This window comes from Kitasatospora phosalacinea, from assembly GCF_000717185.1.
In the GTDB taxonomy this organism is placed as follows: domain Bacteria; phylum Actinomycetota; class Actinomycetes; order Streptomycetales; family Streptomycetaceae; genus Kitasatospora; species Kitasatospora phosalacinea_A.
On sequence record NZ_JNYE01000056.1, the window covers coordinates 1 to 48,924 of the forward strand.

Sequence of the window (48,924 nt, forward strand, 5' to 3'; positions counted from 1 at the left end):
CGCCGCCCCCGCCGTCCTGCCCCCCGAGCTCGACGGCGTCGCCGCCGAGGTCCGCCGGATCCGGGCCCTGTCGGCGGGCTGAGCACGCGCCGCCCGGCAGGCCCCGCTCAGAGCGCCTCCCAGGGGACGTGCGACCAGGCGGCGGTGAGGAGCGCGGCCAGTTCGGCACCCTCCTCCGCAGCGGCCGGCGGACGGACGGAGCACGGCACGCCGACGGCGGGCAGCGCGGCCCGCCGCAGCTGCACGGTGACGCCGGGCAGGACGGGCGCGTCGGGCCAGCAGACCCGCTCCCCGTTCCGGAACGCCGCGTTCCGGACCGAGCCCTCGCGGACCGGCCCGTCCCGGCCGGGGCCCGGGCCCGTCGCCGCTCCGGCCCGGGCGGGAGCCGCGGAGCCGGGCAATGCCCGGCCCGGTGACGGCGCGGGGCGGTAACCTGCGGGTTCGGGCGCGCCGCCGGGCTCCGCGGGACGGACGGCGGCGGCGCGGCAGGGGACTTCGTACGGAGGGGCGGGAACATGGAGGGCGGACGGTCGAGCGCGGAGAGCAGACGGTCGACGGGAGAGAGCAGGGGAGGGGAGAGCAGGGCAGGGGAGAGCAGGCCGGGGGAGGGAAGACGGCCGACGTTGGAGGCCGTCGCCGCGCACGCGGGCGTCGGGCGCGGCACCGCCTCCCGGGTGGTCAACGGCGCGGACAACGTCAGCAGCAAGGCGCGGGAGGCGGTGCTCCGGGCGATCGGCGAGCTCGGCTACGTGCCCAACAACCTGGCCCGGGGGCTGGTGCGGCGCCGCACCGACACCGTCGCGCTGGTGATGGGCGTCTCCGAGGACACGGTCTGGGACGAGCCCTACTTCTCCGTCCTGGTCCGCGGCATCAAGCGCGGGCTCGCCGGGACGGGGCTCCAACTGCTGCTCGCCATCGCCCAGTCGGGGCCCGAGGAGGAGCAGCTGATGCACTACCTGACGGCCCAGCACGTCGACGGCGTCCTGCTGACCTCGCTGCACGGCAACGACCCGATGCCCCGCCACCTCGAGGAGAGCGGCATCCCCACCGTGGTCATCGGCGCGCCCCTCGGCTTCGACCCGGCCTACTGCGTGGACGTGGACAACCGCGACGGCGCCCGCCGCGCCGTCCGCCACCTCGTCCAGCAGGGACGCCGCCGGATCGCCACCGTCACCGGCCCGCAGGACACCCGGGCCGGTCTGCAGCGCCTCCAGGGCTTCCACGACGCGCTCGCCGACGCAGGCCTGCCCGCGGGCCCGGTCGCCCACGGCGACTTCTCCGCCGACTCCGGGGTGCACGCGATGCAGGAACTGCTCGGGCGCGACCCGGAACTCGACGCCGTCTTCGCGGCCTCGGACAGCATGGCGATCGGCGCGATGCGGGTCCTGAAGGAGCAGGGGCGCCGCGTCCCCGAGGACGTGGCCGTGGTCGGCTTCGACGACTCGCCCATCGCCACGCACACCGACCCGCCGCTGACCTCCGTCCACCAGCCGCTGGAGAAGATGGGCCGGGAGATGACGCGGATGCTGATCGCCCGGATCAACGGCGAGACGGTGGCGCGCCCGACGGTGGTCTTCGAACCGCAGCTGGTGGTGCGGGACTCCACCTGAGCCCGCCGGCCCGGGCACCCCCGAACCAGCGGAACCAGCGGAACCAGCGAACGGCAGGTGCAGTGCGATGTACGCGACACGACCGGCGGAGGCCCGCCTCGACGACACCGGCCACGTCCTGGTCGCGCCCCCGCGGGCGCGGGAGGAGGACGCGGCGGTCGGCGACTTCTTCGGCACCGTGGTCACGCCGGAGGAACTGGCCGCCGGCGCGGTCGACCTCACCGGACGGACCGTCCACCTGCACGCCGACGCGGCCGCCACCGACCCGGCCCTGCTGCGCGCCGCCGCCCGGGTGCTCGCCGACCCGGGCCGGGCACCGCGGCGCGTCGGCGGCCCGGACGGTCCGGAGGGCCCCGATGGCCCGAACGGTCCCGGCGGCGCCCTCGGCGTGTACTACCGCCGGTTCTTCGACCCCGGCGAGGGCCACTTCGGGCGGATCAGCGGCGAGCACGCGTTCCAGTCCCTGACCGAGTCCACCAAGCCCGGGACGGCCCACCGCAGCGGCATCTACCTGACGCCCGTCACCGCGGACGGCGCCGAACTGCACTTCCGCCTGCTGCGCTGCTCCACCAACCTCTCCGGCCCCACCGAGGGCTTCCGGGCCACCGACACCCGCATCGTCGACGCCCTGAACCGGGAGGCCGCGACCGTCCTGCGGGGCCACGCGCCGCTGAACCACGTCCTCGCGCAGATCTACCACAACACCCCCGCCACCGCCGGGCGCAAGCAGTCCAAGGCCAGGATCTCGGCGCACGCCGACAAGACCAAGGACATGCCCGCCAACGGCCTGATGGCCTTCTGCACCTTCTACGACCACCGCCTCGACGCCCTGCCGCCGCTGCCCGCGGACCCCGACGACCGCGGCCCGAACGGCGTCAGCGCCCTGACCGGGCTGCACTTCCGCCGCAAGGAGCAGCCGGTGGAGCCGGGCGCGACCGCACTGCCCGCCCGGTTCACGGTGACCCTGCACCCCGGCTCCGTGCTGTTCCTGCCGCTCTCCACCAACCGCCTGTACACCCACGAGATCCGGCCCCCCGCGCTGGACGCCGCCCTGCTCCCGACCCGCCTCGGGTACGTGGTGCGCTGCTCGGACGCCGAAGCCGTCCACCGGGACGGCCGGACCTACCTCAAGACCGCCGACGGGCCGGTCGAGCTCGGGCCGCCCACCGAGGCCGGGACGGAGGAGCTGCGCCGCCGGTACGCCGAGGAGAACCGGAGCACCTCCTTCGTCGACTACGGCGCGGAGTTCCCGTTCAGCCTGAACGAGGGGGACTACCTTGCCCCGCGCCCCTGAGCCCCCCGCGGAGGTCCGCTCCCTCCGGCTGCCGACCGGGCGCGACCTGTTCGCCGAGCTGTCCGCGGCCACCCGCTGGGAGGAGGCCGGCCGGGGCCGCCGCAGCGCCGTGCTGGTCCGGCCGGACGCGGCGGGCCGCGTGCCGCTGGTGCGCACCACCGCCCGGTACGCGCACCCGGCGCAGCGCTTCCGGCCGGTGCACGCGTGGCTGGCGGAGCGGATCCGCGAACGGGCCGCGCTGCCGGACCCGTTCGACAACGCCCTCGCCGAGGTCTACACCAACGCCTACACCCGGATGGGCGCCCACTCCGACCTCGCCCTCGACCTGGCCGAGGGCTCGTCGATCGCCGTCTTCTCCTGCTACCGGGACTCCGCGGCGGTGCTGCCGCGCACCCTGCGCGTCCGGGCGAAGGAGGACGACGGGGGCGAGGAGTCGGTGGTGCCGCTGCCGCACCACGGCGTCGTGGTGTTCTCCGTCGCGGCCAACCGGCGGCTGCGGCACCGGATCGTGCTGGACCCGCCCGCCCGGGCGGTGGACAACGAGTGGCTGGGGATGACCTTCCGGACCTCGCGGACCCGGCTCGAATTCCGCGACGGGCGTCCCCACCTCCCGGACGGACAGGGGGAGTTGACGCTCGCCACCGAGGAGCAGCGGAGCGAGTTCCACCGGCTGCGGCGCCGCGAGAACGCGGAGAGCGACTTCGGCTACCCGCCGCTGGCGTACACCGTCAGCGAGAGCGACCTGCTGCCGCCGCACTGACCACCAGGTGGGCGCGCCGCGGAGGAACGGCGCGGGGTCGGTAGACTCGGCGGGCACTGACAACGTTGACATCACGGGTCGGTGCACCGCCGGACCCGCCCCCGGACCGTCGCACCCGCCCCCCGGACCGCTGAACCCGCCCCGCCTGGAGTACCCGCATGCCACTGGCGCTCGTCGCCCTCGCCGTCACCGCGTTCGCGATCGGCACCACCGAGTTCTCCGCGATGGGGCTGCTCCCGCAGATCGCCCACGGCCTGGACCGGACGATCCCGCAGACCGGCTGGCTGATCTCGCTGTACGCGCTGGGCGTGGTGATCGGGGCGCCGCTGCTGACCGCGGTGGCCGCGAAGCTGCCGCGCAAGACGGTGCTGATCGGGCTCGCCGGGCTGTTCACCCTCGGGAACCTGCTGTGCGCCGTCGCACCGAACTTCGCCTTCCTCGCGGTGGCCCGGCTGATCACCGGCCTGCCGCACGGCGCGTTCTTCGGCGCCGGGGCGGTCGCCGCCGCCGAACTGGTCGCCCCGCACCTGCGGGCCCGCGCCGTGTCGGTGATGTTCTCCGGGCTGACGGTCTCGAACATCCTCGGCGTGCCCGCCGCCACCCTGCTCGGCCAGCACCTGGGCTGGCGGGCCGCGATGCTCGTCGTGGTGGCGATCGGCCTGCTCGGCGCCGCCGCCATCGCCCGCTTCGTCCCGCACCTGCCCAGCCACCCCGGCGCGGGCCTGCGCAGCGAACTCGCCACCTTCCGCAGCGGGCAGCTCTGGCTGGCCCTGGCCACCGTGGTCTTCGGCTGCGCCGGACTGTTCGCCTGCTACACCTACATCACCCCCACCCTCACCGACGTCGCCGGGTTCGCCGAGGGCTCGGTCACCCTGGTCCTCGCCCTGTTCGGCGTCGGCATGACCATCGGCAACGTGATCGGCGGCTACGCGGCCGACCGGGCGCTGCGCCCGTCGATCTGCGCGGCGTTCCTGGCGATGGCCGGAGCGCTCGGACTGTTCGCGCTCACCGCGCACAACCGCTGGTCGGCCGCCGCGACGGTGGTGCTGATCGGCCTGGCGGGCTTCGCCACCGTCCCGACCGTGCAGACCCTGGTGATCCAGAAGGCGCGCACCGCCCCCACGCTGGCCTCCGCGACCGTGCAGGGCGCCTTCAACCTGGCCAACGCGACGGGCGCCTGGCTCGGCGGCCTGGCGATCGACGCCGGGTTCGGCCTGACCTCGCCCTCGCTGGTCGGCGCGGGCCTGTCGCTGCTCGGCTTCGCGATCGCCGCCGTCTCCTGGTCGGTCGACCGGCGCACCCCGGCCGCGGCCGCCGTCGCCGTCGCCGACCAGCCGGTGGGGGCCGGGCCCGCGGGGTCCGAGCCCGCGGGGACGGCGGCCGCGACGGGCTGACGCGGCGGGCTGACGGGGCGGGCTGACGGGGCGTCGACGCGGCAGGCCCTCGACGGGACCGGACGGTCGATGATCTTATGAGCGTCCGGGCCCTCGTGCGGGAGGCCCGTGCGACCCCGAAGGAGCGACCCCGTGACCGAGACCACCGAACTGCCCGGCCGGGTCGGCGTGATGCTGCCCCGCGACCTGCCAGTGCACCAGGTCCTCCCGTACGCGCGCCGCGCCGAGGAGCTCGGCTTCGACGAGCTGTGGGTGGTCGAGGACCTCGGCTGGCGCGGCGGCATCGCCCAGGCCGCCAGCGTGCTCGCCGCCACCGGGCGGATCACCGTCGGCCTCGGCATCCTCCCCGCCGGGGCCCGCAACGCCTGCTTCGCCGCGATGGAACTCGCCACCCTCGCCCAGCTCCACCCCGGCCGCCTCACCGCGGGCGTCGGCCACGGCATGCGCGAGTGGATGGAGCAGGCGGGCGGCGCCTGGCCCGCCAGCCCGCTCACCCTGCTGCGCGAGTACGCCAGCGCGCTGCGCGCCCTGCTGCGCGGCCAGGACGGCCCCGCCGACGGACGCTACGTGCGCTGCCACGGCGTACGGCTGACCGAGACCCCCGAGGTGGTGCCGCCCGTGCTGCTGGGCGTGCGCGGCCCCAGGTCGCAGGCCCTGGCCGGGCAGGTCGCCGACGGCCTGCTGCTCGCCGAACCCGCCGCCCCCGCCTACGTCGCCGCCTCGCTGCGCCACCTCGGCCGCACCGGCGCCGAGGTGGTCACGTACGACGTCGCCGCCGTGGACGAGGACGGCGAGGCCGCCGTCGCACGCGTCCGGGCCGGGCTGGCCGCGATCGGCGAACCCGACTGGGCGCCGCACATCGACCCGCTCCCGTTCGCCGCCGAGTTCCGCGCCCACCGGGCCGCCTGCGCCGACGGCGCGCAGTTCGCCCGCAGCATGCCCGCCGAGTGGGTCCGCGCCCTCGCCGTCACCGGCACGCCCGACCAGGCCCGCGCCGCGATCGCCGCCCGCCACGCGGCCGGGGCCACCTGCGTCGTCCTCGCCCCCGCCGGGCCCGACCCGCTGGGCGCCCTCAAGTCGCTGGCCCTCGCCCTGCCCGGCCGGGCCTGACCGCGGTCCGGAGGAGCGCGGCGGTCCGGCGGGTCAGGCCGGAGCGGTGCACCGGTCGGCCCAGGAGAGGGCCGGTTCGAGCGGCTCGTACCACGAGCTGAGGCCGAGCAGCCTGCTGCCGAGCTCGGTGAGCCGCGCGGTCGGGTAGCGCTTGGACTCGTCCAGCACCGGCTCGCCGACCGGGGCCCGGTTCCGGCGCGGGGTGCGCAGGTGGCGCCAGGAGTCGACGCGGGACTCGCGCAGCCGCTCGTGCTCCTCCAGGGCGGGCGCCATCGACAGGTACTGCACGGCGCGCACGCCCCGCTCGGAGAGGTTGCGGGCGACGCCGTGCGCCAGCAGCCCGTTCCAGATCAGCAGGTCGCCGGGGTGCAGCTCGGGGCGGACCACCGGGAACTCGGCCCCGTCGACGGCGGGACGCAGCGGGTCGCGGTCGGCGGGCTGGGCGAGCCGCCACGGCTCGAACCGGCGGAACAGCTCCGGGCTGCAGTGGAAGCCGCCGGTGTCGGGCGCGGTCTCGTTGAGCGCGATGAGGCCCTGCACCCGCTGCGGCGGCACGCCCAGCGAGGTGTCGACGTCCCAGTGCAGCTCGACCCCGGCGGCGCGGTCGGCCCGGCCGGGGCCCGCGGGCCCGCGGTCGACGGATCCGCGGTCGACGGATCCGCGGTCGGCGGGGCCGAGCAGGGCCCGGTCCCGGCTGCCGCGGTTGGGCGGGTTGAGGTTGAGCCGGTCCAGGGTGACCCACAGCTCCTCGCAGTCCCAGACGTCCACGAAGGCGTCGTAGACCCGCTGGTTCTGCCGGCTGTCCCACTGCAACTGGTGGTGGTACGCCTCGACGAAGCCGTGGACGTGCAGTTCCCGGTCCAGGTCGGAGCGGAACGGCCGGTCGGTGAACCAGCCCGCCGGGTCGTTCGGGTCCAGGCCCTGGAACTCCCAGGCGAAGTCGAGCATCCGGCGGGCGTGCTCGGCGGGCACCGCCTCGCGGACGACCACGTAGCCGTGGGTCTGCCAGTGCGCGAAGTCCTGCGCGGAGAGCACCCGCAGCGGGCGGGACTTGGCGAGCTCGCGCAGGGTGTGCTGGGCGAGGTAGGACTCGCCGTCGGTGCTGAAGTACGGGCGGTCGCTCGCGGCCCGGTACAGGCGGGCGGGGCGGGACGGTGCGAACAGCATGGGGAAATCCCCTCCGGGGAGCGTGCGGGAGGTGGGCGGGGTGCCGGGCGCCCCGGCGGCGGCCCGCGAACACGGCAGCGGGCCCGGCAGGGCAGGGACGCGGGCGACGGGGAAGGGCGGCGTGGGGAGTGCGCCGCGGTCGCTCCGATCGCCAGATTGGTTCAGACCAAAGGTGTTGTCAAGTTCCTGACCGGTAACCAGGGAGGCCGCGCGTCAAGCTCGTTGGGGTCACGACTCGGCGGACGGTCGGAGACGGAACCGGGGACGACGGGAGACCTCCGACCCCGGCAGCTCCAGCAGACCGGGCGCCGCCGGCACGGCTGGCGCGGTTGGCACGGCTGGCGCGGCGGTTCCCGCGGGTGCCGCGGGCGCCACCTCGTCCGCCAGCAGGGCCAGCGCCTCGTGCCACAGCGGGACGGCCTCCTCCGGCCGCCCCAGCGCGACCAGCGCGTGCCCGAGCTGCTCCAGGGCCCGCCCCCGGGCCCACCGGTCACCGGAGGCGCGGTGCAGCTCCAGGGCCCGGCGCAGGCAGCCGACCGCCTGCGGCAGCCGCCCGAACGCCCGGTGCACGGCGCCCAGGTGCAGCAGGGCCAAGCCCTCGGTGCGCGGGTCCGGCCCGGTCGAGCGCAGCGACAGCCCCTCCAGCAGGAAGCGCTCCGCGTCGGCCAGCCGTCCCAGCCGCAGCGAGGCGTCCCCCAGGTTGGTCAGGGTCACCCGCTCCGCCCGGCGCTGCCCCGTCGCCCGGGCCAGCGGCAGGGCGGGCCCCAGCAGCTCCAGGGCCTCCGCGGCCCGCCCCTGACGCAGGATCAGCTCGGCCAGGTGGTTGCGCGCCGCGCACTCGCTCTCCGGCTCCGCCCCGCCGTCCGCGCAGCGCTCCAGCGCCCGCCGCAGGTGGATCTCCGCCTCCACCGGCCGCCCCGCGTGCAACTGGGCCGTGCCCAGCAGGGCCAGCGACACCGTCAGGGCCCGCGGATCGGTGCTGTCGGTCGCCGCCGCGACGGCTATCCGGGCCGCGTTCAACCACTCCGCCCGGTGCTGCTGCCGGTGGAAGAACGACCACAGCGCGAACGGCAGCTGCCAGGCCGCGGGCGGCCGCCCCGCCAGCGCCGCGTGCCGGATCAGCGACAGCAGGTCCGCCAGGTGCGCCTCGCACCAGGCCACCGCGTCCCCGGCCGCCCCGAACACCGGCGGCCGCACCCCCGGCAGCGGCGCCGCCCCCGCCGGACGGCCCCCCGGCTCCAGCAGCCGACCGGCCGCGTCCGCGCCCTGCCGGTACCAGTCGTACAGCCGGTCCAGCGCCGCCGCCCGGTCCCGCGGGGAGTCCTGGCTCTCCGCCAGCTCCCGCCCGTACACCTGCAGCAGCGAGTGGAAGCGGAACCGCTCCGGCGCCTCCAGCTCCAGCAGGTGGACGTCCGCCAGCACGTCCAGCAGCTCGTGCGCGTTGCCCGCCGTGGTGCCCAGCAGCGCCGCCGCGGTCTCCGCGGTCAGCGCCGCGCCCGGGTGCAGCGCCAGCAGCCGGAAGGCGCGGGCCGGCTCCGGGGCCAGCGCCCGGTACGACCAGGAGAACACCGTCCGCAGCGCCGAGTCGCCGTCGTCCGCCGCGGCCAGCACGTGCAGCCGGGTGCGGTCCGAACGCAGCTCCTCGTTGACCCGGGTCAGCGTCAGGCCCGGCCGCGACAGCGCCCGTTCGGCCGCCACCAGCAGCGCCAGCGGCAGGCGCCCGCAGCGGCGCACCAGCTCACCCGCCGCCGCCGGGTCCGCGTCCACCCGCTCCGGTCCCAGGGTGCGGCGCAGCAGCTCCACCGCCCGCTCCTCCGGCAGCGGGGCCAGCGTCACCCGCCGCGCCCCCTCCCGCACCACCAGCCCGGCCATCCTGGTCCGGCTGGTCACCAGCACCACGCACCCCGGCGCGCCCGGCAGCAGCGGACGCACCTGGGCGGGCGCCGCCGCGTTGTCCAGCACCAGCAGCACCCGCCGCTCGGCCAGCAGCGTGCGCAGCAGCGCGCTGCGCTCCGGCACCCGCGGCGGGATCGTCCCCGCGTCCGCGCCCAGCGCCCGCAGGAAGCCGTCCAGCACCTCGCCCGGCTCCCGCGGGGCCCCCGAACTGCCGTGCCCCGCCAGGTCGCTGAACAGCACCCCGTCCGGGAACCGGTCGCGGACCCGGTGCGCCCACTGCACCGCCAGCGCGGTCTTGCCGACCCCGCCCATCCCGTCCAGCACCCACACCCGCGGCCCGACCTCGCCCCAGCGCGGCCGGGCCGGGGACAGCGCCCCGTCCAGCTCGGCGAGCGCCGCCTCGCGGCCCGCGAACACGCCCGGCGCGGGCGGCAGCTGCACGGGCACGGCGAGCGGCGCGGCGGGCGGCACGGCGGTCGGCGGCGGGGGAGCGGCCTCGGGGGAGCCGGGGTTGCCGGGGTTGCCGGGGGTGCCGGGGTTGCCGGGGGTGCCGGGGGTGCCGGGGGTGCCGGGGCTGCCGACGCTGTCGACGGCGGCCGGGGCCTTCGGCGGGTCCGGCGGGCCCAGCCGTTCGGGGGCGACGCCCAGCGCCCGGGCGCAGGCCGCGGCCAGCAGCTCGTTGCCGGGCCGCCGCCCGGTCTCCACCCGGCTCAGGTAGCTCTTGCTGTAACTGGTCGCCCGGGCCAGCTCCGCGAGGGACACCCCGCGCTCCTCCCGCAACGCCCGCAGCCGCTCGCCGAACCTCACCGGCCCCGGCCCCCACTTCCTGACGCACTGTCACTGCCCGGCGGCGCGCGGTGCCCGAGGTGTTGCCAGCCGCCCCTGTCAACGGGCAACACCTTGCCGCCTCCCCGTGCGAACCCGAAGGATGGGGGCGGTGCCCGGCTCCGCAGCACGCCGTCGCGCCAGCCTATCCGCCGTCAGGGAAGCGGCGGACCGGCCGTCCACCGGAACCGACCAGGCCAGCGGAGCGTGATGCCCCGGGAGAACCGCCCCACCCCGCGCCCCGCCGCGGGCACCATCCCGCGCCCCGCCGCGCGCCCCGCCGCGGGCACCACCGCGGGCACCCGTCCGTTGGACCGGTGCCGGGCGGAGGACCGGGCGGAGGACGGAGCGCAGCGGTGGTGCCCTACCTGATCGTGCTGGGCGTGCTGGGCACGGTGCTGACCGCGCTCGGGTACGCCGGGCGGGCGCTGCGCCGACGCGGCGGTACCGGCGCGTCCGCACTGCGCGGCGCCCTGGCCGGGTACGAGGAGGCGATGCGCGCCACCTCGTACCAGGCGCACGTGGAACTGCGGGCGCAGGCCGACCGGACCGTCCCGGTCGACGCGCCCGACGGCTTCCGGCCCGTCCTCAGCCCGCACGCCCGCGGCCGCGGCAGCCTCCCCGGCCCGCTCAGGCGCGGGCGTCGGCGCCGTCGGCGGTGGTGGCGGCGGCCGTGACCGTCACCTTGAGGTGCTTCATGATCGGCTGGTCGCTCTGCGCGCTGTGGTCGTCGATCGCGCACAGCACGTTCATCTCCGGCATGTAGCCCGCCGCGCAGCCCCGGGGCAGGTCGTACGGGACGGCGAGGTAGCCGTGCAGCGAGCGGGTGGAGCCGTCGCGGGCGGTGGCGGTGACGTCGACCGGGTCGAACTCGGCGAGGTGGCGCTCGCGCATGTCCTGGCGGTTCATGAACACCAGGGTGCGCAGGTTCTTCACGCCCCGGTAGCGGTCGTCGTCCGAGTAGATCGTGGTGTTCCACTGGTCGTGCGAGCGCATCGTGCCCAGCACCAGCGTCCCCGGCTCGGGCAGTACGTCCGGCAGCGGCGCGGCGGAGAACTCGGCCCGCCCCGACGGCGTCAGGAACACCAGCTCGCGGGCGGGCTGCCGGATCCGGAAGCCCAGCGGCAGGCGCACCCGCCGGTTGAAGTCCTCGAAGCCGTCCAGCACCTTCGCCATGGTGTCGCGGATCCGGTCGTAGTCCTCGACGTACCACTCCCAGGGCGTGCCGCTGCCCGGCAGTGCGGCCCGGGCCAGGCCCGCGATGATCGCCGGTTCGGAGAGCAGCTGCCGGGAGGCGGGCTTCTTCCGCATCCCCACCGACAGGTGCACCATGCTCATCGAGTCCTCCACCGAGGAGGCCTGCACGCCGCCGCGCTGCCGGTCCTGCTCGGTGCGGCCCAGGCAGGGCAGGATCAGCGCCCGCCGCCCGTGCACCAGGTGGCTGCGGTTCAGCTTCGTCGACACGTGCACCGTCAACTCGCAGCGGCGCAGCGCCCCGTGCGTGTAGGCGGTGTCCGGCGCGGCCATCGCGAAGTTGCCGCCCATCCCGACGAACACCTTCACCTCGCCGCGCGCCATCGCGTGGATCACCCCGACGGTGTCCAGCCCGTGCGCGCGCGGCGCGTCGATCCCGCAGACCTGCGAGAGCCGGTCCAGGAACTCCGGCGCCGGACGGTGGTCGATCCCGCAGGTCCGGTTGCCCTGCACGTTGGAGTGCCCGCGCACCGGCGACGGCCCGGTGCCCTCCCGGCCCAGGTTGCCGCGCAGCAGCAGCACGTTGACGATCTCCCGCACGGTGTCCACCCCGTGCTCGTGCTGGGTCACGCCCAGGCACCAGGAGAAGATCGACCGGTCCGCCTCCCGGTACACCCGGGCCGCCGCCAGCAGCTGGGGCCGGCTCAGGCCGCTCTGCCGCTCCAGCTCCTCCCAGGGCGTCTTCTCCACCAGCTCCCGGTACGCCGCGAACCCGGTGGTGTACCGCTCGACGAAGTCCTCGTCCAGCGCCTTCGGGTCGTGCGCCGACTGCTCCAGCACCGCCTTCGCGATCCCCCGCAGCAGCGCCATGTCGCCGCCGATCCGCACCTGCAGGTTGAGGGAACTGGTGGACGTCGCCCGCCCCAGCGCCATGTTCCCGAACTCGTGCGGCACGATGGTGCGGGTCGCCGCCGCCTCCACCAGCGGGTTGACGTGCACCACCTGCGCGCCGCGCCGGGTCGCGTCGGCCAGCGCCGTCAGCATCCGCGGCGCGTTGGACGCCGCGTTCACGCCCAGGACGAACAGCGCGTCCGCGGCCTCCCAGTCGCGCAGGTCGGCCGTCCCCTTGCCCGTCCCGAGCGAGGCCGTCAGCGCCCGCCCCGACGCCTCGTGGCACATGTTCGAGCAGTCGGGGAGGTTGTTGGTGCCCAGTTCACGGGCCATCAGCTGGTACAGGAACGTCGCCTCGTTGCCCAGCCGTCCCGAGGTGTAGAACGCGGCCTCGTCCGGGGCGTCCAGGCCGCGCACCACCTCGCCGAACAGGTCGAAGGCGCGCTGCCAGTCGATCGGGACGTACCGGTCGGTGTCCGGGTCGTAGACCATCGGCTCGGTCAGCCGGCCCTGGTCCTCCAGTGCGAAGTCGCTCCACTCCGACAGCTCGGAGACGGTGTGCGCCGCGAAGAACTCCCGGCCCACCCGCTTGCCCGTCATCTCCCAGGTGACGTGCTTGATCCCGTTCTCGCAGATGTCCAGGTGCAGGCCCTTGTAGTCGTCCGGCCAGGCGCACCCCGGGCAGTCGAACCCGCCGTCCTCGTGGTTCATCCTCAGCACCGCCCGCGGACCGTCCAGCCACTCCCCGGTCGCGGCCACCACCTTCGCCACGCTCCTCGCGGCACCCCACCCCGCGGCCGGATGCCGGTACGGTTCGAACGACGGCGGCGCCGACGGCTCCGCCCCCACACTCGGCTCCACCTGTGGTTCCTCGGCAGCGGTCACGGCACGCCTCCCGGCTCTCGGGCACTCCTCACGGCAACGGAACCCCCATCGTGCCCACCGCGGGCCCGCCCGCGCCCCACCGCCGCGCCGGGCGGACGGCCCCGGTCCGGGCCGGGACAGGGCGGTTTCCCGAACCCCGAAGACGGGCGGTGGCACCATCGAGACCCCCGCCCCGCCCCGGCCACGATGAAGGCATGGACATGGACGAGGAAACGATCGACACCGCCGCCCGGGCCGACGACCTGCACCGGCAGTACGGGCGCGGCCCCCGGGCCGTGGCGGCGCTGCGCGGAGTCAGCGCCCGGTTCGCGGCGGGCACCTTCACCGCCGTGATGGGACCCTCCGGATCCGGCAAGACCACACTGCTGCACTGCCTCGCCGGAATGGACCGCCCCGACCGCGGCACCGTCCGGTGGGGCGACACCGAGATCGGCGCCCTCCCCGAACGCCGCCTCGCCGCACTGCGGCGGGAGAACGTCGGATTCGTCTTCCAGGCCTTCAACCTGATGCCCGCCATGACCGCCGCCCAGAACGTCGAACTCCCCGGCCGCCTCGCCGGACACCGCCCCGACCGGCGGCAGGTCCACGAGGCCCTGGCCAGGGTCGGCCTGGCCGACTGCGCGCGCAAACGCCCCGCCACCCTCTCCGGCGGCCAGCAGCAGCGGGTCGCCATCGCCCGGGCCCTGCTCTCCCGCCCCCGCGTGCTGTTCGCGGACGAGCCCACCGGCGCCCTCGACCGCACCACCGGCCGGGAGGTCCTCGCCCTGCTGCGCGAAGGCGTCGACCACGACGGACGGACCTGCGTCATGGTCACCCACGACCCGGCCGCCGCCGCGTACGCCGACCGCGTCCTGCTGCTCGCCGACGGCCGCCTGGTCGACGAACTCCACCACCCCACGGCCGACCGGGTCGCCCACGCGCTCGCCCTCGTGGACAGGACGCCCCCGGACAGGACGCACGCGTGCGGCGCCCACGCGGACGGCGCCCACGCAGGACCGGCTCACGAGACGGACGGAGCGGACGGACGATGACCACCGCACTCGCCTGGGGACAACTGCGGTGCAGGCCCGCCGGGTTCACCGGCCTCGCCGTGGCCCTGCTGCTCGCCGTCGCCGCCGTCACCGCCCTCGGCACACTGCTCGGCGCCGAACGCGGCGTCACCGCGGCGCAGCGGCAGGCCGTCGGCGGTCCCGGGGTGCTGCTGATCGTCGGGGCGTTCGGGGAGATCACCGTCCTGGTGGCGTTCTTCGTCGCCCTGCACACCCTCGGCTTCGCCCTGCGCCACCAGTACCGCGACCTCGCCCTGCTGCGCACCGTCGCGGCCACGCCCCGGCAGGTCCGCCGGCTGCTGCGCACCCAGAGCGCCCTGGTCGTCCTGGCCGTCGCCGCCCCCGGGGCCCTGCTCGGCAGCGCCGGGGCCCGCGCCTTCCTCGCCGGCCTGCAGCACCACGCCCTGGCCGCACCTCAGGCCCGGACCACCGGCACCCTCCCCGCCGCGCTCGCCGCCACCGCCGTCACCCTGCTGCTCGCGAGCGCCGCCGCGAGCGCCGCCGCCCACCGGATCACCCGGCCCGCCCCCGCCGCCGCCCTTACCGGCAGCACCGGCGCCACGCCCAGCCCCGGACCGCTCCGCCTCACCGCGGCGGCGGCCGCCCTCACCGGCGGCGTCCTGCTGCTGCGCCTCGCCGCGACCCGACCCGCCGATGAAGTCGACAAATCGGCACAGGCCGCCCTGCTCGCGACCCTGACCCTGCTGACCGCCGTCGCCCTCGCCGGCCCCCTGCTCGCCCGGCCCCCCGCCGCCCTGCTCGGCGCCGCCGCCCGCGCCCTCGCACCCGGCACCGGCTGGCTCGCCGACGCCAACCAACGCGGCCACGCCGTCCGCCTCGCCGCCGCCGTCGTCCCCGTCGCCCTGCTCACCGGGCTCTCCACCACCATGGCCACCATGACGGCCACCGCCCGGCACGCCGCCCGCGGCACGGGCGCAGGAGGCGGGGCCACCTCCGCCACCGACATCTGGCTGCGCCAGGCCGAACTCGGCCTCCTCACCGCCTTCGGCGCCGTCGCCACCCTCACCACCCTGATCGGGCTGACCGCCGAACGCCGCCGCGAACTCGCCCTGCTACGGCTCGTCGGCGCCACCCGTCCGCAAGTGCTCCGCACCGTCGCCGTCGAAGCCGCCCTCACCTGCGCCGTCGGCCTGCTCCTCGGTAGCCTGGTCACCGCCGCCACCACCACCGCCTTCAGCACCGCCGTCCTCGGCACCCCGCTCCCCGTCGTCCCCCTCGCCACCTGCGCCCGCACCGCCGCCACGGCCCTCCTGCTCACCGTGCCCACCACCCTCGCCACCGCGGCCGTCGCCCTGCGGGGCTCGGCGGTGGGGGCGGCGGGAGGCGGAACCGGGTGAGCACCGGTGCCGCGGCGCACGGGGCAAGGTGGTGCCCGGCGTCCGGCAGTCGACGCCGACGGCAGGACGAACGGAAGGACGGCGGCAGTGGGCGGGACGGTACGGCGGCGGTGGTGGTGGTGGACGGTGCGGCCCGGGGAGTGGGGGTTCGCGGTGCTGGGGCTGGCACCGGCGCTGCTCGGCGGGGCGTACGCACTGGCCGCGCTGTACGCCGGGGCGCTGCTGTCGCTGACCGTGGTCGGGCTGCCCGTGGTGGCGACCGCCCTGACCGGGGCCAGGGCGCTGGGGCGGCCGCACCGCCGACTCGTCCGGCTGCTGCTGGGCGCCGAAGTGCCCGACCCCGGGCGCGTGGTGCGGCCACCGGGGGCGGTCGCCGCGATCCGCACGGCGCTCACCGACGCGGTGGCCTGGCGCGCCCTCGGTTACCTGCTGCTGCGGCTGCCGCTGGGGCTGACGGCCGCGGCCGTCGCCCTGCTGCCGCTCGGCTGCCTCTGGCTGCTCGGCTTCCCGCTGTGGCTGCGGCTGCTGGAGGACGGGCCGCACCCCGCCGGACCCCTCGACCTGCTCGCCCCGCTGCTGGGCCTGACCGTGCTCGCGGCCACCGCACCCGCCGTCCGGCTGCTCGCCGAGGCCGACCGGCGGCTCGCCCGCCAACTGCTCGGACCGGCCCGCACCCAGCAGCGGGTCCGCGACCTGGAGGCCGCCCGCCACACCCTGCTCAGCGCCGGGAGCGACCGGCTCCGCCGCCTCGAACGCGACCTGCACGACGGCACCCAGGCCCGCCTGGTCGCCGTCGCCATCACCCTCTCCCTCGCCGACGACGTCCTCGCGGACCCGCACCTCGACCCGATGCGGCTGCGCACCCTGGTCGGCCGGGCCCGCAACCAGACCGACGACACCATCGCCGAACTGCGCGTCCTCACCCGCGGCCTGCGGCCCACCGGCCTCGACGGCGGACTCGCCGAGGCCCTGCCCGCGCTCGCCGCGGGCTGCGCCGTCCCCGTCACCCTCCGTCTCGACCTCCCGCGGGGCCCGGACGAGGCGGTCGAGCAGACCCTCTGGTACTGCGCCGCCGAGCTGCTCACCAACGTCACCCGGCACAGCGCCGCCCGCACCGCCGAACTCACCGTCGAACCGGTCGCCACCACCACCGGCACCGGCGAACTGGTCCGCCTGACCGTCCGGGACGACGGCCGCGGGGGCGCCACCGCCGGCCCGGGGAACGGCACCGGCCTCGCCGGACTGGCCGAGCGCCTCGCCGCCGTCGACGGCCGCCTGCGGATCGACAGCCCGCCCGGCGGCCCCACCACCGTCACCGCCGAACTGCCCGCCCGGCTGTGACCGCGGACCGCCGCAGCAGCCGACCGGCCGCCGGGCCGTCGGGGGTCGCCGGGCCGTCGGGGGCCGTCGGGTCGTCGGGCAGTCAGGTGGTCAGGCCGACTCGGCCAGGTACGCCAGCACCGCCAGCACCCGCCGGTTGTCCGCCGGGGAGGCGAGCAGCCCGAACTTCGTGAACACCGACGCCACGTGCTTCTCCACCGCGCGCTCCGACACCGACAGGCGCTCGGCCACCGCCCGGTTCGACCGGCCCTCCGCCATCAGCGCCAGCACCTCCCGTTCGCGGGAGGTCAGCGCGTCGACCGCGCTGCGGCGGCGGGCCCGCATCAGGTGCCCGACCACCTCCGGGTCCAGCGCGGTGCCGCCCGCGGCGACCCGGTGCAGGGCGTCCACGAACTCCGAGGTGCGGGCCACCCGTTCCTTCAGCAGGTAGCCGACCCCGGCCGCGCCGCCCGCCAGCAGCCGGGCCGCCCAGGAGGTCTCCAGGTGCTGGGAGAACACCAGCACCCCGGCCCCCGGGTGCGCCGCCCGGATCCGCAGCGCCGCCCGGATGCCCTCGTCGGTGTGGGTCGGCGGCATCCGCACGTCCACCACCGCGACCTGCGGGCGGTGCTCCGCGACCGCCGTCAGCAGATCCTCCGCGGTGGCGACCGCCGCGACCACCTCGCAGCCGCGCACCGCCAGCAACTCCGCCATGCCGTCCCGGAGCACCGCCGAGTCCTCGGCCAGCACCACCCGCAGCCGTTCCTCCGTCATCCCCCCATTGTGGCCCGGCCCGAGGGGCCGTCAGCCCACCGGCGGCGCCCAGCGCTCGACCACCCGCGGTCCCTCGTCCGCCGTGACCGGCCACAGCTGGATCCGCACCCGCTCCAGCACCTGCTCGTCGAAGTCCTCCGCGCCCGGGTCGTTGCCCGCGGCGGCCGCCAGGTTCGAGCGCGAGACGCGCACCCGCACCAGGCCGGGCGGCACCTCGAAGCGGTCAGCCTCCTGGAGGCGATCGGTCCAGCCCAGGACGGCCACCCGGCCCGAGGGAACCTCGACCGTCGCCTCCACCACGTGGTCGAACCGGGCGTGGTCGGCGGGCTGCGGGGCGTCGAAGACCTGCACCGACACCGCGACGTCCGCGTTGCCCGCGGTGCCGATGCCCAGCGCCCGCCGCCCCGGCGCCAGCCCGTCCGTCACCGCCCGCTCCGTCCACGCCGCGCCGAGGTCCTCGTCCGCGCCCCCGTCCTGTACGCGCAGCCGGAAGCGGTCCGCGAACAGCTCCAGCTCCGCCGTCGCCAACAGCCCGCCCACGCCCCGGCCGCGGTGCGGCCCCGGCAGGTAACCCTCCGGCGGGGACGGCAGCGAGGCCAGGCACCCCGGCGAGCAGGCGTTCACCAGTAGCGGCAGCACGTCCGCCCCCGAGGTGTGCAGCGAGATCCACGCCTGGTGCAACCCCGCCGTCCCCGCCACCGGCCCGTCGCACACCGAGCACGCCCCGACCGACTCCACCCCCCACACCGCCGGGTCCAGCGCCCCGGCCCCACCCCCGCCCACCGGCTCGGCCAGCACCGGGAACGGCGGCCGCGTCTTCACGTTCCCGTACAGCGCCCGGGTGCTGACGGTGCTGCGCCGCAGCAGCGGCAGCCGCGCCAGCTCGTACGGGAACCAGTGCAGCCGGTACGAGGTGTACGGCGTGAACTCCTCCAGCGCCCGCATCCCGCCGATCTCCGGCGGGATCCGCACCAGGTTCGACCGGTACAGCCGCAGGTGCCGCACCCGCGTCAGCGCGCCGACGGCCGCCGGGAGCGTCACCACCTGGCGCCGCTGCTCCGCCGTCAGCTCCTCCAGCGGCGCGAACTCCTCCCGGCCGTCCGCCGCCGCCTCCGCGACCAGCTCCAGCAGCCGCAGCCAGCCCGGCGCCGTGACGTCCTGCCGCTCGCCGTGGAAACGCACCCGGCGCTGCCGCACGCAGCCGCAGGGGTCGACCGGCCCGGTCGGTCCGGGGAAACGGTTCGCGAACACCTGCCGGGGCTCCTCGTCCATCCGCCCACCCTACGGACCGGTCAAGGCACTTGGCGCCGGGGGTCGCGCGTACGATGGCGCACCGTGCTGATCTGGATCAACGGACCGTTCGGCGGCGGCAAGACCCAGACCGCCCACCACCTGGCCCGCCGCCTGCCCGGCGCCGCGATCTGCGACCCCGAGCACCTCGGCTTCGGCCTGCGCCGGATGCTCCCGCCCGACCTGCGCGGCGACTTCCAGGACCTGCCCGCCTGGCGCCGCGGCACCGTCGAGGTCCTCGACCTCGCCGCCCGCGAACACCCCGGACCGGTGATCGTCCCGATGACCGTCACCGACCCCGGCCACTTCACCGAAACCGTCGGACGGCTCCGCGAACTCGACCACGACGTACGGCACTTCACCCTGCTCGCCGACCGCGCCACCGTGCTGCACCGCCTCGCCGAACGCGCCCCCGTCCACCGCCTGCGCCGCCTCGCCGGGCTCGCCGCCCCGGCCCCGCGCGAGAGCTTCGCCGTCTCCCGCCTCGACGACTGCCTCACCCGGCTCGCCGCCCCCGCCTTCGCCACCCACCTCACCACCGACCACCTGAGCATCCGCCAGACCGCCGATCGCATCGCCGACCTCGCGGGCCTGCACCTGCGCCCCGACACCGACTCCCCCCTGCGGGCAGGCCTGCGCCGGGCCGCGGTGAAGGTCCGCCACATCCGCTTCGACTAGGGCCGCTGCCGCCGCTTCCGGCAGCAGCCTTCAGCGGGCGCCGGGCGCCTGTCCGATGACCTGCTCGGCGAGTTCGCGGGCGGCGGCCGCCGGGTCGGTCGCGGGGCGGGTCGCGCCGGCGGCGAGGGCGCCGTCGACGAGGAGGAGGAGCTGGGCGGCGGCGGCGGCGGGGCGGGGGTGGCCGAGGCGGGTGAGCTCGGCGGTGAACAGGGCGGTGACGTGCTCGCGGTACTCGCGGGTGACGGCGTGGCCGGGGTGTCCGGGGTCGGCGAGGGCGAGGTCGGCGGCGAGGTAGCGGCAGCCGCGGTAGTCGTCCCGGGCGACGATCTCGCCGATCCGGTCGAAGACGGCCAGCAGCCGGGTGCGCGGATCGGGGCCCGCGGCGTCCATGGTCTGCCGGTAGCGGGCTTCGTCCTCGGCGGCGCTGCGCCGCAGCACCTCGGTGATCAGGCCGTCCTTGCCGCCGAAGTGCTCGTACAGCGAGCGGCGGGCGACGTTCGCGCCCTTGAGCAGTGCGTCCACGCCGACGCCCATGCCGTGCCGGTACGTCAACTCCTGGGCGGCGTCGAGGAGGCGCTGGCGGGGGCCGGGTTCGGTGCGGGTGCTCATGGGGTCCAGGGTGCCAGCGGTTGACCGGTAGATCAACCGGTCTATATATTCACGGCCGACAGCGATAGACCGACTGTTCTATCTACGAGGAGCCCCCGTGTCACCTCGCACCACCACGGACGTGATCGACCGCTTCAACCTCGCCTTCGTCCGCCACGACCCCGACCTGCTCGACGACCTGGTCGCCGAGGACTGCGTGATGGAGTCCGTCCGGCCCGCGCCCGACGGCACCCGGGTCACCGGCCGCGCCGACTGCCTCGACTTCTGGCGGACGCTCGCCGCCGACCGCACCACCCGCTTCGAACCCGGCGAGGTCGTGGTGGCGGGGGAGCGGGCCACCATCCGCTGGCGCTACCACTTCGGCACCGGCCCGCACGGCCATGTCAGCGGCGTCAACCTGATGCGGATCGCCGACGGCCGGATCGTCGAAGCCCTCGGCTTCACCAAGACCGGCGAACTCCCGCTCGCCACGGACGCCGCGTGAACGCCCCCGCGCGGATGCGCAGCTACCACGTCGACAGCGGCGCCGGCATCGACGGCCTCACCCTGCGCGAGCACCCCGTCCCCGTGCCCGGGCCGGGCCAGGTGCTGGTCGCGGTCCGGGCCGTCTCGCCCAGCTACCGCGACCTGCTGGTCCTCGGCGGCCGGTACGTGCTCCCCGTCCGCCCCGACGTCGTCCCCGTCGCGGAGGGCGCGGGCGAGGTCGTCGCGCTCGGGCCCGGCGTCCGCACCGTCCAGGTCGGCGACCGGGTGATGGCGTCGCTCTTCCCCAGCTGGCAGGACGGCCCGTTCGGCCCGCAGCACCTGCCGCAGCTCGGCGGCACGCTGGACGGGCTGCTCACCGAGTACGCGCTGCTCGACGAGCACGCACTCGTCCCGGTGCCCGCGCACCTCTCGTACGCCGAGGCGGCGACCCTGCCCTGCGTCGCCGTGACCGCGTGGAACGCGCTGACCGGCGACGGCGGGCTGCGCCCCGGCCAGACCGTGGTCACCCAGGGCTCGGGCGGGGTGTCGCTGTTCGCCCTGCAACTCGCCCGGGCGCTCGGCGCCCGGGTGGTCGCCACCACCGGCGGACCGGCCAAGACCGCGCGGCTGGCCGCGCTCGGCGCGGACCGGGTGGTCGACCGCCGCGCCGAACCGGACTGGCCCGCCGCCGTCCGCGAGGCCACCGGAGGCACCGGCGCGGACCGGGTGGTCGACGTGGTCGGCCGGCTCGACGAATCGGTGCGCGCCGTCGCCCTCGGCGGGCACGTCGCGATGGTCGGCTTCCTCGCGGAGACCGCCCCGCCGATCGACGCCCGGCGGCTCTTCGCCTCCGGCGCGGTCCTGCGGCCGGTCGCGGTCGGCAGCCGCGCGCAGTTCCGCGAGCTCAACGAGGTCGTCGAGCAGCACCGGATCCGCCCGGTCGTCGACCGGGTCCTCCCCTTCGCGCAGGCCGTGGACGCCTTCCGGCACTACGCCTCCGGCGCGGCCTTCGGCAAGGTGGTGATCGAACTGCCGCCCCCCGCGGCCTGAGGGCCGTTCCGCCGCCGCGCGCCCGTACGTGGACCGTGCGCCCGTACGCGGAGCGGACCGGCGGACCCCGGATGCTGCGCTCCGGGCAGCGGACGGCCGGACCGCACGCGACGGCCGCGCCGCCCCCCGCCGCAGACGCGCGGGTCGTCGCCCACCCGCACGACCTCGACGGCCTTCGGGCCCCTCCTCCGGGGGTTCCACGACCACCAGGGTGCCCCGGCTGCCCGCCCCGCCCGCGTGGGGCGGGCAGCCGGGGCCGCAAGCCGCCACCCCGCGACGGCGTCCGGCAGGTCCGGCGCCGTGTCGGCAGCGGCGGGGTGGCAGTTCGCCCGCTCCCCCGACGCCCCGCAGTGCGGCCGGGCCACGGCGGCCGAAGCCCGGCCGCACACCCCGAAGACGCCCACCCGCGGCGAGGACCGCCCGACGCCACGAAGCACCACCGGGAGCCGCGTGCGGCGGAGACGGGGCGTCGCCCCCGATCCGTCACAGGTGTGACGGGTTCTTACGATCATCTTCGCAGGTCGTTCACTCAGGGCTATGATCCGACCACGCTGGCGGCCCGCCAGCGACGGAACGGATCCGGCCGACCGCGGTCCCCGGTGAGGCGGCGGCCCCTTCTTCTGGTGGGAGAACTGCGTGCACGAGATGGCCAAGGGAGCGAACATCGGGCTTGCGGAGCTCGGTGGGGACAGCGGCTCCTACGTCATCGGTCTGAGTTGGACCAGCCCCACCGGGGAGGGCGAGGCCGACGTGTCGGTCCTGCTCCTCGGCCCCGACGGCAAGGTGCGCGACGACGAGGACTTCTACTTCTACAACCACCCGGCGGCGGCCGACGGGAGCGTCGAACTGCTGGGCCAGACCCTGACCGAGAGCGGGAGCGAGGACCGGATCAGGGTCGACCTGGCGGTGCTCCCCCCGCAGGTGGACCGGCTCGTCGTCGCGGCCAGCCGCCACCTGCGCCAGCCGTTCGGGCACTTCGAGGGGATCCGGCTCACCCTCGACGACAGCAGCGGTGAGCGGCTGCTCGGCTTCTCCATCACGGACGCCCGGTCCGAGAGCGCGTTCGTCTTCGGCGAGATCTACCGCCGGGCCGGGGAGTGGAAGTTCCGGGCCATCGGCCAGGGCTACGACAGCGGCCTCGCCGGGCTGGCCACGGACTACGGCATCGACGTCGAGGACGACGAGGGCGTTGAAGGCGGTGAGGGCGTCGAGGGCGGCGAGGGCGTCGAGGGCGGCGCACGGCCGACGGCGCCGACCGCGCCCGGGGCCGATGCGCCCGACCGGGCCGCCGCACCCGTCCCGACGTCGAAGACCGGTGCGGACGGGCCCCTCCCCGCCGCGCCGCCGACCCCCGCGGCCGCACCGACCGCCGCCGCCCCCCGCCGCGTCCGGACGGCCAGGAAGAAGGTGACCCTCCCGGCCGTGCCCAAGCCCTCGCTGGCCGAGAACGACGCCTGGCACGGTGCACGGCTCTTCCCCGCGACCACCCTCAAGAGCGACCGGGAACGGGAGGTGCGGGCCACCTCGGTCCTGCTGTCGGTGATGGCCCAGGTGCCGGAGCTGGGCCGCCGCCTCACCGCGGGCTTCGGCGCCCCGGCCGGCCGGATGGAGACCTTCACCGAGGTCGTCCTGCCGCACGGCGAAACCCCGCGCCGGCCCGACGGCGTCATCCGGGTGGAACGCGCGGGCAAGCGGTGGACCGCCCTGGTCGAGAGCAAGACCAACGGCAACCCGCTGCGCGCCCAACAGGTCCAGGACTACATGGACATCGCCGCCCGACGCGGCTACGAGGCGGTGATCACCCTCTCCAACGACGTCGCGCTCGACGGTCACCCGATCGTCCCCGTGAAGGTCGACGGCCGACGCAAGCACAAGGTCGGCCTCTGGCACCTCTCCTGGGCCGAAGTCACCTACCAGGCACAGATGCTGATCCGCCACGAGGGAGTCGCCAATCCGGCGCACGCCTGGCTGCTCCAGGAACTCCTGCACTACCTGCAGCACGAGAACTCCGGGTGCCACGGCTTCCAGAACATGGGCGCAGCCTGGGTGCCCGTCCGCAACGGCATCGACGACGAGACGCTGTGCCGCGGCGACGAACGGGCCGTGCAGGTCGTCGAGAGCTGGGAGAAGCTCGTGCGCCAGGTGTGCCTCCGACTCGGCGGCGAGCTCGGGGTGAAGGTCGTCCCGGTCCAGCGCGCACGGCGGGGCGAAGAAGTCGGGGCGCGCCGGGCCGCGCTCGCCGAGCAGCTCTGCGAGGACGGCCGCCTGTGCGCCGAGATCCGGATCGAGGACACGATCGGGAACGTGTCCGTGGTCGCCGACCTGAAGCTCGGCAAACTGCGCACCTCGGTCGAGTACCCGGCGCCCGAGGAGGGCTACCCGCTGAGCTGGGCGAAGCGGCTGATCCGCCAGCTCGCGACGGCACCGGCCGACCTGCACGTGGAGACCCTCACGGACGGCGCGGGCCCCGGGCCCCGGGGCACCCTGGAGCGCCTGCGGCCCGAACCGGGCGACCTGCTCCCGAAGGGCGGCACCGCCAGGATCACGGGCTTCCGGCTCACCCTGGTCAAGAGCGTCGGCAGCACCAGGGGCAACGCCGAGACCGGCTTCATCCGCACCGTGGACGGCGCCGTCCAGCGCTTCCACAGCAGCGTGGTCGCGCACCTCGAACCGCCTGCCCGGCGAGGCCGCCCGGCCGCCGCGCCCAAGTCGGGCTGACCGGGGGCCCGGCGGGCCCGCCCGTCGAGCGGAACGGACGGGCCGGGTCGGCGCCTCCCCTCCCCGGGAAGGGAGCTGCCGGTCCGACCGGTGAGGACCGCGGCCGGGCGGGCTCAGTGCGGAGCGGCCCCGGTGAGGCGGTCCCAGCGGGCGAAGCCCGCGGTGAACAGGGCGCGGACGGCGGCGGTCTCGGCGGCCGTCCAGGACGCGGGGTCGGAGGTCGGGTGGAGCGCCGTGCCGCCGAACAGCTTGTCGTAGGCGCCGTCGTGCACGGGGCCCTCGGGGGGCAGGGCGCCGGGCAGGTCGGTGAAGAAGTTCCAGGTGTCGAGCAGGAGCCGGCAGCTCGCGGGCGGCTCCAGGTGGGGGGCTTCGGTCCAGTGGCGGGCGGCGGCCAGGTCGAGGGTGTTCCCGGCGCCCCAGAAGAAGTCCAGCCCGTGGCGCAGGCAGTGGGCCTCGGCCGCGGCCGGGTCGGGGAAGCGCAGCAGGGAACCGTCCGGGCCGGTGAGGAAGGCGTCGGGTTCGTCGTTCTCGCCGAGGCGCCACAGGAGGGTCGGGCCGCCGGCGGGGGTCAGGACGCGGTACGGGTAGTGGTCGGGCACGGGGCGAGGGTAGCCCGGCGGGGTCGCGGAACGGGTTGCGGGACGGTAACTGCCACAATGGACGGCGAAGATCTTCACGCCGGCGCACCGGACAGTGAGCAGACAGCAACAGACAGACAGTGAGGTTGCCTTGTCCAAGGTCAAACTGAGCACCAATCACGGCGACATCGTGATCCGGCTGGACGCCGAGAAGGCCCCGGCGACGGTCGCGAACTTCCTGCAGTACGTCCAGGACGGCTTCTACAGCGGCACCGTCTTCCACCGGGTCATCGACGGCTTCATGGTGCAGGGCGGCGGCATGGAGCCGGGCCTGCGCCGCAAGGAGACCCGCGCCCCGATCCAGAACGAGGCCGACAACGGCCTGAAGAACCTCCGCTACACCGTGGCGATGGCCCGCACCGCGGACCCGCACTCGGCCACCGCGCAGTTCTTCGTCAACGTCGCCGACAACGCCTTCCTCGACCACACCGCGAAGAGCGGCCCGGGCTGGGGCTACGCCGTGTTCGGCGAGGTCGTCGAGGGCCGGGAGGTGGTGGACGAGATCAAGTCGGTGCCCACCGCCTCCAAGGGCGGCCACGCGGACGTCCCCAAGGAGGACGTGCTGCTGGTCAGCGCCGAGGTCGTCGAGTAGCGACGCCGCGACGCCGCAACGCCGCAACGCAGCGCACTGCCCCGCCCCCGGGGGAGCGGGGACGGGGCAGGGGACGCGGGCGCAGGGGCCGGGCCGTCGGGCGCTCAGGCACCGACCGTCAGGGCCGCCGCCAGCGGGAGCTCGCCGCAGTGCGGACCGACCTGCAGGACGAAGGTGCCGGGCTCGGTCCGCCAGCCCCGCTCCGCCACCGACCAGTGCTCCAACGCCCTTGCCGGCAGCCGCAGTTCCATCTCGACCTGCTCGCCGGGCCCCGCCTCCGCGGCGCCGAAGGCGCCCAGCCAGCGCACCGGCCGGTCCAGCTCCGAACCCGGCCGCGACAGGTACAGCTGCACGGTCTCCCGGGAGCGGCGCGACCCCTCGTTGCGCAGCACCACCCGCACCGTGCGCGAGCCGTCCGCCGCCGGGGCCGAGGGCGCCCCCAGCGCCAGGTAGCGCCACTCGCCCCAGCCCAGCCCGTGCCCGAACCAGTACGCGGGGGAGCGGTCGGCGCGCAGCCAGCCGCGGTGGCCCAGGTGCAGGCCCTCCGCGTACTCCAGCCGCCCGTCGGTCGGGGCGGTCCCGTACACCGGGCAGTCCGCCTCGGCGTCCGGCCAGGTGGTGGGCAGCCGCCCGCCCGGCTCGGCCCGGCCCAGCAGCACCTCGGCCAGCGCGTCCCCGCCCTCCTGGCCGGGGAACCAGCAGGTCAGCACCGCGCCCACCCGCTCGCGCCAGGGCAGCAGCACCGGGCTGCCGGTGTTCACCACCACCACCGTGCGCGGGTTCGCCGCCGCCACCGCCGCCACCAGCTCGTCCTGGCGGCCCGGCAGCCGCAGGCCGGCCCGGTCGAAGCCCTCGCTCTCGTGCTCGTCCGTGGTGCCGACCACCACCACCGCCACGTCCGCGGCCGCGGCCAGCTCCACCGCGTGCGCGAACTCCCGCTCCAGCTCGGCCTCCGGCCGGTCCGCGGCCAGCACCAGCACCCGCCCGTGCGCCTCCTCCACCGCCCGCCGGGCCAGCAGCGCGACCTGCTGGCCGTCCGCCAGCTCCAGCTCCACCTGCCGGAACGAGGGCGACACGTGCAGGTACGTCGGGTCGTCCGAGAGCGGCGCCACGTACTCCTCCAGCAGCACCTCCCCGTCCGCCTCCAGGCGCAGCGCGCCCAGGCCCACCACGCCCAGGCGCCAGCGGCCCGCGGACGGCGCGGTGAACCGGGTCGCCACCTCGATGGTGCGCACCGGCGCCAGGTCGACCTCCCCGGTCGGCTCCAGCACCCGCCCGGTCGCCCGCGCCTCGGCGTGCACCAGCGAACCGTCGGCCGCCAGGTAGCGCACCAGCACGCCCGGCGCCGAACCGTCCGGCAGCACGCAGTCCGCGGCCGCCAGCGGCGTCGGGCGCAGGTTGGTGCGCACCCCCGGCGCGTGCACCAGCTCCACCGACGGGTCCAGCGCCGCGCGCAGGCCCGCCAGCGGCGAGACCGGCGCCGCCGGGAACACCGAGGCGCTGCCGCCGCCCTGCACCCGGGCCGTCGCCGCGTTCGGGCCGATCAGCGCGACCCGGCGCAGCGCCGACTCCTCCAGCGGCAGCAGCCGCTGCGGGTTGTGCAGCAGCACGGTGCCCGCGACGGCCGCGGCCCGCAGCGCCCCCCGGGTCGCCGGGTCGGTGGGCACCGGCGCCCGCCCGCCCGCGGCCGGCGGGTCGAACGCGCCCACCCGCCGGGCCAGCCGCAGCATCCGCTCCACCTTGTCGTCCAGCGCGGCGGCCGGTACCCGGCCCGCCCGCACCGCCGCCGCCAGCGCCGCCCCCCACGCCGGGTTCGGCCCCGGCATCGCCAGGTCGCACGCCGCCGCACCCGGCCCGTCCGCCTCGTGCACCGACCCCCAGTCGGAGACCACCAGCCCGTCGAAGCCCCACTCGCCCTTCAACGGCTCGGCCAGCAGCGGGTTCTCGACCATCGACGTCCCGTTGACCCGGTTGTACGCCGACATCACCGCCCACACCCCGGCCCGCACCGCCGCTTCGAACGGCGCCAGGTACACCTCGCGCAGCGTCCGCTCGTCCACCCGGGCGTCCACGGTCAGCCGCTCGGTCTCCGAGTCGTTCGCCACGTAGTGCTTCGCCGTCGCCGCGACCCCGCGCGCCTGCACGCCCGCGATGTACGCCGCCCCGATCCGGGCGGTCAGCAGCGGGTCCTCCGAGAAGCACTCGAAGTTCCGGCCGCCCAGCGGCGAGCGGTGCAGGTTCAGCGTCGGCGCCAGCACCACGTGCACGCCCTTGCGCCGCGCCTCGGCCGCCAGCAACCCGCCCATCCGGGCGACCAGTTCCTCGTCCCAGGACGCCGCCAGCGCGGTCGCGCACGGCAGCAGCAGCGCCGTGTCCGCCTCGTCCCACCGCTCCCCGCGCACCCCGACCGGCCCGTCCGAGCACACGACCGGGTGCATCCCGATCGCGGGCTCGCCACTGCTGCGGAAGGTGTCCCCGCCGGAGACCAGCCGCGCCTTCTGCTCCAGGTCGAGTACCCGGTGGTCCGTTCGGTGCGCCGACTGCGGTGCGCTGGAAGTGAGTTGAGGTGGCATGGAGAGCTGGGTCATCCCTTCGTGGCTCCTTGCATGATGCCGTCGATGATCTGGCGGCCCATCAGGAGGAATGCGACGAGAACGGGCGCGCTGGCGACCAGGGCGCCGGTGAGGACGAGCGAGTAGTCCTTGATGTAGCCGCTGGCCAGCTCGGAGAGGGTGAGCTGGACGGTCGGGTTCTGCTGGGTCATGACGACCTTGGGCCAGTAGAAGTCGTTCCAGGCGGCCATGAAGGTGAGCATCCCGAGCACGCTCATCGCGGGGCGGGCGGCGGGCAGCACGACGTGCCAGACCAGGCCGCGGGTGCTGCAGCCGTCCATCCGGCCCGCGTCGAGGAGTTCGTCGGGGACGGCGCCGATCAGGTACTGGCGCATGAAGAACAGGCCGAAGGCGTTGGCGGCGGCCGGGACGATCAGGGCCTGGAGGTGGTCGGCCCAGTGGAACCAGTTGGCCATCATGATGTACAGCGGGATGATGCCCAGCTGGGTGGGGACCATCATGGTGGCGACCACCGAGGCCAGCAGCGTGTTGCGGCCGCGGAAGCGGAGCTTGGCGAAGGCGAAGCCGCCCAGGGTGCTGGTCAGGACCACGCTGGCGGTGACGGTGGTGGCCACGATCAGCGAGTTGACCATCGCCAGGCGCAGGTCGGTCTGGGCGAACACCTGGGTGACGTTGTGCCAGAGCCGGCCGCCGGGCAGCAGCACCGGGGGCATCCGGTGGATCTCGGTGTTGGTGCGGGAGGCCGCGACCAGCGTCCAGTACAGCGGGAAGAGCGAGAGCAGCACGGCGGCGCCGAGGACGACGTACACGCCGCGTCCGGCGGTCAGCTGCCGGGTGCTCCTGGGCCGGCGGCGGCGGAGCAGGGCGGGGGTGGTCATTCGGCACCTCGCATCCGGCGCGCGGCCAGGAAGTTGACGACCGCGACCAGCACGATCAGTAGGAACATCGCCCACGAGATCGCCGCGCCGTAGCCGTACTTGAAGCGGCCCCAGAACTGGTTGTACGAGTACAGGGCCAGGGTCTGGAACTGGTGCTGGGAGCCGCCGGTGGTCGGGTCCTGCTGCTGGCTGAAGAGCATCGGCTCGCCGAAGAGCTGGAGCGCGCCGATGGTGGAGACGATGACGGTGAACAGGATCGTCGGGCGCAGCATCGGGATCGTGATGGAGCGGAACTGCCGCCAGCGGCTGGCCCCGTCCAGCGCGGCCGCCTCGTACAGCTCGAAGGGGACGGACTGCATCGCGGCGAGGTAGAGCAGCGCGTTGTAGCCCGTCCAGCGCCAGGTGACGATCGCGGCGATCGCGGACCAGGAGGAGAGGGTGCCGGCCTGCCAGTCGACGTGGTCGACGCCGAACAGCGACAGGAACCAGTTGACCATGCCGAAGTCGCGGCCGAACAGCTGGACGAAGATCAGCGTGACGGCGGCCACCGAGGTGACGTTCGGCAGCAGGACGCCCAGGCGCATCAGGGTGCGGCCGCGCATCCGGTAGTTGAGCAGGTGGGCCAGGCCGAGCGCGAGCAGCAGCTGCGGGAGGGTGGCGAGCACGCCGATGCCCAGGGTGTTCTTGACGGCGTTCCAGAAGAACGGGTCGTCCAGCAGTTTGCGGTAGTTCTCGAAGCCGACCCACTGGCCCTCGCTGCCCGGGCGGTCGGCGCGCCAGGCGGTGAACGAGACGTAGCCGGTGTACAGCATCGGGAACAGGCCGAAGACGCCGAAGACCACGAAGAACGGCGAGAGGTACAGGTAGGGCGAGACGGTGCGGTCGAGCCGGTGCCAGCGGTGGCCGGCGGTGCGGGCGGGGGCGCGGGCGCCGCGGACGGCGGCGGTCGGTGCGGCCAAGGGGAGCTCCCTGGGGCAGAAGCAGAGGAGGAGGTGGGCGGTGGCGCGGTGCCGGTGCGGCGTCAGGTCCGCACCGGCACCGCGGGTCTGTGGGGGCGGGGCGTCAGTTGACGATGTTGTCGACGTCCGCGAGGGCCTTCTTCCAGGCGCCCTCCGGGTCGGCCTGGCCCTGCTCGACGGAGGTCAGCGCGTTGCCGAGGGCGGTGCCGATCTCCGCGCCGTGCGCGCCGAGCGGCTGCGGGTTCAGGTCGCGGGCCGACTGCGAGAAGATCTTGCCGGTCGGGGCGTTGTTGAACAGCGGGTCGGTGTGCTCGGCGATGTCGGGCTGGGTCCACAGCGCCTGGTCGGAGGGGAAGTAGCCCTTCTCCTTGAACAGCCGGGCCTCCTGCTCGGGGGCGGTGAGCCACTTGGCCAGCTCGGCGGCGGCCTTGGTGTGCTTGCCGGACTTCGGGACGGACAGGTAGGAGCCGCCCCAGTTGCCGCCGCCGCCGGGGATCCGGGCGATGTCCCACTTGCCGCCGTCGGTGGGCGGGTTGGCCTTGAACTCGTAGCTCATCCAGGCCGGGCAGGCGACGGTGGCGAACTGGCTCTTCTGGAAGCCGGTGTCCCAGGCCGGGGTGAAGGCCTGGATGCCCGCGGACTCGCCGTCCTTGATGGCGCCGGCCACCAGGTCGAAGGACTGCTTGACGGCCGGGTTGGTGGTGACCACGACCTTGCCCTCGGCGTCGTAGACGCCCTGCGGGGCCTGGGCCAGGATCGCGCTGAACAGGTTGCCGCCGCTGTCGAACCAGCGGGCGTCCTTGTTCGGGCTGTTGGCCAGGAACTGCTTGCCCGCGGCCAGGTAGGACGGCCAGTCCTTCATCAGCGCGGCGACCGCCTCGCGGTCGGTGGGCAGGCCCGCGGCCTGGAACAGGTCGCTGCGGTAGCACAGCGCCATGCCGCCCATGTCGGTGCCCAGGCCGAACAGCACCTTGCCGTCGGGGCTGGAGGCGGGGGCGGTCTTGGACGGCACCCACTGGTCCTTGCTGACGCCGTTGTCCAGGAAGTTGAGGAACTTCCCGGCCTCCGGCTGGAAGCCCGCGACCTGCCCGATCTCGATCGCCTCGATGTCGGCGGTGCCGGAGCCGGCCAGCAGGTGGGCGTGCAGGTTCTGGTGGTGCGCGCCCATGTCGGCGCGGTTCTCCTTGATGGTGACGTTCGGGTGCGCCTGCTCGTACTCCTTGTACAGGTCCGCGTAGCCGAAGTCGGAGAACAGGTTCACCGTGAGGGTGACCTTGGCGTCGGGGTCCTCGTCCGCGGACGAGCCGCCGCCGCTGCCGCTGGAGCAGGAGGTCGCGGCGGTCAGGGCCAGCACCAGCAGCGCGGAGCTGGCGAGCAGGCGGCCTCTCGGGCCGGTGCGGGGCAGGGAAACGGGCATGGAACGGCTCCTCGCGGGGGATGGCATCTGAGACCCCCGGAGACGGCTCTTTGGGAGAGCGCTCTCCCGGGGTGGCATCCGGAGCTTGGTCGCTCCACCCGCCCCCCGTCAAGGGGTTGGGTTGCAGGAAATCGCTGCTGCACCGGGGTTTTGACGAAGTTTCGCTGACGAACCAGCGGTCGCCGCCCTTGACACGGATGAAACAACGGGGCAACCATCACTGGCGTAGTGAGAGAGCGCTCTCCCTGATCCGGGCACCGGCCCTCGACGGTGCCGTCCCCACCCCACCCGATCGGGAGCCCCGATGCCCGCCCCGCCCCCGCGCACCCCCAGGCCGATCCGGCCGACCACCTCCGCACCCTCGGCCCGCACCCTGGCCGCGGCCCTCGCCGCCGCCCTGGTCGCGGCCCTGGTCATGCTGCTGCCCGCCAGCCGCGCCCAGGCCGCACCCGTCCTGCTCTCGCAGGGCAAGACCGCCACCGCCTCCAGCACCGAGAACTACGGCACCCCCGCGGCCAACGCCGTCGACGGGAACACCGGCACCCGCTGGTCCTCGGCGAACACCGACCCGCAGTGGCTGCAGGTCGACCTCGGCGCACCCGCCGCGCTCAGCTCCGTCACCCTGCAGTGGGAGGCGGCGTACGCCAAGGGCTACCAGATCCAGCTGTCCACCGACGGCACCACCTGGACCACCGCGTACACCACCGCCAACGGCGCGGGCGGCACCGAGACCGTCCCGGTCACCGGCACCGCCCGCTACGTGCGGATGAACGGCACCGCCCGGGCCACCGGCTACGGCTACTCGCTCTGGGAGTTCCAGGTCTACGGCGCCACCGGCGGCGGCGACCAGGGCTGCGGCACCGCGAACGCCGCCCAGGGCAAGACCGCCACCTCCTCCAGCACCGAGAACTACGGCACCCCCGCGGCCAACGCCGTCGACGGCGACGCCGGCACCCGCTGGTCCTCGGCGGCCGCCGACCCGCAGTGGCTGCAGGTCGACCTCGGCTCCGCGCAGAGCGTCTGCGGCACCTCCGTCAGCTGGGAGAGCGCCTACGCCAAGGCGTACCGCATCCAGCTCTCCACCGACGGCACCAGCTGGACCGACGCCTGGACCACCGCCAACGGCGCGGGCGGCACCGAGAAGCAGGACTTCACCGGCACCGCCCGCTACGTCCGCCTGTACGGCACCGCCCGGGCCACCGGCTACGGGTACTCCGTCTGGGAGTTCCAGGTGTTCACCGGCGGCGGCTCCTCCACCAGCCCCAGCCCGAGCCCCAGCCCGACCCCCACGCCCACCGGCACCACCCCGCCCGGCAACTGGACCACCGTGTTCAGCGACAACTTCGCCGGCGGCTCCGGCAGCGCCCCCTCCGCCACCAACTGGACGGTCCGCACCGGTACCTCGGAGCCCGGCGGCGCCGCCCACTGGGGCACCGGCGAGATCCAGAACGACACCGCCAACCCCGCCAACGTCGCGATCGACGGCAACGGCCACCTCAACCTGACCGCCGTCCGCGACGGCAACGGCAACTGGACCTCCGGCCGGGTCGAGAGCAAGCGCGGCGACTTCGCCGCCCCCGCCGGCGGGCAGCTGCTGATCTCCGCGCAGATCAAGCAGCCCGGCGTCGCCGACGGCACCGGCTACTGGCCGTCCTTCCGCGCCATCGGCGCCAACGACCGCAGCGGCGGCTGGCCGAGCACCGGCGAGACCGACATCCTCGAGGACGTCAACGGCCGCAGCCAGACCTCCGCGACCCTGCACTGCGGCACCGCCCCCGGCGGCAACTGCAGCGAGTACAACGGCATGACCAGCGGACTCGCCTCCTGCCCCGGCTGCCAGAGCGACTACCACACCTACAGCCAGGTCATCGACCGCACCGTCAGCGACGAGCAGATCCGCTGGTACCTCGACGGCCGCCAGATCTGGCAGGTCAACGAGTCCCAGGTCGGCACCGCCGACTGGAAGAACGCCGTCGACCACGGCTTCAAGCTGGTCTTCAACCTCGGCATCGGCGGTTCCTTCCCCGACAGCGTCTGCGGCTGCACCACGCCCAGCGCCACCACCACCTCCGGCGGCGCGCTGTCCATCGGCACCGTCACCGTCGCCACCACCACCGGCACCGCTCCCGCGGCGCTCGTCGACCCGCCCGTCCCCACCGGCAAGAGCACCGTCAAGGTCACCGGCGGCCAGGGCAACTGGGCGCTGAGCGTCAACGGCCAGCCCTACCAGCTCAAGGGCGTCACCTGGGGCCCGGCCCAGTCCACCGCCGACGCGCACATGCGCGACCTCAAGGCGATGGGCGTCAACACCGTCCGCACCTGGGGCACCGACGCGGCCAGCAAGCCGCTGCTGGACGCCGCCGCCGCGTACGGGCTCAAGGTCGTCAACGGCTTCTGGCTCAACCAGGGCGCCGACTACGTCAACGACACCGCCTACAAGAACAGCACCCTCGACAGCATCAAGCAGTGGGTGACCACCTACAAGGACCACCCCGGCGTGCTGATGTGGGACGTCGGCAACGAGGTCATCCTCACCACCCAGGACCACGCCTACAACGGCGCCACGGTGGAGCAGGAGCGCGTCGCCTACGCCAAGTTCGTCGAGCAGGTCACCCAGGCCATCCACGCGATCGACCCCGACCACCCGGTCACCTCGACCGACGCGTACACCGGCGCCTGGCCGTACTACAAGCAGTACGCCCCCAGCCTCGACCTGCTGGCCGTCAACTCCTACGGCGCGGTCTGCAACGTCAAGCAGGACTGGATCAACGGCGGCTACACCAAGCCGTACATCGTCACCGAGTCCGGCGACGACGGTGAGTGGGAGGTCCCGAACGACGCCAACGGCGTCCCGACCCAGCCCACCGACACCCAGAAGCGCGACGGCTACACCAGGGCCTGGAACTGCATCTCCGGCCACACCGGTGTCGCGCTCGGCGCCACCATCTTCAACTACGGCACCGAGAACGACTTCGGCGGCACCTGGTTCAACCTGATCCCCGGCGGCTGGAAGCAGCCCGCGTACTACTCCGTCGCCAAGTCCTACGGCGGCAGCGCCAAGGACGGCAACACCCCGCCGGTGATGCCGAACGTCACGCTCAGCAAGACCTCGGACGTCCCGGCCGGCGGCACCTTCACGCTCAGCTCGCCCGCCACCGACCCCGACGGCGACCTGGTCCGCTACCAGCTGTACTACAGCTCCAAGTACGTGGACGGCGGCACCGGGTTCAGCCAGGTCCGCTTCACCCAGACCGGCGACGGCCAGTTCACCGTCACCGCGCCCAAGACCCTGGGCGTCTGGAAGGTCTACGTCTACGCCTACGACGGCCACGGCAACGTCGGCATCGAGTCCAAGTCCTTCCGGACCGTCGCCCCCACCCCCAGCGGCACCAACGTCGCCAAGGGCAAGACCACCACCGCCTCGACCTACCAGGCCGTCGGCAACGGCGCCCCCTACCCGCCGTCCAACACCACCGACGGCAACTGGTCCACCCGGTGGGCCAGCGAGTGGGCCGACCCGCAGTGGCTCCAGGTCGACCTGGGCCAGAGCACCTCGTTCAAGCACGTGCAGCTCGGCTGGGAGTCCGCGTACGGCAAGGCGTACCAGATCCAGACCTCCAACGACGGCACCAACTGGACGACCGTGTACACCCAGGCCAACGGCACCGGCGGCATCGATGACATCGACGTCAACGGCAGCGGCCGCTACGTCCGGGTCACCATGACCCAGCGCGGCACCGCCTACGGCTACTCGATGTACGAGTTCGGCGTCTACGCCTGACGGCTGCCCGAGCGAGGGGCGCCCGGCCCGTACCACCGGACCGGACGCCCCCCACCCCCCCACAGACCCCCGGTGCCGCGCGGCAGGGAGCGCCGCGCGGCACCGGGCCCCCCACCCACCCTTCCTCTCCCGGAGGTCCGATGAAACACCGCACGTCGCGCGGCGCGCCCCACCGCACCGCGCTCGCCGGCACCGTCGCCGCGATCCTCGCGGCCGGCGCCCTCACCGGGGGCGTCCTCGCCCAGCAGGCGGTCGCCGCCTCCGACCCGCTGATCAGCCAGTCCAAGCCGGTCACCGCCTCGTCCGTGGAGAACGCCAGCTTCCCCGCCGCGGCCGTCGCCGACAACAACCTCGCCACCCGCTGGGCCAGCGCCTGGACCGACTCCCAGTGGGTCCAGATCGACCTCGGCGGCACCGCGAGCATCAGCCACGTCGAGCTCGACTGGGAGGCCGCGTACGCCAGCGGCTACCAGCTCCAGACCAGCAACGACGCCACCACCTGGAACACCGTCTACACCAAGGCCAACGGCACCGGCGGCACCGAGCAGATCGACCTCGCCGGGAGCGGCCGGTACATCCGGCTCAACCTCACCAAGCGGGGCACCGGCTACGGCTACTCGGTGGAGGAGTTCAAGGTCTACGGGCAGGTCGCCACGTCCGGCGGCGGCTCCGGCTACGTCCTGGCCAACCCCCAGGTCACCGGCGCCACCCCGGCCACCGGCAACCCGGCGCACGCCTACTTCCACGAGTTCCAGGCGAACTGCACCGCCACCCGCGACCTGCCCGACGACCCGATCGTCTACCCGGGCAAGCCCGGCGCCTCCCACATGCACACCTTCATGGGCGCCACCAACACCAACGCCAACTCCACGCTGGAGTCGTTGCAGGCCAGCACCACCAGCTGCCTCGCCCCCGGCGACAAGTCCGGCTACTGGATGCCCACCATGTACGACGGCAACACCCCCGTCGACCCGGTCGGCCTGCAGACCATCTACTACAAGAGCGGCATCAACGACTACACCGCCGTCCGCCCCTTCCCGGCCGGCCTGCGGTTCGTCGTCGCCAGCCCCACCGACAGCGCCACCGACTTCGCCACCCACCCCGGGTACGTGGCCGGCTGGGAGTGCGGCAACAGCTACCGCACCTCCGACCTGCCCACCGAGTGCCCCGGCGGCGGCCAGGTCGGCATCCGCTTCCAGGCCCCCAGCTGCTGGAACGGCCTGTACCTGGACACCCCCGACCACAAGAGCCACATGGCTTACCCGATCGAGGGCGTCTGCCCGGCCGACCACCCGGTCGCGCTGCCGATGATCGAGTTCAAGGTGGCCTTCCCGGTCAACCTGGACCACCTCGCCCAGCTCCACCTCTCCAGCGGACGGGGCTTCTCCTTCCACTACGACTTCTTCAACGCCTGGGACGCACCGACCCTGGCCGCGATGGTCAACCACTGCATCGTCGGCGGCCTCCAGTGCAACGCCCGGGGCTACGACGAGAACCAGCCCGGTAAGGGCGCGGCGCTCAACGAGCAGTACCTTCTGCCGTAAGCCCTGAGTCGCACGCCCTGAACGCGAACACCGGCCCCGCCGCCACGGACCCCACATCCGGCGGCGGGGCCGGCCCGCGCCCCACCCCCACGGAGGACCACCGATGAGGCTTCGCCGCACCGCCGCGCTGCTCCTGCTGCCCCTGCTCGCCGCCACCGCCGCCGGCTGCGGGTCCGGCACCGGCCCCGGCGCCGACAGCGCACCCCCCGCCGCGAGCTCGCCCGCCGCGGCGCCCTCGTCCAGCGCGCCCGACCGGCCCTCCGACGCCACCTCGATGATCTGCAACCCGTACTTCCGGCAGGAACTCGCCGGGGCGCTCGGCACCGACATCGTCCAACCCCTCGCCCCCACCTGGGAGAAGCGCGTCTACCGCTGCGAGTACCGCTACGCCCAGGGCAGCATGGCGCTCTCCGTCAAGGAACTGCCCGACGCCGCCACCGCCCTCGCCCAGTACGACGGCCTGCGCGGCAGCGCCGGGGCCGTCACCGACCTGAACGGCCTCGGCGAGGCCGCGTACAAGCGCGCCGACGGAACCACCGTGGTGCGCAAGGACAGCTTCGTGCTCACCGTCGACGTCGCCGAGCTGCCCGAGACCTTCGGCACCCCGCCGCGCAGCCGCGCCGACGTCGCCGTGATGACCGCCACCACCGTCATGATCTGCTGGCAGGAGCACAGTTCGTGACCGGACGCGGTCCCGGGCGGCCGCTGCCGACCGGGCACGACCGGGGGAGCGCCCCCGGCCGCGCCCGGCTCGGGCACGCCCCGGAGCGCGTCCGCGGAACCGGTACCGACCAGGCTTTGGAACGTGCTGGGAGAGCGCTCTCCGAGCGTGCTATAAAGGGCCTCATGAGCAGCGAAGCCCTCAAGCGCGCCACCACCCTGGAGGACGTGGCGCGGGTCGCGGGCGTCTCCCGGGCCACCGTCTCCCGCGTCATCAACGGCGTCCGCAACGTGGACCCCGCCATCCAGGACGCCGTCCGCCAGGCCATCAGCCGCACCGGCTACGTCCCCAACAGTGCCGCCCGCTCGCTGGTCACCCGGCGCACCGGCGCCCTCGCCCTGGTCATCTCCGGCAGCGACGTCCCCGAGACCCCCGACCACCACGTCGGCGGCGAGATCTTCGCCGACCCCTTCTTCGGACGCGTCGTCAGCGGCGTCTTCACCGGCCTGCGCCCGCTCGACCTGCACCCCGTCCTGATGCTCGCCGACAGCGCCGAGGCCCGCGACAAGGCGCTCACCTACCTCCGGCAGGGCAACGCCGACGGCGCCATGGTCGTCTCCACCCACAGCCGCGACCCGCTCCCCGCCCAGCTCCTCGCCGCCGGGATCCCCACCGTCCTGTTCGGCCGCCCCCCGACGCCGCTCTCGCTCTCCTGCGTCGACCTCGACAACCGCGAGGGCGGCCGGATCGCCGCCGACCACCTGCACGCCCGCGGCCGCCACCGGGTCGCCGCCGTCTCCGGCCCGCTCGGCGTCCGCGCCGCCCGCGACCGCCTCTCCGGCTTCCGGGAGGCCATGGCCGACCACGGCATCCACCAACTCCCGCACGTCGAAGGCGACTTCACCCGCGAGGACGGCGAGCGCGCCATGACCTCGCTGCTGCGCCGCTACCCCGACCTGGACGGCGTCTTCGCCGCCAACGACCTGATGGCCCAGGGCGCCCTCGCCGTCCTCGCCGAGCACCGCCGCCGCGTCCCCGAGGACATCGCCGTGATCGGCTTCGACGACTCCTCCGCCGCGACGGCCGGCCGCCCCCACCTCACCACCGTCCGCCAGCCGGTCGAGGAGATGGCCGCCGAGATGACCCGCGTCCTGCTAGACCACCTCGCCCGGCCCGGCCGCGCCGCCACCACCGTCCTGTTCGAACCGACCCTGATCGAGCGCCAGTCCGCCTGAACGGCGGTGCGGCTGAACGGCGGCCCGTCCGGCACCCCGCCGGTCCTCGCCGTCCAGGGGCGGGCCACAATCGGCGGCATGGACGTCCTCGAACTGCTGGAGAGCGCCGGACTGCTCGCCCCCGGCGCCGCCGCCGACCCGAACGACCCCACCGTCCTGGAGATCTGGGACCTCCTCGCCCACGACGGCTGGGAGACCGTCCTCACCCTGCTGGAGGAGCCCGGCACCAACCCGCCGATCCCGCCCCGGACCTGGGCCGACCTCGCCACCGCCGCCGAGCGGCTCCACCTCCCGCACAGCGCCGCCTGGTGCCACTGGCGGCACTACGAAGCCCGCCACGACCTGGTCATCCGCGCCGAACTCACGCTGCTGCCCGCCGGGGAGGGTCGGCGCAAGACACCCTTCGCCGGAGCGGGCGTCATGCGCCCGCTGTGGGACATCGGCCAGCGCACCCCCGACGGCGGACCGAACCTCGCAGTCGGCTTCCTCTGGGTGGAGCACACCCCCACCCTGGGCCCCGGCGAACGCGCCACCGTCCGCCTCCTGGCCCTCGCCCCCGACCGCTGGCGCGACCTGCGCCCCGGCGACCGGATCGCCATGCACGAGGGCCGTCCCGTCGCCGGAACGGCCGTCGTCCTGGAGGCCCGCCGGGTGTACGGCTCGTGCTGAGCCGGGCGGCGGATCAGCCGCCGTTCTGGGCGATGGTGACGATCTGGTAGACGATGAAGGCCACCGCTCCGGCGCTCAGCAGCATGATCAGCGGGCCCATCTTTCGGTTGTCGCCGAGCACCAGGAGGCTGCGGGCGTCCTGGCCGTTGCGGGCCATCTCCTCGACGACGGCGCGGTTGCGGGCGGTGTAGTGGGTGGCGACGCCGCGGAAGTCCACGAACAGGGCCAGGCCGAAGCAGAAGAAGCCGAGCGGGATCAGGCCCAGCACGATGAAGATCAGCACGGCGGTGAGGATCGCAGCGGAGACCGGTTGCCGTCCAGGGGTTCTGGTTGAAATTTTGCCCGTCGGTGTGCGATCGAGCCGGGGCGGCGGCGGCCGACGGCCGCCCGCGGGGGAGTGGTCACCAGGCGGGGGCGATCAGCTTCCCGGTGGCGGCGTCGCGGACGGTGATGGCCTCGACCGGGCACATCTCGGCGGCCTCGGTCAGTTCCGCGAAGCCCTCGGTGGCCGGGCGGGTGGGGGTCGCGCGGCCGTCGGGGGCGAGGGCGAGGTCGGCGGGGGCGGTGCGGGCGCACAGGCCGCTGCCGATGCAGCGGGAGCGGTCGACCGTCACGACCAGCTTCGGGGCGTCGCTCACCAGGCCACCTCCAGGCGCAGCGGGCTGCGGGTGACCAGGCCGGTGCGCCACTCGATGCGGTCGACGGGCGTGGCCAGGTGCAGGCCGGGCAGGGCGCGGGCGAGGTGGTGCAGGCCGAGTTCGAGCTCCATCCGGGCCAGCCAGGCGCCCAGGCAGTGGTGCGGTCCGGCGCCGAAGGTCAGCGACGGGGTGCCGAGCGGGGCGAACAGGTCGAGCGGGCCCGGCGGGTAGACCTCCGGGTCGGCGTTGGCGGCCACCGCGTCGGCGGCGACGACCGCCCCCGCCGGGATGGTCACGCCGCCGATCTCCAGGTCGGCCGTGGCCCGGCGCAGCGACCCCGGCGCGGTGGTGCGGTCGCCGAGCGGGACGGTGCGCAGGATCTGCTCGGTCGCCGCGGCGGCCGCGGCCGGGTCGGCGCCGATCCGCCGCCAGGCCCCGGCCCGGTCCGGGTGCTCGGGCCTGCCCGGGCGGTCGGTGCGCTCCGGGTCGAGCAGGTAGACCAGGGCGTTGCCGAAACTGGTCATGGTGGTCTCGTGCCCGGCGATCACCAGCCCGATGGTGAGCGAGGTGATCTGGGCCTCCGTCATGCCGCCGGTCTGGTCGGCGGCCTGCACCAGCGAGCTGACCAGGTCCTCGCCCGGGTTCTTCCGGCGCTCCTGCACCAGCTGCTGCCCGAACTCGCCGAACTCCCGGATCGCCGCCCCGATCTCCTCCGCGCTGTACGCCGTGGTCGACAGCGCGTGGTCGCTCCAGCGGCCGAGCCGCTCGGTGTCCAGGCCCTCCAGCTCCATCAGCCGGCTGATCACCCGCACCGGCAGCGGCATGGTGAGCGCCCCGACCACCTCGGCCGGCGACCCCGACCCGACCAGCTCGCCCACCAGCTCCCGCACCACCCCGTCCACCCAGGGCCGCCAGCGCTCGATCGCCCGTGGCGTGAAAGCGCGCTGGACGGTGCGGCGGATCGCCTGGTGCTCCGGCCCGTCGCTGTTCAGGATCGAGGACGGGTCGTCCAGGATGTTCGGCGTCAGCGTGATCGGCGGGGCGTCCGGCGCGTACAGCGGGGCCCGGCCCAGGTCCGGGTGGGCGAGCGCCTGCCGGACGTCCGCGTGCCGGGTCAGCACCCACACCGGCGTACCGGTCGGCAGCACGGCCAGCCGGGGCGGACCGGCCTCGGCCCGCGGCAGGCAGTGCAGCGGCACCAGCGGCTGGGCGCCGGGGCTGCCGGGGGCGTCGGTGGTGGCGTCGGTGGTCATCCGTCCTCCTGGCAGAGCAGTTGCAGGACCGGGGACACCGCCGGGCGGCAGCCCCTCACCACCGACCGTAAGCGGACGACCCCGCCCGCGAGTAGGACGCAAACCAGCCACCGGCGGGGCGGACGGGGAGGGCAACTGTCGTTCGAAGGGCGGAAGTTGGTGCGGACCGGCGAGGCGGTGCCGATCCGCCGCCGATCTGCCGCCGACTCGCCGCCGGGGCGTCAGTCGGCGACCACGGCCAGCGCCTCGACCTCGATCAGCACCTCCGGCCGGAACAGCGCCGCGACCTGGACGGCCGAGCTCGCGGGCGGCCGCGCGGTGTCCACGTGCTCGTCGCGGGCCTTGCGGACGGCGGGCAGGTACGCCACGTCGGTGACGAAGACGGTGAACTTCACGACGTCCGGGAACCCGGCCCCGGCCGCCGCCAGGCAGCGCCGCAGGTTCTCGAACACCTGCCGGGCCTGCGCCTCCGGATCGCCCGCGCCGACCAGCTCGCCCCGCTCGTCGAACGCGACCTGCCCGGAGACCTGGACCAGCCGCCCCGTCCCGGTGACGACCTGCGTGTAGCCCGTGCCCGGTGCGACGCCCGGCGGCTCGGTGATGTGGGTGAGGTGAGGAGAGTTCATGGCGGCCATCCTCACCCGTACCGGGCGCCGGGCGCACGCGATTTCCGGCGGTGCAGGTGCGGGTGCAGGTGCAGGTGCGGGTGCGGGTGTGGGGACGGGGGCGGTGCGGGGGCGGGCAGGGGCCGTTCGCGGTCAGGGCACGACCTCGGGCAGCGGGCGGAGGAACGGGCGGTCGGCGGACGGGAGTTCGGCGAGCGGACCGGCCGCGCGCAGCACCACGTCCAGCACGGCGTCCGGGTCGCAGGCGTAACCGCCGCTCGCCCAGGCCGCGTTGGCCTCGACCACCGCCCAGCCCCGCCCGGTGCGGCCGAGGTCGACCACGGCGGCGCTCGGCAGTGCGGCGGGACCGGACGCCGCGGCCAGCACCTCGGCGGCGAACGCCAGCAGCTCCGGGCCGTCCGCCCCCGGCCCGGCCACCGCGAGCTCGCCGTCCAGGGCGTAGCGGGACGCGGCGCGCACCGCGCCGTCCAGGACGAACAGGCGGAACTCGGCGTCGAACCGGACCACCTCGCTGACCAGCACCGGCGTGTCGCCGTCCAGCAGCTCCGGCCCGGGCAGGGCGGCGCCGTCCGGATACACCCGGGCGGCGAAGTGCTTGTCGGCCGGGGTCTTCACGAAAGCCGGGCCGGACAGCCGACGCGCCTCGGCCAGCGTCCCCAACTCCACCCGGCGGCCGGTCAGTTCGCGCGGCAGCGCGGCCAGCCAGCCGTCGGACGGCTCCACCGGGCCGAGCCCCAGCTCCCGCCCCACCGCATCGGCGAACAGCGGCCCGCCGTACAGGTGGACCGGCGCCCCCGCCAGCTCCCGCGGAGCGCGCCAGGACGGCGCCGTGAACGCCCGCAGCCCGCGCCGCCCGGCGGCGGTGCGCAGTTGCAGGCCGGTCTCGTTGACGCGGGGCGCGAGGAGCAGGACGGGAGTCGGCATGCCGGTGATCATGCCGCGCGGCGCGTTGCCCCGGCCAGCGGTTTTCGCTCCGCGTACCCGCTCCGCTCGGGCAGGGTGATCGGCAGTCGGGCGTGCCGCAACGTGTCGGCGGCGGGCGCCGCGGGCGCGGAGGGGGCGGCAGGGGAGCGGGGTCAGTCGGTGGCGGCGGGGAAGAGCTGCTGGACGGCCCTGACCACGGCGGCCCGGCGGTCGGCCAGGAAGGCGGCGCGCTGCTCCTCGTCCGCGGGCAGGAACTCGGACTGGCCGGCCCAGGCGGTGGCGAGCTGGTTGAGCAGCACCAGGACGTCCAAAGGGTCCCAGGACGGGTCGAGGCGGCCCGCCCGCTGGGCCAGGCGCAGCTGCTCGGTCTTGTGCCGCACGGTGGCCCGCACCGGGTCGTCCGCCGCGTCCGCCCCGTCCGTCGCGTCCGGGGGCAGCTCCAGGCGGCCCCAGGACATCAGGCGCAGCCGGTCCGGGTGCGCGGAGAAGTAGTCGTGGAGGCGGCCCGCGTACGCCGGGAGGTCGGTCGGGTCGAGCCGGGTCGCCTCGGCGACGGCCGTCAGCTCGGTGGCGGCGACGGTCGCGTACAGCTCCTCCTTGCTGCGGAAGTACGCGTACAGGCGCTCCTTGCTGGTGCGGGCGGCCTTGGCGATGCGTTCGATCCGGGCGCCCGCGATCCCGTGCCGGGCGAACTCGGCGGTGGCCGCGGCGACGACGCGGTCGCGGGTCGAGTCGGCTCCGGGCGGGGGTGTCATGCCTCCACCGTACCGGACCGAACCGGACGGTTCGGCTCCGCCGTACCGCGGCGCCGCCCCGGGGTGCCCCGCGCGCCCGGGGGCGGTTTGCCGACGGTCCGTCATCTCGCCACGTCAGGAGCCGAGTTGATCGGTGTGCTGACCAACTCGCTCGCCCCCGCCGGGGTATGGCGTCGGACCGCCCGGCTCCCTATGGTCTAGTCCATGTGGACGAGATCACGTACGGGCGGCCGCCTGGGAGCCGTCGGGTTCGCGCTGGCCCTGGCCCTGGCCGGGACGACGGCGGGAGCGGAGGCGGCCGCGGCCGCACCCGCCGAGCGGCCCCCGCGGCCGGTGTGGACGGACTGCCCGGCCGACCCCTCGGGCGCGCCGGTCGACCCGGCGCTGCGCTGCACCACGGTGCGGGTGCCGCTGGACTACGGCGCGCCGCACGGGCGGACGATCGAGATCGCGGTCTCCCGGCTGGCCACGGCCAAGCCCGGCCTGCGGCGCGGCATCCTGGTGCACAACGGCGGCGGCCCCGGCGTCGCCAGCCTGCACCTGCCCGGCGCAGCGGCCGCCGGGTACCCGCGCGAGGTGCTGGACCGCTACGACCTGGTGGGCTTCGACCCGCGCGGCGTCGGCCACAGCACCCCCGTGACCTGCGGACGTACCCCCGCCGAGGTGCCCTGGCAGAAGGTCTTCCCGTTCCCCGCCCCGGACGGCTCGATCGCCCCGAACGTGCGCTTCGCCCGCGACCTGGCCCGCGACTGCCTCACCGCGGGCGGCGACCTCGTCCGGCACCTGACCACCGCCGACACCGCCCGCGACCTGGACCGCGTCCGGGCCGCCCTCGGCGAGCCGAGGATCTCCTACCGGGCCGCCTCCTACGGCACCTACCTGGGCGCGGTGTACGCCCAGCTCTTCCCCGGCCGCACCGACCGCTTCGTCCTCGACGGCAACGTCGACCCCAACACCACCTGGCAGGAACGGCTCGCCTCCTGGGACGACGGCGGCGAACTGCGCTTCGCGGACTTCGCCGCCTGGGCCGCCGCCCGCGACGCCGACCTGCACTTCGGCGCGACGCCCGCCGCCGTCCGCGCCAACTACCTGGCGCTGGCCGCGGAACTCGACCGCGCCCCGGTCGACCACCCGGTGGCCGGACCGGTCGACGGCAACCTGTGGCGCACCCTGTACCGCCTCGACTCGTACCACACCGCGCTGTTCCCGGAGATCGCCGACTGGTGGAGCTACCTGGCCGCCGACGGCGCGGGCCCCGTCCCCTACTGGTGGCTCGCCAAGGGCGACACCCCCGGCGTCCCCGCGGACAACGACGTGGCGGCCCTCGTCGCCGTCCTGTGCAACGACACCCCTGCCGACCGCGACCCCGCCCGCTACCAGCGGGCCGTCACCGCCAGCCGGGCGCGCAACCCGCTGGCCGCGGGCATGGGCGCCAACATCTGGCCCTGCGCGTTCTGGCCCGCCCCCGCCGAACCCGCCGTCCGGGTCACCGACCGGGGCCCCGCGAACATCCTGCTGCTGCAGACCACCCGCGACCCCGCCACCCCCCACGCCGGGGCCCTGGAGATGCGCTCCGCACTCGGCCGACGGGCCGTGATGGTCACCGTCGAGGGCGGCAACCACGGCGCCTACGACCCGGCCACGCCGTCCTGCGCGGTCCGCGCCGCCGACCGCTTCCTGGCCACCGGCGCCCTCCCCGCCCACGACCTCGGCTGCCGACCCGACCCCGCCCCGACCCCCTCCGGCTGACGGCCGCTCAGAGCGCGCGGCGCATCACCAGGCGCGGCCAGCGGTCCAGGCCGTGCGCCGCCTCCCGGGCCCGGACCTCGCGCAGGCCGGGCCCGAGGGCGTCCTCCGGTACCGGACGGAAACCGCAACGGGCGTAGTACGGGGCGTTCCACGGGACGTCGGCGAAGGTGGTGAGGGTCAGCGCCGCGACGCCCTCGGCCGCGGCCCGCGCCGCCGCGCACTCCAGCAGCGACCGGCCGACGCCCCGGCGGGCGTACGAGGGGTGCACCGAGACCTGCTCGACGTGCAGCGCCCCGTCGACCCGCTCCGCGACCAGGTAGGCCACGGGGCGGTCGTCGTCGTCCACCGCGGCCCAGGCCAGGCCCGCGTCCAGGAAGGCCGTCAACTCCGCGACGGAGAAGGGCTCGTCGTCCGCGACCTCGTCCATCCCGACCTCGCGGAAGCAGCCCCCGGCCGCCCGCTCGATCTCCTGGAGCAGCGGCAGCTCCCCGGCCCGGACCTCACGTGTGCGCATCACCCCATTGTGCGCGACCGGGGCCGGGCCCGGGACCGGTCCCGGTCCCGGTTTCGGTCCCGGTCCCGGTTTCGGTCCCGGGGGCCGCGGGGGCGGGTGTCAGTGCTCGGCGTTGCCGCGGACGCGCTTCAGGACCTCGGGCGGGAGGTTCTCGTCGACGCCCGTGCCGATGACGACGATCAGGTGCTCCTCGTCGGACCACATGCAGGTGACATCCTCGTCGGCCCGCTCCCGCGGGCTGTCGTCCGGGTCGTACGAGTCGCAGTACATCGTGCCGCCCAGGGTCGACTCGACGAGGTGCGGGGCGTCGCTCTCGTCGGAGGAGGACGCGATCATCCGGGCGATCCGCTCCTGGAACCCCGGCCCGGGCTTGCCGATCACCACGCTCCACCGCGCCTCGCGGTCACTGCCCCCGAACGGGCTGTCGGCCTCGGCCTCCGGCACCGCGCCGTACGCCGCCGCCTGGACGTCCTGCACGCCCATCATGGTCATGCTCGAACTCATGTCCTCCCAGTCCGGGAAGTCGCCCTTCGCCGAACTGGCCCGCAGCTTCTCGCCCTCCACCGAACCCGGGAGGTGCGGGGCGCTGTCGCCACCGAACAGGGTGCTCCCCAGCAGGACCAGGCCGCCCACCACCACGACCGCGCCCACGCCCAGCGCGATCCGCTTGCGCCGGACCAGCACCGCCGGGTCGACCGGCGGACCGGCGGGCAGCGCCGGGTAGACGGGCGCGCCGGGTGCACCGGGCGCGCCGGGTGCACCGGGCGCGCCGGGCGGGCCGGGAGGCGCAGCGGGCGGGGCGGGCGGCAGTCCGGGGGCCGCGAACGGTGCGGCGGACTGCGGGGCGTACGGCGGGGCCGGCTGCGGGGCCGGGGGAGCGGGCGGGGGAGCGACGGGCGCGGTCGGCACGGTCGGCGGGGGAGCCTTCTCGAACGAGGGCGCACCCCCGCCCGTGCCGCTCGTCCCGCCGGGAGCAGCCGGAGCAGCCGGAGCAGCGGCGGCAGCGGGCGTGCCGTCCGCCAGGCGGAGCGACTGCGCCAGCGCCGAGTTGAAGCCGAGCACCTCGTCGACGGCCTCGACGAGCGCGGCGCGGGCCGCGGTGTCCTGCGGTGCGGCCCCGGCAGCCGTCAGCGCCTGCTGCCAGCGCGGCAGCCGCTGTAGTTCGTGGCGCACCCGGGCCAGTGACTCCGCGTCCAGGGCTGCCGGAGCGGCCCCGTCCGGCTGCAGCAGCGCGTCGACCACGACGTCGGCCGACACGGCCCCGTCCCCCGAAACCATCGTCAATCTCCTGTCCGAGAGGTTGAATTCGACCACCAATGTGGCAGCGTCCGGTCACCACCTGCACCGGTGCGCGGGAAAGGAGACGGAACCGCAACCCGGACGGTTGCACCACCCCCGGCCCGGGCGCCCCCGGCCCGGGCCCCGCTCAGGCGCCCGGCCCGGGCTCCGCGGCCAGGCGGCCGGAGCGGACCGCGGCCAGCAGCGCCGCGTGGTCGGCCTCCGACTGGTCGGCGTAGGCGACCGCGAACCGGGCCACGGCGTCGTCCAGGCGGTCGTCCTTGCCGCAGTACCCGGCGATCAGCGCCGCGTCCGCGGTGTGGGCGTGGGCGCGGGCCAGCAGCGCACCGGTGAGGCGGCCGTAGTCGTCGAGCTGGGCGGGGGTCAGCGCGGCCGGGTCGACACTGCCCTTGCGGTTGCGGAACTGCCGCACCTGGTACGGCAGTCCGGCGACACTGGTCCAGCCCATCAGCGGGTCGGACACCACCTGCATGCGCTTCTGCCCGAGCACCACCCGCCGCCCCTCGTGCCCGCCCCCGTCCGGCAGCGGGAACCCGGCCCGCACCAGGTGCGGCAGCAGCACCGACTCCCGGGCCTCCTTCACCTGGAGCACCAGCGGCCCGCCCTTGCGGTCGGTCAGCAGCACCACGTACGAACGGGTGCCGACACTGCCGGTGCCCACCACCCGGAACGCCACGTCCTGCACCCGGAACCGGGCCAGCAGCGGGTGCAGCTCCGCCGGGACGGTGTGCCGATAGGACGCCAACGAGCCCGCCACCAGCTCGGCCTGACGGTCCGTCACCTCGCTCAGGACCGGCGGCGCCGCGACGAACCGCCAACCCCCGTCCCCGGTACGGACGGTGGAGCGCGCCGCGAACTTCGCCCCGGTGTTGCGCAGCGCCTTCGCCGACACCGCCGCCAGCAGCTCGCTCAGCTCGTGCGCACCCGCGAACTCCACCAACTGGTGCTCCGCGATGGCGTCCCAGGCGTTCCAGGCGTCCAGTACCGGGAGCTTCGCCAGCTGCCGCACCGTCCGCCGGTACGTCGCCGCTGCGTCGAACGCGGCCTGGCGGCAAGCGAATTCGTCCGCCCCGGCCTGCCGTCCCGCCAGCACCAGGCTGGCCGCCAACCGCTTCAGGTCCCACTCCCACGGGCCCGGGACGGTCTCGTCGAAGTCGTTCAGGTCCAGCGCCAACCGGCCCCGGGCGTCCCCGTACAGGCCGAAGTTGGCCGCGTGCGCGTCCCCGCACAGCTGCGCCGCGATCCCGCTGACCGGAGTGGTCGCCAGGTCGTGCGCCATCAACCCCGCCGTACCGCGCAGGAACGCGAACGGCGAGGCCGCCATCCGCCCCACCCGCAGCGGCACCAGGTGCGGCAGCCGGCCCACGTTCGCCGACTCCACCGCCGCGACCACCTCCGGACGCGACGCCGAGAGCACCAGCCGGGCGTGCGACTCCAGCGGCACCCGCTCGCGCAGCAGCTTGCCGCGCCGCTTCGGGCCGTCCGCGAGCGCGAGGCCCGCCAGCTCCAGCAGCGCCGCCGACGGGCGGCCCGGCGCCGCGGAGGCGTCCCCCGCGAACCCCTCGACCGCGAACTCCCTGGACAGCGGCAGCAGTTCCGCCGCCCCCGAAGCCTCCGGGCCCTCCGGACCCTCCACCCGGACCTCGACCGCCGACACCCGCACTCCCCTCCGACCACGGCAGGGGCCACCCCCACCAGCGGTGACGCTACCCGGCCGGACGGACGCCGACGCCGCCGGGTCCGCCCACCGGACCGCGCCGCGCCACGGCCACCCGCCCACCGGGCGGCACTAGTAGGGCTTGGTCAGGTTGATTTTGATTGGGCGTGTCTGTTGGCGGTGGTGTGTCGTTGAGGACGTGTGACACCTGGGGAGATGGCTGAG

Annotated in this window: 40 protein-coding genes and 2 pseudogenes; 21 read left to right on the forward strand and 21 right to left on the reverse strand. The window is 75.2% G+C overall.

The features are described 5' to 3' along the window. Positions 1 to 107 precede the first annotated feature (107 nt). Positions 108 to 401 (reverse strand): hypothetical protein, encoded by a 294-nt coding sequence (locus tag OO57_RS23005; RefSeq protein WP_033254508.1) that lies wholly within the window; start codon positions 399 to 401, stop codon positions 108 to 110. A gap of 222 nt (positions 402 to 623) precedes the next feature. Between OO57_RS23005 and OO57_RS23010 the strand changes: the two genes are divergently transcribed. The 5 genes from OO57_RS23010 (at position 624) to OO57_RS23030 (ending at position 6,168) form a co-directional block, all read left to right on the forward strand. Then, positions 624 to 1,610, forward strand: coding sequence for a LacI family DNA-binding transcriptional regulator (locus OO57_RS23010; protein WP_033254509.1), 987 nt, complete (start codon positions 624 to 626; stop codon positions 1,608 to 1,610). A 67-nt stretch (positions 1,611 to 1,677) separates the two neighbouring features. Continuing rightward, complete coding sequence (locus tag OO57_RS23015; protein WP_033254510.1) at positions 1,678 to 2,904, forward strand: hypothetical protein; 1,227 nt, start codon at positions 1,678 to 1,680, stop codon at positions 2,902 to 2,904. Continuing rightward, on the forward strand, positions 2,888 to 3,664 hold the full coding sequence (locus OO57_RS23020; RefSeq protein WP_033254511.1) for a hypothetical protein: 777 nt from the start codon (positions 2,888 to 2,890) through the stop codon (positions 3,662 to 3,664). The genes OO57_RS23015 and OO57_RS23020 overlap by 17 nt, the downstream gene beginning before the upstream one ends. 158 nt (positions 3,665 to 3,822) lie before the next feature. Then, a complete protein-coding gene (locus OO57_RS23025; protein WP_051778118.1) occupies positions 3,823 to 5,058 on the forward strand; it encodes an MFS transporter in 1,236 nt (411 codons plus the stop codon). Positions 5,059 to 5,190: 132 nt separating this feature from the next. Beyond that, positions 5,191 to 6,168, forward strand: coding sequence for an LLM class flavin-dependent oxidoreductase (locus OO57_RS23030; RefSeq protein WP_033254512.1), 978 nt, complete (start codon positions 5,191 to 5,193; stop codon positions 6,166 to 6,168). Positions 6,169 to 6,201: 33 nt separating this feature from the next. Here the strand turns inward: OO57_RS23030 and OO57_RS23035 are convergent, their stop codons facing one another. Further along, positions 6,202 to 7,335, reverse strand: a complete 1,134-nt coding sequence (locus tag OO57_RS23035) for a phytanoyl-CoA dioxygenase family protein (RefSeq protein WP_033254513.1) — start codon at positions 7,333 to 7,335, stop codon at positions 6,202 to 6,204. Between the two features lie 228 nt (positions 7,336 to 7,563). After that, positions 7,564 to 10,038 (reverse strand): ATP-binding protein, encoded by a 2,475-nt coding sequence (locus OO57_RS46890; RefSeq protein WP_051778119.1) that lies wholly within the window; start codon positions 10,036 to 10,038, stop codon positions 7,564 to 7,566. A gap of 374 nt (positions 10,039 to 10,412) precedes the next feature. Here OO57_RS46890 and OO57_RS23045 point away from each other — a divergent pair, with 374 nt between their 5' ends. Beyond that, complete coding sequence (locus OO57_RS23045; protein ID WP_033254514.1) at positions 10,413 to 10,733, forward strand: hypothetical protein; 321 nt, start codon at positions 10,413 to 10,415, stop codon at positions 10,731 to 10,733. On the opposite strand, the gene OO57_RS23050 is transcribed toward OO57_RS23045, so the two are convergent. After that, positions 10,687 to 13,002, reverse strand: a complete 2,316-nt coding sequence (locus tag OO57_RS23050) for an FdhF/YdeP family oxidoreductase (protein ID WP_106974079.1) — start codon at positions 13,000 to 13,002, stop codon at positions 10,687 to 10,689. The genes OO57_RS23045 and OO57_RS23050 overlap by 47 nt on opposite strands. A gap of 224 nt (positions 13,003 to 13,226) precedes the next feature. On the opposite strand from OO57_RS23050, the gene OO57_RS23055 reads away from it, so the two are divergent. From OO57_RS23055 to OO57_RS23065, 3 genes are all read left to right on the forward strand, one after another. Beyond that, positions 13,227 to 14,057 carry an ABC transporter ATP-binding protein gene (locus tag OO57_RS23055; RefSeq protein WP_081973893.1) on the forward strand — a complete coding sequence of 277 codons (831 nt, stop codon included), beginning with the start codon at positions 13,227 to 13,229 and terminating at the stop codon, positions 14,055 to 14,057. Then, positions 14,054 to 15,433, forward strand: a complete 1,380-nt coding sequence (locus OO57_RS46895) for an FtsX-like permease family protein (protein ID WP_033254516.1) — start codon at positions 14,054 to 14,056, stop codon at positions 15,431 to 15,433. The genes OO57_RS23055 and OO57_RS46895 overlap by 4 nt, the downstream gene beginning before the upstream one ends. Positions 15,434 to 15,520: 87 nt before the next feature. Further along, positions 15,521 to 16,774 (forward strand): sensor histidine kinase, encoded by a 1,254-nt coding sequence (locus OO57_RS23065; RefSeq protein WP_051778120.1) that lies wholly within the window; start codon positions 15,521 to 15,523, stop codon positions 16,772 to 16,774. 90 nt (positions 16,775 to 16,864) lie between these two features. Here the strand turns inward: OO57_RS23065 and OO57_RS23070 are convergent, their stop codons facing one another. Next, entirely contained in the window at positions 16,865 to 17,527 is a 663-nt protein-coding gene (locus tag OO57_RS23070) for a response regulator transcription factor (RefSeq protein ID WP_033254518.1), read from the reverse strand. A 30-nt stretch (positions 17,528 to 17,557) separates the two neighbouring features. Continuing rightward, positions 17,558 to 18,799 carry a hypothetical protein gene (locus OO57_RS45880; RefSeq protein ID WP_063737623.1) on the reverse strand — a complete coding sequence of 414 codons (1,242 nt, stop codon included), beginning with the start codon at positions 18,797 to 18,799 and terminating at the stop codon, positions 17,558 to 17,560. A gap of 63 nt (positions 18,800 to 18,862) precedes the next feature. Here OO57_RS45880 and OO57_RS23080 point away from each other — a divergent pair, with 63 nt between their 5' ends. Beyond that, positions 18,863 to 19,495 (forward strand): AAA family ATPase, encoded by a 633-nt coding sequence (locus OO57_RS23080; RefSeq protein ID WP_033254519.1) that lies wholly within the window; start codon positions 18,863 to 18,865, stop codon positions 19,493 to 19,495. Between the two features lie 30 nt (positions 19,496 to 19,525). Here the strand turns inward: OO57_RS23080 and OO57_RS23085 are convergent, their stop codons facing one another. Further along, positions 19,526 to 20,104 carry a TetR/AcrR family transcriptional regulator gene (locus OO57_RS23085; RefSeq protein ID WP_033254520.1) on the reverse strand — a complete coding sequence of 193 codons (579 nt, stop codon included), beginning with the start codon at positions 20,102 to 20,104 and terminating at the stop codon, positions 19,526 to 19,528. A 97-nt stretch (positions 20,105 to 20,201) separates the two neighbouring features. On the opposite strand from OO57_RS23085, the gene OO57_RS23090 reads away from it, so the two are divergent. The 3 genes from OO57_RS23090 (at position 20,202) to OO57_RS23100 (ending at position 24,337) form a co-directional block, all read left to right on the forward strand. Then, positions 20,202 to 20,588, forward strand: a complete 387-nt coding sequence (locus OO57_RS23090) for a nuclear transport factor 2 family protein (protein WP_033254521.1) — start codon at positions 20,202 to 20,204, stop codon at positions 20,586 to 20,588. Continuing rightward, entirely contained in the window at positions 20,585 to 21,619 is a 1,035-nt protein-coding gene (locus OO57_RS23095; RefSeq protein WP_324606794.1) for a zinc-dependent alcohol dehydrogenase family protein, read from the forward strand. Before OO57_RS23090 ends, OO57_RS23095 begins: the two co-directional genes overlap by 4 nt. A 645-nt stretch (positions 21,620 to 22,264) precedes the next feature. Next, positions 22,265 to 24,337: a TerD family protein gene (locus OO57_RS23100; protein ID WP_033254544.1), complete on the forward strand. Its 2,073-nt coding sequence runs from the start codon at positions 22,265 to 22,267 to the stop codon at positions 24,335 to 24,337. A gap of 113 nt (positions 24,338 to 24,450) precedes the next feature. Here OO57_RS23100 and OO57_RS23105 read toward each other — a convergent pair whose 3' ends face one another. Further along, positions 24,451 to 24,936 carry a hypothetical protein gene (locus OO57_RS23105; protein ID WP_033254522.1) on the reverse strand — a complete coding sequence of 162 codons (486 nt, stop codon included), beginning with the start codon at positions 24,934 to 24,936 and terminating at the stop codon, positions 24,451 to 24,453. Positions 24,937 to 25,066: 130 nt separating this feature from the next. On the opposite strand from OO57_RS23105, the gene OO57_RS23110 reads away from it, so the two are divergent. After that, positions 25,067 to 25,567 (forward strand): peptidylprolyl isomerase, encoded by a 501-nt coding sequence (locus OO57_RS23110; RefSeq protein WP_033254523.1) that lies wholly within the window; start codon positions 25,067 to 25,069, stop codon positions 25,565 to 25,567. A gap of 104 nt (positions 25,568 to 25,671) precedes the next feature. Here the strand turns inward: OO57_RS23110 and OO57_RS23115 are convergent, their stop codons facing one another. From OO57_RS23115 to OO57_RS23130, 4 genes are all read right to left on the reverse strand, one after another. After that, positions 25,672 to 28,155, reverse strand: coding sequence for a glycoside hydrolase family 3 C-terminal domain-containing protein (locus OO57_RS23115; protein WP_033254524.1), 2,484 nt, complete (start codon positions 28,153 to 28,155; stop codon positions 25,672 to 25,674). Further along, positions 28,152 to 29,018: a carbohydrate ABC transporter permease gene (locus tag OO57_RS23120; protein ID WP_033254525.1), complete on the reverse strand. Its 867-nt coding sequence runs from the start codon at positions 29,016 to 29,018 to the stop codon at positions 28,152 to 28,154. Before OO57_RS23120 ends, OO57_RS23115 begins: the two co-directional genes overlap by 4 nt. Then, the gene (locus OO57_RS23125) at positions 29,015 to 29,977 is read right to left on the reverse strand and encodes a carbohydrate ABC transporter permease (RefSeq protein ID WP_033254526.1); all 963 of its coding nucleotides are present in this window, start codon (positions 29,975 to 29,977) and stop codon (positions 29,015 to 29,017) included. Before OO57_RS23125 ends, OO57_RS23120 begins: the two co-directional genes overlap by 4 nt. A gap of 103 nt (positions 29,978 to 30,080) precedes the next feature. Further along, positions 30,081 to 31,394, reverse strand: coding sequence for an extracellular solute-binding protein (locus OO57_RS23130; RefSeq protein WP_033254527.1), 1,314 nt, complete (start codon positions 31,392 to 31,394; stop codon positions 30,081 to 30,083). A gap of 304 nt (positions 31,395 to 31,698) precedes the next feature. Here OO57_RS23130 and OO57_RS23135 point away from each other — a divergent pair, with 304 nt between their 5' ends. The 6 genes and pseudogenes from OO57_RS23135 to OO57_RS23155 all read left to right on the forward strand — a co-directional run bounded on the left by OO57_RS23135 (position 31,699) and on the right by OO57_RS23155 (position 39,284). Beyond that, positions 31,699 to 35,175 carry a discoidin domain-containing protein gene (locus OO57_RS23135; protein WP_081973892.1) on the forward strand — a complete coding sequence of 1,159 codons (3,477 nt, stop codon included), beginning with the start codon at positions 31,699 to 31,701 and terminating at the stop codon, positions 35,173 to 35,175. Positions 35,176 to 35,315: 140 nt separating this feature from the next. Beyond that, positions 35,316 to 35,735: pseudogene (locus OO57_RS47225) on the forward strand (discoidin domain-containing protein); the annotation flags it as partial. Positions 35,736 to 35,840: 105 nt separating this feature from the next. Continuing rightward, a pseudogene (locus OO57_RS47230) lies at positions 35,841 to 36,719 on the forward strand (DUF1996 domain-containing protein); the annotation flags it as partial. A gap of 103 nt (positions 36,720 to 36,822) precedes the next feature. Continuing rightward, positions 36,823 to 37,401, forward strand: coding sequence for a hypothetical protein (locus OO57_RS23145; protein WP_051778121.1), 579 nt, complete (start codon positions 36,823 to 36,825; stop codon positions 37,399 to 37,401). Between the two features lie 164 nt (positions 37,402 to 37,565). Further along, the gene (locus tag OO57_RS23150; protein WP_033254529.1) at positions 37,566 to 38,615 is read left to right on the forward strand and encodes a LacI family DNA-binding transcriptional regulator; all 1,050 of its coding nucleotides are present in this window, start codon (positions 37,566 to 37,568) and stop codon (positions 38,613 to 38,615) included. A 78-nt stretch (positions 38,616 to 38,693) separates the two neighbouring features. Continuing rightward, entirely contained in the window at positions 38,694 to 39,284 is a 591-nt protein-coding gene (locus OO57_RS23155) for a hypothetical protein (RefSeq protein WP_033254547.1), read from the forward strand. A gap of 13 nt (positions 39,285 to 39,297) precedes the next feature. Here OO57_RS23155 and OO57_RS23160 read toward each other — a convergent pair whose 3' ends face one another. The 6 genes from OO57_RS23160 to OO57_RS23185 all read right to left on the reverse strand — a co-directional run bounded on the left by OO57_RS23160 (position 39,298) and on the right by OO57_RS23185 (position 43,480). Then, on the reverse strand, positions 39,298 to 39,567 hold the full coding sequence (locus OO57_RS23160; RefSeq protein ID WP_033254530.1) for a hypothetical protein: 270 nt from the start codon (positions 39,565 to 39,567) through the stop codon (positions 39,298 to 39,300). Positions 39,568 to 39,685: 118 nt separating this feature from the next. Continuing rightward, positions 39,686 to 39,922, reverse strand: a complete 237-nt coding sequence (locus OO57_RS23165) for a ferredoxin (protein ID WP_033254531.1) — start codon at positions 39,920 to 39,922, stop codon at positions 39,686 to 39,688. Beyond that, positions 39,919 to 41,175, reverse strand: a complete 1,257-nt coding sequence (locus OO57_RS23170; RefSeq protein WP_033254532.1) for a cytochrome P450 — start codon at positions 41,173 to 41,175, stop codon at positions 39,919 to 39,921. Before OO57_RS23170 ends, OO57_RS23165 begins: the two co-directional genes overlap by 4 nt. A gap of 221 nt (positions 41,176 to 41,396) precedes the next feature. Then, positions 41,397 to 41,801 (reverse strand): RidA family protein, encoded by a 405-nt coding sequence (locus tag OO57_RS23175; protein WP_033254533.1) that lies wholly within the window; start codon positions 41,799 to 41,801, stop codon positions 41,397 to 41,399. A 132-nt stretch (positions 41,802 to 41,933) separates the two neighbouring features. Further along, entirely contained in the window at positions 41,934 to 42,725 is a 792-nt protein-coding gene (locus tag OO57_RS23180) for an ATP-grasp domain-containing protein (RefSeq protein WP_033254548.1), read from the reverse strand. A 152-nt stretch (positions 42,726 to 42,877) separates the two neighbouring features. Continuing rightward, on the reverse strand, positions 42,878 to 43,480 hold the full coding sequence (locus OO57_RS23185; RefSeq protein WP_033254534.1) for a TetR family transcriptional regulator: 603 nt from the start codon (positions 43,478 to 43,480) through the stop codon (positions 42,878 to 42,880). A 204-nt stretch (positions 43,481 to 43,684) separates the two neighbouring features. On the opposite strand from OO57_RS23185, the gene OO57_RS23190 reads away from it, so the two are divergent. Continuing rightward, positions 43,685 to 45,229 carry an alpha/beta hydrolase gene (locus OO57_RS23190; protein ID WP_033254535.1) on the forward strand — a complete coding sequence of 515 codons (1,545 nt, stop codon included), beginning with the start codon at positions 43,685 to 43,687 and terminating at the stop codon, positions 45,227 to 45,229. A gap of 7 nt (positions 45,230 to 45,236) precedes the next feature. On the opposite strand, the gene OO57_RS23195 is transcribed toward OO57_RS23190, so the two are convergent. The 3 genes from OO57_RS23195 to OO57_RS23205 all read right to left on the reverse strand — a co-directional run bounded on the left by OO57_RS23195 (position 45,237) and on the right by OO57_RS23205 (position 48,699). Continuing rightward, positions 45,237 to 45,743 carry a GNAT family N-acetyltransferase gene (locus OO57_RS23195; RefSeq protein WP_033254536.1) on the reverse strand — a complete coding sequence of 169 codons (507 nt, stop codon included), beginning with the start codon at positions 45,741 to 45,743 and terminating at the stop codon, positions 45,237 to 45,239. Between the two features lie 99 nt (positions 45,744 to 45,842). Then, the gene (locus tag OO57_RS23200) at positions 45,843 to 47,021 is read right to left on the reverse strand and encodes a hypothetical protein (protein WP_158715195.1); all 1,179 of its coding nucleotides are present in this window, start codon (positions 47,019 to 47,021) and stop codon (positions 45,843 to 45,845) included. Between the two features lie 148 nt (positions 47,022 to 47,169). Then, positions 47,170 to 48,699: a DUF2252 domain-containing protein gene (locus OO57_RS23205; protein ID WP_033254538.1), complete on the reverse strand. Its 1,530-nt coding sequence runs from the start codon at positions 48,697 to 48,699 to the stop codon at positions 47,170 to 47,172. Between the last annotated feature and the right edge of the window lie 225 nt (positions 48,700 to 48,924).

What these genes read in the sequence shown, in the direction of transcription:
- OO57_RS23015 (WP_033254510.1), top strand. Translation starts at nt 1,678, where the DNA reads ATGTACGCGACACGACCGGCGGAGGCCCGCCTCGACGACACCGGCCAC.
- OO57_RS23025 (WP_051778118.1), top strand. Translation starts at nt 3,823, where the DNA reads ATGCCACTGGCGCTCGTCGCCCTCGCCGTCACCGCGTTCGCGATCGGC.
- OO57_RS23035 (WP_033254513.1), bottom strand. Translation starts at nt 7,335, where the DNA reads ATGCTGTTCGCACCGTCCCGCCCCGCCCGCCTGTACCGGGCCGCGAGC.
- OO57_RS23055 (WP_081973893.1), top strand. Translation starts at nt 13,227, where the DNA reads ATGGACGAGGAAACGATCGACACCGCCGCCCGGGCCGACGACCTGCAC.
- OO57_RS46895 (WP_033254516.1), top strand. Translation starts at nt 14,054, where the DNA reads ATGACCACCGCACTCGCCTGGGGACAACTGCGGTGCAGGCCCGCCGGG.
- OO57_RS23070 (WP_033254518.1), bottom strand. Translation starts at nt 17,527, where the DNA reads ATGACGGAGGAACGGCTGCGGGTGGTGCTGGCCGAGGACTCGGCGGTG.
- OO57_RS45880 (WP_063737623.1), bottom strand. Translation starts at nt 18,799, where the DNA reads ATGGACGAGGAGCCCCGGCAGGTGTTCGCGAACCGTTTCCCCGGACCG.
- OO57_RS23085 (WP_033254520.1), bottom strand. Translation starts at nt 20,104, where the DNA reads ATGAGCACCCGCACCGAACCCGGCCCCCGCCAGCGCCTCCTCGACGCC.
- OO57_RS23100 (WP_033254544.1), top strand. Translation starts at nt 22,265, where the DNA reads ATGGCCAAGGGAGCGAACATCGGGCTTGCGGAGCTCGGTGGGGACAGC.
- OO57_RS23115 (WP_033254524.1), bottom strand. Translation starts at nt 28,155, where the DNA reads ATGACCCAGCTCTCCATGCCACCTCAACTCACTTCCAGCGCACCGCAG.
- OO57_RS23120 (WP_033254525.1), bottom strand. Translation starts at nt 29,018, where the DNA reads ATGACCACCCCCGCCCTGCTCCGCCGCCGCCGGCCCAGGAGCACCCGG.
- OO57_RS23130 (WP_033254527.1), bottom strand. Translation starts at nt 31,394, where the DNA reads ATGCCCGTTTCCCTGCCCCGCACCGGCCCGAGAGGCCGCCTGCTCGCC.
- OO57_RS23135 (WP_081973892.1), top strand. Translation starts at nt 31,699, where the DNA reads ATGCCCGCCCCGCCCCCGCGCACCCCCAGGCCGATCCGGCCGACCACC.
- OO57_RS23145 (WP_051778121.1), top strand. Translation starts at nt 36,823, where the DNA reads ATGAGGCTTCGCCGCACCGCCGCGCTGCTCCTGCTGCCCCTGCTCGCC.
- OO57_RS23150 (WP_033254529.1), top strand. Translation starts at nt 37,566, where the DNA reads ATGAGCAGCGAAGCCCTCAAGCGCGCCACCACCCTGGAGGACGTGGCG.
- OO57_RS23155 (WP_033254547.1), top strand. Translation starts at nt 38,694, where the DNA reads ATGGACGTCCTCGAACTGCTGGAGAGCGCCGGACTGCTCGCCCCCGGC.
- OO57_RS23170 (WP_033254532.1), bottom strand. Translation starts at nt 41,175, where the DNA reads ATGACCACCGACGCCACCACCGACGCCCCCGGCAGCCCCGGCGCCCAG.
- OO57_RS23175 (WP_033254533.1), bottom strand. Translation starts at nt 41,801, where the DNA reads ATGAACTCTCCTCACCTCACCCACATCACCGAGCCGCCGGGCGTCGCA.
- OO57_RS23180 (WP_033254548.1), bottom strand. Translation starts at nt 42,725, where the DNA reads ATGCCGACTCCCGTCCTGCTCCTCGCGCCCCGCGTCAACGAGACCGGC.
- OO57_RS23185 (WP_033254534.1), bottom strand. Translation starts at nt 43,480, where the DNA reads ATGACACCCCCGCCCGGAGCCGACTCGACCCGCGACCGCGTCGTCGCC.
- OO57_RS23190 (WP_033254535.1), top strand. Translation starts at nt 43,685, where the DNA reads ATGTGGACGAGATCACGTACGGGCGGCCGCCTGGGAGCCGTCGGGTTC.
- OO57_RS23195 (WP_033254536.1), bottom strand. Translation starts at nt 45,743, where the DNA reads ATGCGCACACGTGAGGTCCGGGCCGGGGAGCTGCCGCTGCTCCAGGAG.
- OO57_RS23200 (WP_158715195.1), bottom strand. Translation starts at nt 47,021, where the DNA reads ATGGTTTCGGGGGACGGGGCCGTGTCGGCCGACGTCGTGGTCGACGCG.